Here is a 53571-nt window from a genome sequence, read left to right on the forward strand (position 1 = left end):
CACTCTATTAGCCGCACTCTTACCACTAGCACAAACCCTTGGTTTCTAAACCATCGTGAATGAACTCGGTGCTGAAGTACCGAGCTTCTAGCACTGGCAGTCAGATACTGCCATGATACTAAAAGACACAAAAATCACCTGGCACTCAAACCAGGTGATTTTTTAATTTAGATATTTGGCAAAAAACGCAGCTGTTTTCGTACGGTAAACATGAGGATAATTATAGTAAGACATAGCATGTGCAGTCTTTTTGGTAATCCATAGTTGCTTTGGTCCTTGGCTTGCGCGGTAATTTTGATAAACCATCTTGGTTGGTACATATTTATCCTGGTCACCGTGGATAAAGAAAATTGGCAAATGATTGTGCTTTAATTGTTCGGCTGCTGAAGCGTGTAAAAAGTCAAAACCAACTTTAAACCGCGCCACCCAAGAAGCCGTGGTAATAAGTGGTTGCTTGGGTAAAGCGAACAAATTTTTTAATTGATATGTCAATTCATTTTCCACACTGTCATAACCACAATCTTCAATGATCGCCTTTACTTGCCGAGGAAGTCTTTCCCCACTAGTCATCATGACGGTAGCACCACCCATCGAAACTCCAAAAAGACCGATTTGCGCATCTTGTCCAGTCTTTTTGACTACCAGCTGTATCCACTTCACATAGTCCAAACGGTCTAACCAACCAAAAGTTGTGTACTTTCCTTGACTTTGTCCTGCCCCCCGATCATCAGGAGCTAAGACATTATAGCCTAAATTATGAAACATACGGATATATGAGGCCATGCGCCCATGATTTTCATGATAGCCATGCGCTACAACAATCGTTTTATTGGTCTTTTTGGTCGCTGGCACATAAGTTGCCTTGAGTTTTAAATCACTGTTTGCTGCCATTTGGGTCCAGGTCTGCTTCCTAACTTTTTTTAACCAAGCCTGATCTCTAACCAAGACCCGTTCTTTCTTAGCAATACTCGGCGTTGGATCTTTACGTGTAAAAGCAAAATCCACAAGGTAGTTACTACCGTAAGCCAGACCCCCCAACAAAATTATTACCAAAGCACCCAATAAATAGCGCCACCATTTATTTTTCACGATGTTTTTCCTCTCTTACTTTATTTTAATAAATCCTGATAAGCTACTTCTTTGGAGGAACCAAACCATTTTTGGGCTAATTTTTTTAGGCTACCATCTTGGGCCATCCGCTGCAACTCTCGATTAACCTTTTTTTCTAATGTTTCATCGCCTTTACGCATTCCCACGGCAAATTCCTCTTTAGGGTAACCCACTTTTATTTTCCGATAACTGGAGGCATCTTTTTGGTGAGCAATATAGTAATTAGCGTAAACACTGTCAATCAAGAGCCCTTGAATTCGCTTGGCATTCAAATCTAAAAAGGCATTGTTATAACTGTCATACTGCACAGTTGAACCCACGTATTTTTTCAATAAGTTAGGATAATCCGTGTAAGCTTGATAACCAGATGAACCAGTTTGCACCCCTAAAATTTTCCCCTTCATTCCTCGAGGATTGGTAATATGACTGTTATTTTTAACCACAAGATACTGTTCATCATTAAGGTAAGTATGTGAAAAAGTCGCATTTTTCTCCCGAGCCTTGGTTTTAGTATAACCATTCCAAATCATGTCAATCGTCCCATTACGCAATTCAGTTTCTTTCATAGACCAGTCAATGGTTTGGAAAGAAACCTTGAGATCAAGGCGTTTGAAAACGGCACGTGCTAACTCAACGTCAAAGCCCACTAGGCGACCATCTTTTTGCCGAAAACCCATAGGGACAAAACTATCATCTAAACCAATAACTACCTTGCCCCGCTTTTCAATTTTGGACCAGGTATCAGTGTTATCAGCCCGCTTAGTTACATCACTACAAGCAGCTAGTGTAACTGTCAGAGCTAGGAGCACCAGCGCACAGATGATTTTTTTGATTTTTACTTGCATTTTATCCACCCCACTTAGTCAGCAAATTTGAGTGGTTTCACGGTTAAGGTTTCATCAGAAACTCTTTCAGCAAAATCCCAATCGTGCGTGATAATAATTTGGGTCATCCCCGATTTTTTCAAGTCTAAAATAATTTCTTCCACCGCCTTGGTTAAATTAGGATCCAAGGCACTAGTTGGTTCGTCATAACAAAGAATCTTGGGTTTCATAGCCAAGGCTCGCGCAATCGCAACCCGTTGTTTTTGGCCCCCAGATAATTGATAAGGATAAAGCTGCCCCTTATCCCCCAAAGATAAACGTTCCAATAGTTCTTGAGCTTCTTGGTGAGCTATGGCTTTATTTTTTTTGAGAACCATTATTGGCGCTAAAGCAATATTTTCTAGCACTGTCATGTGAGGGAAAAGGTTATAATCTTGGAAAACGACTCCAATCACGGAATCATCACTAGCTTGGTAAGGGTCAAAATTTTGACCATCAATTAAAATCTGCCCACTGTTAATTTTTTCTAAGCCACTAATGCACCGTAACAAAGTCGTCTTTCCACCACCGGATTCACCCACAATGGTTAAAATTTCACCATCTTTGACTTCTAAATTAAGGTGGTCGATAATGGTACGATCACCATATTTTTTCACAATTTCGCGTAACTCTAACATTCGGTCCACCTCATTTCTTATTTCCAATAGCTATAACGTTGTTCAATCTTCCGCAAGAGGTAAGATAAAATCGCCGTCATTAAAAGATACATAATTGCGACTACAATGTAAGGTACCAAGGTTACATCTCGGGTTGTGGCTACATTTCCGGCCCGTAATAAATCTCCCAAACCAATAACATAAACTAAACTAGAATCCTTAACCAGATTAATAACTTCGTTACCTACGGAAGGTAAGACAATTTTAAAGACTTGGGGGGCTACAATTTTGTGAATTGTTTGCCAGTAGTTTAAGCGTAAAACCTTGGCACTTTCGTATTGCCCCTTATCAATCGATTGTAAACCTCCCCGGAAAATTTCCGCAAAGTAAGCAGCGTAATTGATAATGAAGGTTACTACCGCTGCCTCATAACGAGGTAAGGTTAGGGCGCTAGAAAGAATCGGTAGACCATAAAAGACAAAAATCAATTGTAATAAAAGTGGCGTCCCACGGATTAACCACACATAGAATTTTAATAATTCACGCAAGGGGGTGAATTTGGACATTAAACCTAAGGCCACGATTAATCCCAACGGTACTGATCCCACTAAGGTCCATAAAAATAATTGCAAGGTTAAGCTTGCCCCACTTAACAGTGAAGGCAAAATTTCCCAAATATATGTTAAATTCATCTTAATCTCCTCCTAAACAAAAAGGCCCCCTTGAGTTTCCTCAAGAGGGCGCAAACGCACGGTACCACCTCAATGCCCTATCTTCTCACGAAAATAGGCTCAGTAACTTATCAGCCATTGGCGATAAGTCTGTGTAGTAACGGGCACGACCGGTCAATCCTACTAAAGTTCAAATTAACAACTCCTAGATGTGGTTCATAGCACATATTATTTCTGACTTACAGCCGGTGATCAGAATTCTCTAGTCTAATAGCGGTCCTACTACTCTTCTATTCGATGTCTTTGTCTGAATTTTTTATTAAGTCAATCTTACCGACAATTTTTGCTTTTGTCAACATTTAGTTTCGTTTAAACCAACTTGTCAACTTACCGAAGAAGCTCTGCTGTTTCTCTTCTTCCTTCATTGTCATTAAAGGGACGGTTTCACCTTCTAAACGCCGGGCAATATTCCGGAATCCTTGGGAAGCCATGTTTTGTTCATCCATCACTACAGGTTCCCCGGTATTAGTAGCCTTAATCACACCTTCGTCATCAAAGACCATCCCCAAAAGGCGAATTCCAAGATGTTGAGTAATCTCATCAACATCCATCATTTCACCATTTTTTACCATGTGACGTTTAATCCGACTAATAACCAACATTGGCGCAGCCTTTAAGTTGTACTTTTCTAACAGCCCAACAACACGGTCGGCATCCCGCACGGAAGGAATTTCCGCAGTTGAAACCACAATAGCTTCATCCGCCCCGACAACTGCATTAGCAAATCCTTGCTCAATCCCGGCAGGACAATCAAGTAAGACATAATCAAATTCTTCTTTTAATTCATCAACAATCGCCTTCACCTCATCCGGTTGCAAGGCATCTTTATCAGTATTTTGTGCTGCTGGTAAGAGATATAATTTATCTTCGAAACGCTTATCTTTAACTAAAGCTTGACGTAATTTTGCTCTTTGTTCAATTACGTCCATGATATCGTAGATAATGCGGTTATCTAGGCCTAAAACCACATCTAAATTACGTAAACCAATATCTAAATCGACTAAACAGACCCGTTTGCCCATTAAGGCTAAAGCCGTCCCCACATTAGCCGTAGTGGTCGTCTTACCTACACCACCTTTACCTGATGTAACAACAATTGCTCTTCCCATAAAATGGCCTCCTCATAATTCAGAACGTCAACGCACCAATCGTCACAAAAGACTTTGGTCGGAGCGTCCTTAATTCACTAATCTCCGTTCTTTCAAAACTATGTAAGTCAGATACGTAGATTACTTGCTTCTTCGCATAATTTTCTTGGGGATGGTCGGCAACGATTTCCACCAAATCCGCAATTCGTATTTGTTGCGCAGATCCCAGTTCACCGATAATTACCGCCGCTGAGTTATCGCTAAACCCTGCATGGACAATCCCTTCGATTTTACCTAAAATGTACAAGCTACCCGTTGTTCGTAAAAGCCCCCCTTGGTGTACCTGTCCCACAAATAGGACATCACCCTGTAAATCAAGCACTTGGCCATTGCGGACCGTATCACCATTTAGCTTAATATTACGCTTTTCGATAAATTCTAAGGCATCTTCTTTGCGAATTACATCAGCTGAAATCTTATGAATTTTCAAATTATCATACTTCGCAAAAACTGCTTCAATTTGCTGATTTTCTTCTGGTAAGAATAAACGCTGCCCCGTGGTAATTTGGAAAGTTAAAATTCCATCCTTGGTCCGATTTTCCTGAGCCAGGTGCGCTAATAACTCTTCTAACTCAACAACTACCATTTTAAATTCCGCAGTGGGCGCGATTTTTATTTCATAGCCGTCGGTCCGGCCTTTTAAAACAACTGCCTTCATTTTGCACCTTCTTCACTTACTTAACCCTTGTAAATAATTCTTTTAGTGGCCAGTATAAGAATAAAAAACAGACCATGTTATAGGTCAAGGTTGGCCACAAAACCTTTAAAATATAGTCTGCTTGACTACCCGCTGTAAAACCAATCAAGTTATTGAATAAATAAAAACCTAATGAAACAACGGTAACATCAATAAAATACATCAAACAAACTACCCAAAATGAGGTTTTAAAAAAAGCCATCGTCTCCTTAGTAAGGTAAACTACCAATGGTAAAATCACGGTCATAATCCCTAAAATACTAGTATAATAACTGTCAAATACCAAACCCGCAAATGTTGCCCAAAAATATGGATGAGCCAGATCAGGAACAAAACAAATTGCTAAGACCAACCATAATAAAATAAAGCGACTTTCTATCTCAACTTGGGTATTAAATAGCGTGTCCGAGGCCACATAACTTAAACTCCCATCCAAGAAAAGCGCCAAAAAGAGGCCTAAAGGAAAAACATAAGACATTTTTAATTTCATATTATCCCACCTAATCTGCTCTTTTGGCAACCGTTACTGCAGACAAATTATTTAAATCGGCCGCTGGCTGAATGTAAATTTTAGTATTCGAACTGTCGCCTGCTTGAGAAACTCGAACTACCTTACCAACATATAGTCCTTTAGGTGTAGTACCACCTAAACCTGAGGTAATCACTCGTGTGCCCTTTTTTATTTTTACATTGCGGGTAACTTGCCCCATCACAATTTGCCCTTTGTCCTTATCGTAGTCTGTGACTAAACCATTGACTACTTGACCTTCACTATTGGTCAATTGGACGGCAAAACGGTTGGCGCTATCATTGGTGGTCGAAATCAGCTCCACTTTACTACTCAACTTATTAACTTCTACCACCCGACCAATCAGACCTTGATCCACCATGACAGCAGAGTTTTTTGTAACACCAGCGTTAGAACCCTCGCTAATTACAATTTGATTTTGCCAACTACTTGGACTCCGTGTAATTACATAAGCAGAAATCCGGCCATAGTCGGTCAAAGTCCGGTTAAGGTTAACTTGTTTTTTTAGATTTTTATTTTCTTGCCGTAATGTTTGATTTTCCGCTTTGGTCTGCGCTAGCGTATTCAATTGGCTTTTCAAATGCTTATTTTCTTGATAAGTATCTGTTAAACTCGAAAGCGTAGTCCCCACATTTTTGACCTTTGCAATCGGCCACGTGACAACCCGATCAACCACAGCACTCGCGTCATTTCCAAAAGACTGGATAAAACTAGGAGCAGCGCTATTATTTCTCATCCCAATCGAAAAAGCAATGAGTAAGAAAGAGAAAATAAGCGCTACTAAAATTACGACCAAATTTCTATTAAAAAAAGATTTTTGCATTTTTTAGTCTCCATTCAAAAAATTAAGAGGCTGGACGATTTTCCAACCTCTTAATTGCCATGACTAATCGCCAGTCTTACTTATTTCGCATAACTTCGATACTCTTGAGAGATTCACCAGTCCCAATGGCCACACAATCAAGTGGATCAGTCGCAACGAAAACTGGTACTTCAGTAGCTTCACCAATCACTTCTGGTAAGTTACGTAAAAGTGCTCCCCCACCAGTTAAGACAATTCCGTGGTCAATCACATCAGCGGAAATTTCTGGAGATGTTTCCTCTAAAGTTTCCTTGACAGCTGTAATAATTTCTTGCACAAATTCTTGAATAGCTTCTGCCACATCAACCGGTTGAATTTCAATAGTTTTAGGTAACCCTGTCAACAAGTCACGTCCCCGAATAGATTGCGCTTCTAATTCCTTAGCTGCATCTACTGAAGCTGAAGCTACGTCAATCTTTAATTGTTCAGTCGTTCTTTCACCGATTAAAAGGTTATAGGTTTTACGTACATAGTAAGTGATAGCTTCATCAATTTTGTCACCTGCAATCCGAATAGAACGACTAGACACAATCCCACCTAAAGAAATAGTCGCCACATCAGTAGTCCCCCCACCGATATCTACAACCATACTCCCCGTAGGATCCATTACTGGTAAACCAGCCCCGACAGCAGCCGCAAATGGTTCCTCGATAACAAAAGCATCACGCGCCCCGGCTACCTTAGTAGCATCAATGACGGCTCGCTTCTCAACTTCAGTAACACCGCTTGGCACACACACCATTACATATGGGTGCATTGCCCGGTTTCCTAGGGCTTTTTCCATGTAGTAACGCATCATTGCAATCGTGGTATCGTAATCTGCGATAACCCCATCTTTCATAGGACGAATTGCGACAATATCGCCAGGTGTCCGCCCAATCATATCCCGAGCATCTGAACCAACAGCTAAAATCTCACCTGTTCTAACATTTTTTGCTACCACGGAAGGTTCACGTAAAACAATCCCTTTGCCTTCAACGTAGACAATCGTATTTGCAGTACCCAAATCAATTCCGATATTTTTTGTTCCTAATCCGAACAATGTTTCCCATCCCTTCACAAGGCCTATTATGGCACTATTTCACTTTATACTAGATTAATTATACCACACTTAAGGTGGTGACTGAGACTATTTTTAGCTCAATTCTAAGCATACTAAATAAACAGTCTCTGTGTCTTTTTTGGCGCAAATCTTAATGATTATTTAATCCTCAATCGGTTTGACCATTACGGCTTGCACGTTCTTTAAACCACGTACAACTTGAAAACTAACTTTTTGTCCTTTAGCTAAAGTTCGGGTAGCTGTCATAATCGCACTACGATATACAAAAATGGGATTAGCTTTATTTCCGTCAAGCTCAATAAACCCAAAACCTTTATCTGAGTTAAAGCGACTTACAGTTCCTGTTAACATTTTATTTTCCTCGCAACATTCTTAGACTTCAGGTTATAGTTTAGCAGATTTTGCATAAAAAATCTCAGAATTTGTAAGATTTACTAACTTTTTATAATTCCTTCTTCTCGTAAGCTGAGATAGTCACTATCACCAACGATAATATGATCCAAAAGATCAATTCCCAACAGTTCCCCACAATCCACCAGGCGCTTGGTTAAGTGTAAATCGTTTTTTGAAGGTGTGACCTTACCCGAAGGATGATTATGCACAATAAGCACATGGGCTGCACTATGCGCCAAAGCCTCTCGGAAAATTTCACGGGGATGGACTGTAGCAGAATTCAGAGTTCCAATAAAAATAACTTTTTCGGCAATCACTTGATTCTTAGTGTCTAAATATAGTCCCACCAAATGCTCTTGCTTTTCAAAACCATAACGTTCACTCATATACTTGCCAACTTCGCGACTAGAACAAACTTCACCCAAAGAGACTTTAGGTCGCTTTTGATAAGCTTGAGCAAAAGCTTGTAAAATAGCTAGCACCGGCCAGTAACGATCATCATCAATCAATCCACGCCACATAGCTGGTGTAAAATTTCGTAGTTGAGCAATGTGACTGTAGTTTTCAAAATAATTAGCCACAACTTTAGCAGCAACACGTTTGGGCATCATGGTTTCCAGTAAAAAATGTAAAATTTCTTTTTGGCTAAGAGAATCACTACCCCACTTGGTTAATTTGGTAACAACATCATCTTGTCGATATGCATTAATTAACGTCATTAAAAATACCCCCTTATTATATAAATACGCAAAAAGGGAGTAAAACTTGTTAAATTTGTAAAAATTTTTTTAAAACGTACATATTTTCCAGAACCTGAACGGTATGTCGCTTCACATAGTCATTCGGTTGAATGTAATCCGGAATCATAACTACTGGAATCTGAGCATTATTGGCGGCCTTAACCCCATTTAGAGAATCTTCCAAGATTAAGGTATGCTCTTTATTCGGTTGCCCACCTTTTTGCCAAGCTTTTAAAAAAATGTCAGGTGCCGGCTTGGTCTTTTCCACATCATCTGCAGTCACAATATCATCAAATAATTTTGTGGTTTGGGTATGCTCCATAAAAAAATTGACTTCCGATAAATTATTACTAGAAGCGATAATGGCCGGAATCTCATGTTCCCTTAAAGCTGTCACCAATTCTCGAACCCCAGGCTTTACTGCGAGTTGTCCCATTTCTACCAAAGAGTAAACTTCTTGACGACTAAGTTCCATGAACTCTTCAATCAAATCGCGACTACCATAATCCTGGGTCATCTGCTCAACCATCATACCATCACCACCGCCAATAAATTGTTGGTAATAATCAAGGTTAAAGCCAGACATGTTAAGCTTTTTAGCCACATTTCGATTAGCGTTAAAGTACAAAGTCTCAGAATCAAAGACGACCCCATCCATGTCAAATAACATTAATTTTAAATTATTCATCCATTTCCTCCTTGAAAAAAGCACGTACCTCTGAAACAAAGTATAGCGAACCCGCAAAGATAATCACATCACTTTCATCTGCTAAAAGTTCGGTTACCACTGTTTTAAAAGCAATTTTCCACGGACTGATGGCTTGTGCCTGTGGTAATTTTGTGGCTAATTTTTGCGGGTCAGCAACTTGACGATAAGCATCAAAATCCGTCAAAATCAACTGGACATTCGGTAATTTAGCCATCATCGTCAACATTTTTTCGGGCTCTTTATCAGCTAAGATTCCTAAAATCAAGAAGACGTGATTGGCATTAAAATGACTTTTAATCATTGTTGCTAATTCTTCAAAAGCCGCTAGATTATGAGCTCCATCCAAAAAGACTAGCGGCTGAGTAAAGATTTTTTCCATCCGTGCTGGCCAAGCTGTCTGTGCTAAGGCCAACTTCACAAGTTTAGTTTGAAGCTGAAAATTTTCCGCTTGTGCTACTAAACTCACGGCTTTAAGCGCACAAGTTGCATTATCAACTTGGTAAGCTCCCAACAAACCACTCGCTAAGGCTAATTTATGAAAACTATCATCACTGTAAATAAAGCTTTCTTGCCCATCTTTAAGCCCCGTTGCTTGATTTTTAAATGCTTGGCCTAATTGATAGTATGGTGCTTTTTTCTCACGTGCGACTGCTTTAATCACTTGAGCGACTTCAGGACTAACCTTACCCAAAACAAGAGGACAACTCGCCTTGATAATTCCCGCTTTTTGCTGAGCAATCTCCGGCAAGGTTGACCCTAGAATTTGTGCATGATCATAGCCAACTGTGGTAATTACAGAAACCAGTGGCTGCTGAATAATGTTTGTTGAGTCCAACAAGCCTCCAAGTCCCACTTCAACCACAACATAATCTGGTTTTATCTGACCAAAATAGGTAAACATTAGAGCAGTAATGATTTCAAATTCGGTCGGCCCCTGTTCACCAAGCTCAGCATCTAACTCAGCTACCACAGGACCGACTTGATTCACCAAAGTCACTAGCGTCTCATCATTAATCATCTGACCATTTAAGGCAATTCTTTCGTTAAATTTTACAATAAAAGGCGAAGTAAAGGTCCCAACTTCAAAGCCGTGAGCTAAGAGTAGCTCCCGAATAAAAGCGGTCGTCGATCCCTTCCCGTTGGTTCCTGTCACGTGAATAACCTTCAACTGTTCTTGCGGATTCCCCAATCTTTCCATGAGTAATTTCATAGTCGTCAAGGTTGGTTTCTTCTTAAATTTTGTGCGACCATGAATAAAATCCAAAGCAGCTTGATAATCTCTTACAAACATGCTATCACCATCCATTCTTAATTCTTAATTCTACTGGATAGCTTACCAAAGTGCAAAAAAGAAGCCTAGAATTCCTAGACTTCTCTTTCTTATAACCAGGTCGCTTGATAAATTTCTTCCTTAAAACCACAAGTTAAGGCGTGCTCATTGACCATCAGAGGACGCTTGATAAGTTTACCATTTTGCGCCATCATTTCCGCTGCTTCTTCTATGGTCATCTCCGTTACTCGGTCTTTGAGACCTAATTTGCGATAATCTTGACCACTGGTATTAAAAAAGTAACGGATTCCTCGGTCTTGATACTTGGTCATCCAAGCAATTAAATCAGCTTTTTTTGGGGGAAAATCCACCAAATCTTGACTTTCATAGCTCACTTGGTGGTCATCTAACCACTTTTGGGCTTTTTTACACGTCGAACAACGCTTATAACAGTAAAACATCGTCATAAGAACCCCCCTATCTAAACTCAATCTCATTATTTGAGAACATATAGCTCTTATAGTGATAACGCATCGACATAATGAAACCAATCCCCAACATATTTCCCAAAAGGGCTGACCCCCCTTGGCTGACAAAAGGTAAAGGAATCCCAGTTAGAGGTAACAGACCAATATTCATCCCAATATTTTCAAAAACATGGAATAAAATCATCATGATAACCCCAGTTGAAATATAAGCATAAAATTCATTTTTGGTATCAAAGGTCACTTGAATCATTTGGAAAATCAATAAAAGATAAATGAAAATCAAGAGACAAGAGCCAATAAAGCCAAAATTTTCGCCAATTACAGAGAAAATCATATCTGATTCTCGTACAGGTACGTAGACATTAGAAACATTAAATCCTTTACCCAACAGTTGGCCAGAACCAATGGCCTTCATACTTTGCCATAACTGATAGCTATCCCCACTGGTACTACCAGCAGGATTTAACCAAGAGTCAATTCGCTTAAACTGGTAAGTTGCAAAGCCAATTTTTTCCAAGAGCGTACGGTCATAAACTACTAAGAAAATAGCTAAACCGCCGATAATTGAAGCTCCGGCAAAACCTGGTACGATAATCTTCCAGGTAATCCCCGACATCAAAATGACCCCACCTAAGATAGCAATAAACACCAACATAGTCCCAAAGTCATTTTGAAGCTTTAATAAGATGGCAATCGGTGCAGTCCAAGCTAACATTTTTCCAATTAACAACCAGTCGGACTCCCAACTATGCTCATACTCGGAATTATGTTGCGTGACGACTCGCCCCAACATTAAAATAAAGGCTGGTTTCATAACTTCGGACGGCTGGAAAGTAAAAGGTCCTAAAGCAAACCAAGACTTAGCCCCCGTGTTAGCAGCATAAGAACGACTATAAAAAAACAGTACTAATATTAAGAGGGTAATCCCGATTCCGTAAGCCAAAGGAGCTATCTTCCAAAGCTGTTCAGCATCAAATTGCATTATGATAGCCACCATAATAGCCCCTAATGTATACCAAATCAGTTGTGAAATAACAGTTCGCGAAATCGAAACTGTACTAGTCCCATGTTTTAAAGCCACATAAAGGGAAACCATCCCAATTACAGCTAAGACCAGGATACAAAAGACTATCCCCCAGTCAATACGCATTTCAACATCGTCATCCTTAACGCGATGTAAATTTTTGGTATTCACTAAAAAAACTCCTTTATGCATAGATGCACACGACAAAATTTTAAGTTAATTATACATAAGAGCCGACTGAAAAGAAGGAACAGTCGGCAAACTTAAGAATATTTTTACCCGCGGTGTAAGTGAAAATCGCGAATTAATAAAGTTATGGCTTCACTTTGAGAAGAAACGCGAAATTTTTCTCCCGAAGGTAAGACCGCAACCGTCTTACCCCCATCTTCTGTCACCAAACCTAACGATTCAGTGCCCAACTTCAATTCTGTCGCTGGATTACCATCCACTCCAACAGTTTCTGTTTCAGTAATTTCAACATTTTTTTCTCTTCTTGACACTTAAAAAGTCCTCCTCATTAACCTTACTTCTCTTCTTTATTAGGATTACGTACCAAAGAAAAATGTTCTGGTACATAATCAATTCCACCTCTGACAAAAGGATTACAACGTAGAATCCGACTTAATCCCATAATAAGCCCTAAAAAGCCATGTTTTTCAATTGCCACTACCATGTAATTTGAACAAGTCGGGTAATAACGACATGATGGTGGTGTCAATGGTGAAATACATTTTTGATAAAACCGCACTGGTAAAATCAGAAATTGTCGCAATAACCTCATCTTATTGCTTACCACTTTGAATTTGTTCTAACAAAATCCCCGTACCAACAGCTACATCATCTAGTGGTGTTTCAGCTACATTAACAGGAATACTTAAGGCATCTGATAACAGTTCAGCGGCGCCATCAATCATTGCACCTCCACCAGTTAAAACAATCCCACTATCGATAATATCGGCAGCTAATTCCGGTGGCGTCTCACTTAAAACATCATGTGTTGCAGAAACAACCGCCATCATAGTATCGTGTAAGGCAACTTCGATTTCATCAGATGTGACCTTAATCGCTTGTGGTAAACCATTAACCATGTCCCGACCTCGCACTTCCATTTCTTCATTGCGATGCCCCTTTAAAACTGTTCCAATCGTCTTTTTTACCTTTTCAGCGGTATTTTCACCAATGATTAGTCCCCGTTCTTTACGGATATAGTTAGCAATATCCTGGTTTAAACGATCCCCCGCAATCCGCAAAGAACGAGATACAACGATATCACCCATGGAAAGGACGGCTATGTCACTCGTTCCACCACCAATATCAATCACCATGGAACCGTAAGGACGGAAAATATCTAAACCAGCCCCCACAGCAGCAACCTTTGGTTCTTCTTCTAAGTAAATTTTTCCCCCACCGTTAGCTTTTTCAGCGGCCTGACGGATAGCTTTTCTTTCAATATCCGTGGTATTAGTTGGACAACAGATTAACACATTAGGTTTTGACATGAAGCCTTTGACGTTTAACTTTTTGATAAAGTAAGTTAACATTTGTTCGGTCATATCAAAATCCGCAATTACCCCATCTTTTAAAGGTCGAATTGCACGAATACTTCCTGGAGTCCGTCCGACCATCTTGTAGGCTTCTGAACCTACGGCGAGGACTTTATTCGTTTTAGTATCAATTGCCACCACGGATGGTTCATCAAGGACAATTCCCTTACCTTGAACGTTGATTAGGACGTTGGCAGTTCCTAAATCAATTCCAATATCATTTGCCATATTACTCCTTACTACCAGTCTTTCAGGTAGCCTTCCTTTCTTGCAATTTTCTTTAAGCATACACTATTTTCATTACATCATATTATTATAACATGAACTGAGTAAAAAAGGGCTGATTTTTCATCACCCCTCCTAACTAAACCCTTTGTTTATTAACGATATATTCACCTTCGGCAGTAATATCATTAACTCGCTTAACTTGTGCACCTAAAGCCGCTAATTTCCCATGAAAATTATAGTAACCACGATCCAAGTATTCCAAATGGGTAACTTGCGTGATTCCCTTAGCCACTAAACCAGCAATCACTAAAGCCGCTGCTGCTCGTAAATCAGTGGCAGCAACCTCTGCTCCTCCAAGCTTAGCAGGACCGTAAAGTAAGACACTGTTGCCTTCGACCTTGAAGTTTGCATTCATACGCCGCATTTCTTCCAAGTGCATGAAGCGGTTTTCAAAAACAGTTTCTGTCAATAAACTAGCCCCCTCAGCACACAATTGTAAGATTGACATTTGTGGTTGCATATCCGTTGGAAAGCCGGGGTGTGGCAAAGTCTTGACCGCAACAGGCTTGAGCTTTTCAGGTCCAATTACTCGTAAACCAGCTTCTTCTTCAATAACTTGGATCCCCATTTCTTCCATTTTCGAAATCAAAGGAATGTTGTGCTCTAAGATTGCATCCTTGATTAAAACATTTCCTTGAGTTACGGCCGCAGCAACCATAAAGGTCCCAGCTTCAATCCGATCTTGTACCACCGCGTGTTTAACCCCGTGAAGTTGCTTAACCCCACGAATTTTTAAGGTCTCAGTTCCAGCGCCACGGACATCGGCACCCATCTTATTTAAAATATTTGCTAAGTCTACAATCTCGGGTTCACGTGCAGCATTTTCAATGATAGTTTCACCTTCGGCTAAGGTCGCAGCCATCATAATATTTTGGGTTGCCCCCACACTTGGGAAGTCCAAGTAAATGTTGGCCCCTTTTAAGCCTGTGGTTTTAGCTTCGATAAAACCATCGTGTTGTTCAATTTCCGCTCCTAAGGCCTCTAAACCTTTGAGATGCAAGTCCACTGGCCTTGAGCCAATCGCACATCCCCCGGGCATGGCGACTTTGGCGTGCTTCAAGCGCGCCAAAAGCGGGCCTAAGACCACGATAGAAGCACGCATCTTCGAAACATACTTAAATGGCGCTTCATAAGATAACTTACCACTAGCATCCAGTTCGATAGTTTTGTTAGCTTCATCAAAACCCACCTCAACATTTAAGAACCGAATCACATTATTCATCGTGTATACATCAGATAAAATGGGCACATTGATTAAAGTTGTGCGTCCTTCACTAGGTAAAATCGCCGCTGCTAAAATTGGTAAAACCGCATTTTTGGCCCCTTCAATTTCGACAGTCCCTTCAAGACGATTACCACCTCTTACAATAATTTTTTCCAAAGAAAAATCCTCCGACCTCTACTTGATTAAATAACCCAGATTTTTAATATTTTCAATCACACTTAAAAAGAATGAACTACATAAAAATCCAATTGCTACAGACACCAACACAATCACCACTTTAAAGTGGTCTTGTTTTTCTTGATTGACATAACGATCAAAACGTAATGCCTGAAATCCCCTAAAAGCTAGTAAAATAAATGCAAAATGACTCACGAGAGTCATCAGTGCGGTTATTCCTTGATACTGCATAATATTTTCACTCCAAATCATCCTAATCATAGCATATTTTCCCTAGTTCGTCAGTTTATAATTTTTAAATCTTTTTCAAACTTTAATATTTAAATATCGCCCACAACATAAAGTGCTTTAATTTCTAGTATCTTTAAAAGATTAGACTCATATCAAACATTTGTAACAAATAACCCTCAAACAGCATCCCTACTGTTCAAGGGTTATCAACTTATTTAAAAGAAACAATCGTAGCACCATTGCCCCCTGCGTTTGGCGGTGCATATTCAAAGTGTTTGACAGCACGGTTAGACTGTAGATACTCAGTAATTCCCTTCCGTAAAGCTCCGGTCCCCTTGCCATGAATAATTGTCACAGAAGGGAAGCCTGCCATAATAGCTTCGTCAATGTAGCGGTCGACTTCATTCATAGCTTCTTCATAGCGTTTACCCCGCAAATCTAAGCTCGCTGAAGTCCGCACTGAACGACTACGCTTTACACTAGCACGGTTAACCGTCTTTTGTGGTTTTTCTTCTGCAATTTTTTCTAAGTCAGCTTCATCAAGCTTCATCTTCAAAATCCCAATTTGTACTTCCCAAACGTGATTACCAGCCTTTTTCATCAGCGTTCCCCGTTGACCATAGGACTTGACAAGAACCTCGTCACCTTCTTTAAAGATTTTTTTGGCTTTCGCTCTTTGTAAAACCTTATTTTTCTGGAGATGGATGGGTTGTTCCAATTTGTTCAACCTAGTCTTGGCATCAATTAGTTCATTTTCTTTAACCCCATTACCGGCGCTTTGTTGCATCTTATGCAAGTCGGAAATCACATCTGCCGTTTGTTTACGCGTATTTTCCACGATTTCATTAGCTTTTGCCTTGGCTTGGTTCAAAAGGCTATCCCTTTGAGAGACAAAATTATTGTAAGCTTTGCGTAAATCATTGTGTAATTTCTCGGCTTCAGTTAGATACTTATTCAGACTGATGGCTTCTTCTTCAGCCGTATGACGTTTTTCGACCAAGTCCGCAATCATTTCATTGAGATCTTGACTGGACTGACTGGTCAATTGGCGAGCCGCTTCCACGACCATAGTATCTAAACCCAAGCGTAGAGAGATTTCCAAAGCATTAGAACGACCAGGAATTCCGAGTAAAAGCCGGTAAGTGGGCTGAAGGGTCTCTACATCAAATTCCATAGAGGCATTAATCGTCTCTGGTCTTTCAAAACCATAGGCCTTAAGTTCAGGATAGTGGGTAGTCGCCACCACATAAGAACCTTTAGCCCCAACAGCATCCAGAATCGAAATAGCCAAAGCGGCCCCTTCTTGCGGATCGGTTCCAGCCCCCAATTCGTCAAAGAGAACTAAGGATTTATCATCGACATGTTTAAGTATTTCTACAATATTAACCATGTGGGAAGAGAAAGTGGATAAGCTCTGTTCAATTGATTGTTCATCCCCAATATCCGCAAAAATTTCAGTAAAGACCCCAATCCGACTATGTTCACCAGCCGGAATAAAGAGCCCAGATTGTCCCATTAATTGGATTAAGCCCAAGGTCTTCAAAGTAATCGTCTTTCCCCCAGTGTTAGGTCCGGTAATCACGATTGCTTTATAATCTTTTCCAATGGCTAGATCATTTTTGACCGCCTTTTTGGCATCCAATAAGGGGTGCCAGACTTGACGGAGGTAAATGTCATTTTCTGCAGATAATTCTGGTTGTGTTGCCTTGAGGTCTGCAGCATAGCGGGCTTTAGCATTCACAAAGTCTAATTGACCTAAAATACGCATATTTTGATCAATTTCTTCAGTATATGGTGCAACTGCTTGGGATAATTCCCGCAAAACTCGCAAAATTTCTTCATGTTCCTTGGCTTGTTGTTGGCGTAAACGGTTATTCAACTCCACAATTGCCTTAGGTTCTACGAAAACTGTCGCTCCTGAAGCAGATTGGTCATGGACCATCCCCCCAAAATGCTTCTTATACTCGGTCTTAACCGGAATTACATAGCGATCATCACGCATGGTAACAACAGCATTGGTCAAGTACTTAGCTTGACTGCCCTTGGTAAAGGAAACCAGGCGCTGGCGAATTTCATCTTCAGTACCTGAAATTTGTCGACGCAATGACCGTAATAAAGGTGAAGCCTCATCGCGCACATACCCATCATCTTCCAAGGAAAGATTCAACACTTTGGTTAATTCAGGCAAACTTTCTAGACGTATTAATAATTGGTTTAACGTAGGCAAAGGTACTTCGGGTGTAGTAATTTCCTTGAAGAAACGGCGTATTTCACTGGTCGAACGCAAAATTTTCCCAATGGCTGCTAATTCTTTTCCATTCAAAACTGCCCCAATTTTGAGTCGTTTAAGCTGGGGGGTAACGGTCTTTAAATTTGCCAAAGGGATACCACCCTTGAGACGTAAAATATCAGCCCCTTCCTTGGTTTGGGCAAGATTTTCACAAATTAAATCATAGTCTTGGCTTGGAACCAGGTGATTAGCCAGATTTTGGCCCATTTCGGTGGTGGTTTTAGCACTTAAAAATTCCCGAATTTTGTAATATTCCAACGTAGCTAAAACTTTTTGATTCACTAATCACTAACCTCCTCATTATTCAGCTTTTCGAGACTTGCCAGATAGGTCTTAAGTTCTTCTAATTCCGCTTGTTTCTTTAATTGGTCTGAGACCGCATTAATTGCTAATAGCACCGCCGCTTTCTCCTTCGTTAATGATGGCATCATTTCCTTCAAAGCCCCTAATTGCTCTTCAACCAGTTTTATGACTGCCTGCATATGTTCAGGGCTACTTTTCCCGATAATAGTATATGTTTGTCCATCAATTTCTACTTTAAAACGTCGCTTATTTTCTGTCATGATTACCTATCCTTATCTCGTTTAAATAATGCAAAAGGTCCCCTAAAAAGGAGACCCGTCATATTACAGATTTTCACCGTTTAAAATGGTGGTCATTACATCTTCGACCATTTGCCATTCTTCTTCACTTTCGATTTCGAAGAGATCGGCTTCTTGTTCTTGCCAACTTTCGGTATCCGCAAAAGCAAAGGCTAAGATTTCAGCATCTTCTTCTAAAGCAGTTAATAAAATGTATGACTTCCCATGTTGGTCGGAAGCAAAAGTAAAGACTTCTTGAAAATCTTGTTTTTCTCCTTGATCGCTAACCAAAGTAACTAAACCGTCCTTATTTTTATCCCGTACCAGGGTCAATAATTTTTCTGCCATGTTATTTACTTTCTTCTTCTAAGAATTGGTCTAAGGCGTTTTCTACCATGGCCCATTCTTCATCATCTTCGATATCAAATAAATCAGCTTCCGTTGCTGTTCCGTCTTGTTCTGGATTAAATGAGAAAGCCAGCACGTCGACTTGTTCATCAGGCTCAGAACCGGCAGGAACTAATAAAATGTATGATTTGTTGTATTCTTCTGAAGTGAATGTAAATAAAACTTGAAATAAAGTTTCGTTACCCTCATCATCAACTAAAGTAATCATTTCGTTATCATTATTTGCTTGTGCCATAGAAAATCTCCTTATTTTATCAAATCAACAAGTTTACCCTGACTGTCGAGGTAATTTTGTAAAATCAACCCGGCGGCTAACTTGTCGATAACTTTTTTTCTTTTTTTACGTGAAGTGTCAGCTTTTTCAACTAACATTCTTTCAGCTTGTACGGTGGTCAAGCGCTCATCTTGAAAATCAATGGGCAAGCCAAATCTTTCTGTCAACATTTGGCCGTAAGCTTGACTAGCTTCAGCCCGTGGACCTAGACTATTATTCATATTCTTAGGTAAACCCAAGACAAAACCACTAATGTTGTGTTCTTTGACTAATTCTGCCACCCGGTCTAAACCGAAAATTTGATTTTCTTCATCAATTGGAATAATCTCGACTCCTTGAGCAGTCCAGCCCAATAAATCACTGACGGCGACTCCGACCGTGCGAGAACCGACATCTAAACCCATCAAACGTCCCATCTAACTTGCTCCTTATTTTAAGTAGGAACGGACTAATTCTTCAACGATTTCGTCACGCTCATGCTTTCTGATTAAATTACGGGCGTTGTTGAGCCGAGGAATGTAGGCTGGATCTCCCGATAAGAGGTAACCAACAATTTGATTAATTGGGTTATAACCCTTTTCTTCCAAAGCGGTATATACAGTTTCTAATGTTTCGCGAACATCTTTTTCACGTTTATCATTATAATCAAAATACATTGTCTCATCTAATGAACTCATTGTACGCACCCCCATTTTTAAATTCCACCTTTTATTCTACTAAAATCTTCGCCTTGTAACAATTAAAAAGTCTCCTTGTAACCAACTTGTAATTATTTAGAATTACCTAACTTCCAACCTAGCACGCCTTCAGCACCGCCAGATAGTTGCCTCTTCTCTTTATGTAAGTACTTAGCATCCCCTCAAAGCACACCACGTCAGGGGCTTTCTTTTATTTTTTCAATGCTTAGCACGAAAATTTGAATTGCTTTGGATACGGAAACTTTGCTACATTAGTTGTAAACAATTTGGGAGGTAGCTAAATATGGTAGGTGTCATCATTGATACGATAGCAGTCTTACTCGGAGGGCTCCTAGGAGCTTGGGGTGGCCACCACTTAAGTGAAGATTTTAAACGTAATTTAAATTTAATTTTTGGGATTTGCGCTATGGGCATGGGTATTATGGCGATTGCACCCATGAAGAATATGCCTGCAGTCATTTTTGCCCTAATTTTAGGGACTGCCATCGGACTAATTTCCCACTTGGGACAACTTTTCGATAAAGGAGCTCTCCTCTTGCAAACACCGGTTACCAAGTTTATCCACACCGAAAAACTCGGTCTCAATGAATATGACTTTGTTAACCAGTTAGTAACTGCCATCGTAATTTTCTGTACGAGCGGGACGGGAATTTACGGAGCTTTAACTGCCGGAATGACTGGCGATAATTCGATTTTAATTTCTAAGGCAATTTTAGATTTATTCACCGCCGCAATCTTTGCCTGCAATTTAGGCTATGTAGTTTCTTTGGTTGCCTTACCCCAATTTATCGTTTTATTCGCTCTCTTCATTTTGGCCCAGTTCATCTTTCCTTTGACCAGTGGCGATATGATTACAGATTTCAAGGCCTGTGGTGGCTTTTTAATGTTAGCGACTGGTTTTCGCATGGCCAAAATCAAAATATTCCCGATTGCTGATATGATTCCAGCCATGGTCCTAGTCATGCCTTTCACCTGGTTATGGACCACGTTTATTCTACCGGCCTTAGCTAGCTAAAATTTATAAAAAAAGTAGTGGAAGTCCAACATTTCCACTACTTTTTTGCTAGCTAGTAATTATTATTCTATTTTTGTCTAGAAGTCGACTTGATCTGGAACCTTGCATTGACCACCTAAGTTCCGTAAAGAACCAATAATCGCCATTTCAGCATCGGTCAATTCAAAATCAAAAATCTTGGTATTTTCTTCCATGCGACCTTGGTGTACTGTCTTAGGCAATGGTAAAATTCCTTGTTGAATCCCCCAACGTAAGCATACTTGAGCTGGGGTGTGGCCGTACTTAGCAGCAATTTGAACGATAATTTCATTATTCAAGGAGGCAGCTTCCCCTAATGGAGCCCAAGCTTCAACTAGAATGTCATGGGCTTGACAATATTGGATAGTTTCCATTTGAGGCCAACCTGGGTGAACTTCAATTTGGTTCACCATGGGCTTAATTTTACTATCAGCAATTAGTTCCTCCAAGTGGTTAGGCGTAAACTGTCTTGGCGATCGCACATAATGTAGGTCCAAACTGCACGAATATCCCAGCCTTCAGCCAGTAATTGCTCAACTTGCTGGGCTAAAACCGACCAAGTACAGGGGCGATTAAATATCCTAACTAAAAAATTAGTCCAACTTAGCTTTTTCATTACTACTCCCTAAACTAAATTCAAACTGGAAATTCCCTGTGTAAATAACTGCCCCGACAAAGCAATTAAATCTTCAACCGCTAACTGTTTACCATCTTTGACCCATTGACGATACAAATTTAACGACGTCAAAGCCAAAAAGTTGTTGATAATATTTTGCTCGAGAGTACGATACTTTTGGTAAGGATTGTGACGCTGGCGATTATGAGAAAGCGTCATGGTAAATAGTTGATCTGCAAACTGACGGTAACCCGGGTCGCAAAGCAACTTTTCTGCATACTTATCTTGCTGACAAACAAATTCAAAAAAAACCCGGTTCACTTCGGTAAAATCTGCACCAACTGGTAAGCGATCAATTTCTGCATAATAAGCTTGGGCCAGCTCCTGTACTACTTCTTCATACAATGCATCTAAATTCGCATAATGCAGATAAAAAGTCTTGCGGTGAATCTTGGCCTTAGCCGCGAGCTCTTTTACCGTGATTTTGGTAATCCCTTCCTGACAGACTAAAACTTTGAAACTTTCCTTAATTGCTTTTTGCGTTTTAACAATCCTTAAATCTGTCTTACTCATATTTTTTCCTTTCACGTAAATAATATCCATTTTCTTTAAAACGTGGTATAAACCCCATCTTTTAAAATTTGGCAATTGTTCTTTTCTTCAATTTGCATTATAGTTAAGACGACAAAGAAAAGCAACACGTGGGTATTATTTTTTGGAAAGGATGTTTTGTTATGACGAAAAAAATCGTGCAAACTGCAGGACGGGACCAATTAGGGGACTTTGCCCCACAATTTGCCTCCCTGAATGATGATATCTTATTCGGCCAAGTTTGGAATGAGGCTACGATTGATTCAAAGACTCGTTGCATCATCACCGTAGTCACTTTAATGGCCTCTGGCATTACAGATTCTTCGCTAAAATACCACCTTGAAAATGCCAAGAAAAATGGTGTTACGAAAGCAGAAATTGCAGCAATTATCACCCATGCTACCATGTATTGTGGCTGGCCTAAGGGTTGGGCCACCTTCAATTTAGCTAAAGAAGTCTGGCAAGAAGATGCTGCTACCCCAAGCGCTAAAGATCAATACCAAGCCTCAATCTTTTTCCCTATTGGAGATCCCAACGATGCCTATGCCCAATACTTTGTCGGCCAAAGCTACCTCGCTACAGTTTCTGACCAACAAGTACCAATTTTTAACGTTACCTTTGAACCGGGCTGTCGTAATAACTGGCACATTCACAAAGCCGACCAAGGCGGGGGGCAAATGCTTGTCTGTGTCGGTGGGCGTGGCTACTACCAAGAAGCCGGTAAAAAAGCCATCGAAATGCGACCTGGTGATGTTATTCACATTCCTGCTAACGTTAAACACTGGCACGGTGCCGCTAAAGATTCCTGGTTCAGCCACTTAGCCTTTGAAATTGATGGAAGAAACACCAGCAATGAATGGTTAGAACCTGTCTCTGACGCTGATTACAATCAATTAGCCTAAATAAAAAATCCTCCCAGTCAAAAACTAGGAGGATTTTTTTAATCTAACTGACTTGCGATTTCTTTAATGTAAGCTTTCAATTCGTCTTTAACTTCAGGATGTGTTAAACCGTATTGGATAGACGTCTTTAAGTAACCAAACTTGTAGCCCACATCATAGCGGTCACCCTTGAATTCATGAGCAAAGACACGTTGAATCTTGTTAAGACGATCAATAGCATCCGTTAATTGAATTTCATTTCCTGCCCCTGGTGCTTGGGTTTCTAACATTTCAAAAATTTCTGGAGTTAATAAATAGCGCCCAATGATGGCTAAATCAGATGGAGCCTTATCTACATCTGGTTTTTCGACGAATTGTTTCACATCAAATAAACCAGATTTTGGTTCAGAAATTGGGTCAATAACCCCGTATTTGTTCACTTCTTCGTGAGGTACTTTCATCACTGCTAAAGTTGAAGCGTGCGTATCTTCATAACGGTCAATCAATTGCTTGGTCAAAGGAACCTTGTCATCCATGACATCATCACCTAACATAACCACAAAAGGTTCGTCACCCACAAAGTCCTTCGCCATCAAAACAGCATCCCCTAAACCACGTGGGTGAGATTGACGAATGAAGTAGAGGTTGATGTCAGTTGTTTGTTGGACTAATTCCAAGAGGTCATCTTTACCTTTTTCTTTCAAGTTTTGTTCCAGTTCAGGTACAGAATCAAAGTGGTCTTCAATGGGACGTTTCCCCTTCCCAGTAACCACCAAAATATCTTCAATCCCTGATTTTTTAGCTTCTTCAACAATAAATTGAATGGTTGGCTTATCGATAATTGGGAACATTTCCTTAGCGAGGGCTTTAGTCCCAGGTAAAAATCGTGTTCCTAACCCCGCAGCTGGAATCACAGCTTTTCTAACTTTCATTAATTATGTACTCCTTTAACAAACTAATTGGCTTTAAACCCTATTCATTATAGCCAAATTTTTCGGTAATAACAAGTTTTTTATAAGCGTTTCCTTACCTCGAATAAGCATTTCACTTATTCTTCACTACTTTAAAGGAGCCATATTTTTACTCTTCAGCAACTTCTTTTATTGTTTTATATAAACAACAAAAACCAATCTCAGCTTTTTTACTTCATGCTAAAATTGGTTAACTTAATAATACGTTATTATTTAAAGATTAATCATGGGATGATTATTCTGCTGGTTTCCAAAGGTATTTGGCATCCATTTCTGGATCTTGGGAGGTCAAAATTTTAGGACCATCTTTAGTAATAACAATGGTGTGTTCAAATTGGCAAGATAGGCCACCATCTGCCGTGCGGGCCACCCAACCACTAGGGTCATCCATAGCAATTTCGTAAGTACCAGTGTTAATCATGGGTTCAATCGTGATAGTCATTCCTTCACGCAGACGCAGACCTTTACCAGCAACCCCATAGTGCGGTACATTAGGACTTTCGTGCATGGTAGGCCCAATACCATGACCAATAAAATCACGGACATCACCATAACCATTTTCTTCTTCAGTATACTTTTGAATAGCTGCCCCAATATCACCAATACGGTTACCAACTTGAGCTTGATCGATTCCTAAGTATAAGGCTTTTTTAGTTACTTCCATTAAGCGATCGATTTCTGGCGTGGACTTACCCACTACATATGACCAGCAAGAGTCGCTCATAGCACCGTGATAGTTAACCACCGTGTCTACCTTGATTAAGTCACCATCTTTTAGAATAAGGTTTTTGCGAGGAAAACCATGACAAATTTCATCATTTACACTCACACAAGTAGCATATTCATACCCTTCAAAACCGATTTGCTCACAAATCGCATCATGACTTTCAATATAGTTACGAGCGAATTCTTCAATTTCCCATGAAGACATGCCAGGCTTGATAATTTCACGTAAACCACGATGCATACCAGCTAAAATCGCACCTGACTTTGCCATTTCATCAATTTCACGTGGTGATTTGATTGTAATCATACTTTCTCTTCCCTTCTGATTTTTAAAACTCATCTATTATTATAACCTAATTTTTAGAAAGTGGCACCTTTCATTTTTACAGTAAACAATATAAAATGGAAGTACAAGTTTTTGAAAAGAAAGAAGGATTTACATGGCAAGTGCCAAAGTTTTATACGCGACCATCACTGGTAATAACGAAGACGTCGCTGATATTATTTCCGAAGCCTTAGAAAACGAAGGCCTAGACGTCGACATGCAAGAAATTTCCCAAGAAGATCCCGCTGATTTAGAAGCGTTTGATTTGGTTGTGATTTGCCCCTACACTTATGATGAAGGGGCCTTACCTGATGAAGGGTTAGACTATTATGAAGACCTAGCTGACATTGACTTAACCGGTAAAGTTTACGGTGTTGCTGGTTCTGGTGACGTTTTCTATGAAGAATACTACTGTACTGCTGTTGATTTGTTTGACGAAGCCTTAGCCAAAACTGGAGCCACTAAGGGAGCTGACGCCGTCAAGATTAACTTAGAAGCCGATCAAGAAGACATCGACGCTTTGGAAGCTTTCGCCCACAAATTAGCCCAAGCTGTAGACGCTTAAGAATTAATGCTTTTTTAACCTCCCCTAAGTTTTCTTCTGACCTATTTTAGGTTAAAATGAAAACAAACTCACGAGGAGGTTTTTTTGTGCATTTTTCATTTGAGAAAAAGAAGCGTTCCAAACTTTATCTAAGTTACACCCTCTTCTTTTTAGTTGGGGCTTTTTTTATGTATGGAACTTACTTAATTACCGGTCATGCTTTAATTTGGGATATTGATGCGGCTAACCAGCACCTGCCCTTACTGGAAAGCTACCGACAACTAGTCCTAGACTTTTGGAAGCATCCCAATCTGACCACCTGGTCGTTAAAGATGGGACTGGGATCAGATACCTTCCAAGTCTACTCCTACTACGTAATTGGCGACCTATTTAATTATTTAACCTTGTTAATTCCGGCCAAATTCTTAGTAGTGGCCTATCAGGCTTTAATCGGCTTGCGCCTGTATTTTGCCGGCTTGTCCTTTATTTTTGTGGCCAGCCATTTTAATTTTCAAAAACGTAATCTAATAGCCGGAGCTGGGGTTTATCTCTTTAACGCCTTCGTCCTTTACGCCAGTGTTGCCCACCCCTTCTTTACAACACCCTTTATCATTTTTCCTCTCTTAATTTGGGGGATTGAGCGGGTCCTACAAAAGAAGTCAGCCTGGCCCCTCTTGGCAGTTTTTACCTGGATGTTAATCAGTAACTTTTACTTTGCTTTTATGTTAGGTATTGGGGCACTTTTATACCTGGCTTTGCGCGTGGGCTTCACTTACCGGCACACTTTAAATTACCCGCAGGTTTTCGCCAAACTCGCTTGGGCAACTATCATTGCCCTCTTACTAGCGGCAGGCTTACTCATTCCCGAGTTATACGCGGTGACTTCCTCAACGCGGGCAGCGGCCTCTTTTGCTAATGGTTTGACATTTTATCCACTCTATTACTACCTGGCCTTACCAAGCCAGCTTATTAATGGGGGCAATCGAGACTTTTACTTCTGGTCTGCTCTAGGCTTTGCCAGTATCGCCTTTTATGCCGTAACCTATGTTGTTATCCACGCCAAGCGCTATCCAATTTTATGTGCGAGTTTCGCTTTAAGTTTAGTTATGTTTCTCTTACCATTCTTTGGAGCCCTTTTCAACGGAGGCATGTCGCCTTCCAATCGTTGGTCTTTAATGCTGTGCTTACCTATGGCATTGGCGGTCTGTCTCTTACTAGAAGAAGCACCAAACTTATCAGCTCGAACCTTAAAAATTTTTAGTCTGGCAACCCTAGTTTATCTTATCTGGATTAGTGGAAATTATTTCTTTGACAATGATCAAAAAATCTTTATTCCGATTATTTTCCTCTTAGTGACCCTTGGCTTTCTTTACGCTCAAGCTTACCAGATAAATAGACACCCCCAGACCTTAACCGGTTTGGTTTTGATTAACCTACTGCTTAACATCGTCTACTACGAAGCACCTTATAACGGTGGTTTCACTGACGAGGCCTTAGCCACTGGAACTTACGAAAAACTCGCCAATAACCGTTACGATGGCTTAGACAGCGACCTTACTGCTTCAGATAACTACCGAGTATCAACCATCTCCCACAACTACTATTTGGGAGCTAACTATGATATGTATAACACACTAAATGCCAGTGTACACAGTATCACTTCCTACTACTCCTTACAAAACAAGTATCTAGGTAACTTCATGCGGTCCTTACAAAACATTCAATACGAAGCGACCCGGCCGACTCAACAAGTCGATGACCGTAGCATTTTGAACAACTTCTTAGGAGTCCAATATATCTTTAGTAAAATCAACCGTGATAACTCCCAAAAAGTCCCAGCCAATTACTTTTTAGATCGCACGAGCCGGAAAATTACAGATGTTAATGGTCAAAGTAGTCATGACCAACAAACCCGCCGTTATCGCACAAACCTAGCCTTCCCTTTGGTTTACTTCCAAAACCAAGTTTTCACGCCTCAACACTACCGCCAATTAACAGCCTCGCAAAAGGAACGGGCCTTGGCTGAAGGAGTCCTGGTGAGTCAAAAGGCAAGCCAAAATTTACCTAAGAAAAACTTAAAAGATGTAACATCACAAGTTATCGAAGTTCCTATCAAAATTGTTTCGAGTCGTGGCAACCGTATCAGTAGCCAAGACCTCATTAAAGAAGATACTAATGAACGCTATCAAATCTTAGTGGCACCAACTTCAAAAGACTTCAGCGCTAAAGATCGCCAAGAGCTCTTAAAAAAATTGGCCAACAGTGAAATTCATCTCGAAGTGACCAATATTAAATACCATCCTTTCAGTCTCCAAGAACAATTGGCTTTAGAAAAGCGTAACAACTACTACGCCCAAACCAATGGATTCATGGACCAAAATCTTTTGGCATTAAGATATAAATACTTCCACTACCACATCTTACAGGGCTCACCTGACCCTAGTTACACATTAGCCTTTGAAACTCGTAATGGAACGGAAGAAATCGTGCAAAGAAAACAAAGTTCAACCTCCTTTTACCAAGTTATTAAAAACGGGACCGTCAACCTTGGATCCTTTAGTGAATTACCAAGTAGTATCACTTTTACACCGTCCAAACTCGGCCACTACGACTTCAAACTTAAACTTGTGGCCTTGCCATTAGGAGAAAACTCCAGCTACCAAAAACAAGTCCAGGCCATTCAAAGACATAGTCTCCAAAACTTTAAGGTTACACCAACTGGCTTCTCAGGAAATATCACCATTAATCATGCGGGAATTTTAACTTCCTCTATTCCTTACAGTCCTGCCTGGCAAGTTAAGGTAGACAACCACAAGCAAACAGTGCTTAAAACCAACCAAGCCTTTGTTGGCGTGAAGTTAAAACCAGGAAAACACCGAGTGCAATTTAGTTACACCATTCCTGGATTGAAGGCCGGCTTCTATCTCAGTGGCTTGGGGCTAATACTCTTAGCCATCAGCGCTTTGATTAGTCTGTTTAACCGTAGAAGAAAATCAGTTTAGCCTTGCTATTTGTACACATATTTCTTAGAATAAAGCTAAAAATCTGTGGAGGAATTTAATTTTATGCTTATTCGTCCTATCACGGCTAATGATGATGCTGCCATGGCCGCCATCATCCGCCAACAATTGAAAAAACATCATTTAGATATCCCCGGAACAGCCTATTTCGATTCCGAACTCGACCATCTTAGTCGCTTCTACCAGGTCACAGCTGATCGTGCTTATTTTGTTATCTGCGATGAAATGGGACAGGTTTGTGGCGGAGCGGGGTTTGCCGCTTATGATACGCATCATCATATTGCTGAATTACAGAAGCTCTACCTCGACCCTGCGGTTAGTGGTCAAGGACTTAGCTATATCTTAATGGAATATGTCATGAATGCAGCGCAGAGTGCCGGCTACCAACAACTTTACCTGGAAACTCATTCCAACCTTCAGATAGCTCTGCACCTCTACCGCAAGCTAGGCTTTAGCGAACTTGAAAGGCCCTTACAAAAAACAGTCCACCCAACTATGGACTACTTTTTTCTGAAAAATTTAACTTAATCAGTAACCCAAAAACAGGAAGGTCTGCATAACCTTCCTGTTTTTACTTAAATTTCAAAAGCGTTAGGAGCCGGCTCTCGCCTATTAAAGTAGTGAGCTATCGCTTGTAAAATGCGTGTAGAAGCTTGGCCATCTCCGTAAGGATTCTTGGCTTGGGCCATCTTTTGGTAAGCCACTTCATCATTTAAAAGCCCTTCTAGAGCAGTTTTGACCTTATCGGGTTGGGTTCCCACGACTTTCAAAGTTCCAGCCGCTACCCCTTCTGGTCGTTCAGTAGTGTCCCGCAAGACCAAAACCGGCTTGCCTAAGGAAGGGGCTTCTTCTTGGACCCCACCAGAATCCGTCATAATCAGGTAAGCATGAGCCGCAAGATTATGGAAATCTAAAACATCGAGCGGTTCGATCAAATGAATTCGAGGATGATTACCTAACACACGGTGAGCGACTTCTTGGACAACTGGGCTAAGGTGAACCGGATAAACAACTTCAATTTCAGGATGGGCTTCCACTTCTTGACGTAAAGCCGTTAGGACCCTTTCCATTGGTGTGCCTTGATTTTCCCGCCGGTGCATAGTTACTAAGACCAACTTCTTTTGAGGATCTAAGTTTGTTAAAATTTGATGCTGATAATCAGCACTAACCGTTTGTTTCAGGGCATCAATAGCTGTGTTCCCTGTAACATAAATATTATCTCGATAGTGACCTTCTTTGAGCAAGTTTTCTTGGCTCAAACTAGTTGGTGCAAAGTACAAATCCGTTAACACATCCGTCATTTGCCGATTCATTTCCTCCGGATAAGGTGCATACTTATCCCAAGTTCGTAAGCCCGCTTCCACATGACCCAAGGGAATTTGTTGATAAAAAGCAGCCACACTAGCAGCAAAGGTCGTCGTTGTATCCCCGTGAACTAAGACTATATCAGGCTTAGCTTCTTGCAAGACTGCTTGAAGCTTGATTAAGACGTTAGCCGTAATATCTGTTAATGTTTGTTGATGGTGCATGATATCTAAATCATAATCAGGTTGGATAGCAAAGATTTTTAAGACTTGGTCTAACATTTCGCGGTGTTGGCCGGTCACCGTGGTAATAGCCTCAAAACGTTCATCTTCTTGAAGCGCTTTGACAATAGGGGCCATCTTGATGGCTTCCGGACGAGTCCCAAAGACCGTCATTACTTTAATTTTCTGCATCAGAAATTCCTCCGTATTTACTATTGTCTTTATTATAGCAAGCTTATTGCCAAAATGCGCGCTTTCATGATATATTTAATTAGACAAACAATTAAATTAAAGTGAGTGATTTCATGTCTATTCCTAATTTTGATGAAAAACTAGTTAAATACGCCCAACTGATTACCAAAGTTGGGGTTAACATCCAACCCCAGCAAGTGGTCATCCTTTACATTTCTGTGAGCCAACAAAAATTAGCTCACTTAATTGTTGAAGAAGCCTACAAATTGGGCGCTGGTAAGGTGATTGTGAAATGGTCTGATTCCTTTAACACCCGCCAATTCTTGACTAACGCCCCGGAAGAATTTTTGACCAATATTCCTGACTACCAAAAAGCTGAAGCTCAATACATCGCCGAACACAAAGCTGCTCGGATTTCAGTTATGTCTGATGATCCTAACGCTTTAGGGGGTGTCGAGGCTAGTCGCATTGGTGCCTACCAAAAAGCCCTTGGCAAGGCAAACTTACCTGTCCGCAAGGCTACCCAAAACAATGATTTGAGCTGGACCGTCGTGGCCGCTGCTGGTCAAGAATGGGCTCAAAAAGTCTTCCCCGACCTTAGTCCAAAAGAAAGTGTCGACCGACTCTGGGAAGAAATTTTTAAGACTTGCCACCTCAATGAAGGTGACGACCCCGTCGCTGTTTGGCAAGCCCACGACCAAAAATTACGTTCTAAAGCTGAATGGTTGAACCAAGAACAGTTCTCCGCCCTCCACTACACCGCACCAACGGCTGACTTCACAGTTGGTTTACCTGAAAATCACATTTGGGAAGCTGCTGGTTCCTTGAACAGTGACGGTGTTGAATTTATGGCCAATATGCCAACTGAAGAAGTCTTCACCGCTGCCGATTGCCATCGCATCGATGGTTATATCTGCTCTACTAAACCCCTTTCTTACGCAGGTTCTGTCTTAGAAGGCATGCGTTTTGAATTTAAGGATGGTCAAATTATCAAAGCCACGGCTGAAAAAGGCCAAGCAGTTCTCGATCACCTCTTAACAATTCCGGGGGCCAAAAGCTTAGGGGAAGTTTCCCTAGTTCCTGATCCTTCTCCAATTTCGCAATCAGGGATTACCTTCTTCAACACCCTCTTTGATGAAAATGCTAGTGACCATCTCGCTTTGGGATCCGCCTACCCAACTAATGTCCAAGGTGGGACGAAAATGGATGATAAAACGTTAATGGAGCACGGTCTTAACGTTTCAGAAACTCACGTCGACTTCATGGTGGGGTCTGCCCAAATGAACATTGACGGTATCAAAAAAGATGGTACTATCATCCCGGTCTTTCGTAATGGGGACTGGGTTTAAATAAAATTGCCTACACAAAAAGCTATCCATTCAACGGATAGCTTTTTTGTATTTAACCAGAAATAATCAATGTACCTGATCGGAATTGAACCGATGACCTACCGCTTAGGAGGCGGTTGCTCTATCCTGCTGAGCTACAGATACATACTATTATCTCTTATAGTATAAAAATTTTTCTTTTTAAAGTCAAGGTTTAGTCTGTTTGTTTTTTACGACGCATCCCTTTATTCTTTTGGTCCCGCTTGCGCTTTTTCTTACGCTTAGGCTTGACTTCCGCAATCTTGGTATCAACTTGGGCCTTATTTTTAACCTTGTTTTTTTTGATGGCTGGCTTGGAGGTTTGCGTTTGCAAGTCTAATGGATCACCTGTACGGGCGTCCAAGTATCCAATCTCATCTCGGAGGGCCAGATGTCCTGCCATTAAGAAAGCCGGACTAACGCGATAGTCACCAGTCCGCAAAATTTGCCGAAAGTTCCGCAAAGCATGCTCATTTCCTAGATTAATCACCATCCCGGTCGCGCCCATCCGGCCAGTTCGTCCACTACGGTGAATGTAAGTATTAATGTCACGCGGTAAATCATAATTAATCACAGCGGGTAAATTAGGAATATCCAGCCCGCGGGCAGCAATATCTGTGGTAATCAAAAGCTTAATTTTGCGACTTTTTAAAGCTGCTAAGGCTTGTTGACGTTCAACTTGCCGACCTTCACCTGATAAAGAAGCTACCGGTACTTTATGATGCCGTAACTTATCGGTTACTTCTTTTAAGGTTGACGTTTGCTTAACAAAGACTAACCCCGCAAAGTCATCCAAGTTGGCTAAACGCCGCAAGGCATCTGTCCGCTTACGTACGGGAGTTTCAATCAAATAGTGCATTACTTCACCTTGAGTGTCGTCAATTTTGCGTACATCTTTAACTACTACATCAACACCAAACCAACGATGTAATTCATCTAAAACCGGCGTGGTAGTGGCTGAGAAGAAAGCTAATTGACTATCTGCGGGACCGCGACTTACTAAATCCCGCACATCAGCCAAGGTTTCCTTTTGCGCCAACATTTCATCGGCTTCATCAACTACGACCGCTTGAAGCTTGTGAAGCTTTAACTTTTTGTCATTGGCTAAGTTCAACAAGCGCCCTGGTGTCCCTACAATAATTTCGGGGCGTTTTTTAAGCTTTTCTTGTTGCCGTTTAACATTAGCACCCCCAATAATAGCTAAGACACTTAAGTCTAAGACTTGGGCCCAAGTCCGTACTACTTGGGTAATCTGACTGGCCAATTCTTGGGATGGCGCTAAAATCAATAATTGCACTCCATCACCCGGCAAGATTTGCTCTAATAAAGGCCAGGTATATGCCAAAGTCTTCCCCGATCCCGTCGGCGCTAGACCCAAGACATCTTTACCTTGTCGTAAGTCATCATAGACGGCGGTTTGAATAGGCGCTAGGCGCGTAAAACCTTCCGCAGTAAATTTTGCTTCAAATTTTGGATTCATTATATTTAATATATCCTTTTCTCTCTATTTTTCGTCATCGAAGACAATGCCGGCACTTTGCCGAAGGTCATAAAGAACCTGATTGACTTCTTCTGCTAAAGCCAACCATTGGGCTGCTTTCTGACGATTTTCAGGTTGATCTCGGTTAACTAAAATTTTTCCAAAAACCATTGCTTCAGCTAAGAGCGGATTTTCATCCACTAATCGACCTCCAATTTTAACTTCAGCCCGTGGACCTACTAACTTAACGTCCGTCAATTCAGCCGCATTATCCATAACAATCGTTTCCTTGCGACCATAAATCTCACCAGGAAGGTAGGAGTTCATCGTCTTACCAACATGTAAAATCAAATCAAAGTCAGGATAGTGTAAGATAGCCTCCCCACTACCATCCACGCCCGATTTCAACATGTGGGCCTTGTATTCCACACTAGCCGGTTTACCGAACCAAGCCACAGCATCATAAACTAAGTAAATCCCCAGGTCTTGGAGAGCTCCTCCGGCAAATTTAGTGGTAAAGACGTTAGGTTCTTCTCCAGCTAAATAGGCATCATACTTGGAGGAATATTTCATATACGTTAAGTGCCCCCCTTGCTTCATTTCGAGGCTCGCCACGGCTTCTTGAACCACTTGAAAGGCTGGTTCATGTAGATGTCGAGCAGCTTCAAAAAGGTAGTTTTCAGGATGTTGGGCTAATAGATCCTTTACGGCCGCCATTTGCTTTGGGTTAATTACCATTGGTTTTTCTACAATCACATCTTTACCTGCTTCCAAGGCCAACTTGATTTGTTCAAAGTGCAAGCTGTTGGGTGAAGCAATGTAAACCACTGAAAAATCACCTTTTTGGAAAAATTCCTGTATACTAGTATACGTTTGCGCTGGGTATCCTGTCTTTTCAACGAAGGCTTGACCGCTTTCCTGGCGCCGGGAATATACCGCTGTTAATTTATAATAATCTGCACTTCTAGCAGCTTTCACAAAGCTTAAGGCAATTGCTCCTGTTCCGATAACTCCTAATTTTACCATAGATTTAACCTCACTATTCAAAAAAGTTCTTCAGCTAAATTATAACAGAAATTCCCACTAAAATCTTTTATTATATAAAGCGGTTTCAATGTCAATTTTATGACAAAGTTTCATTATTGCTAAAAAAACGTTCCCCCCCTTTTGCTTCGAAGACAAGTGGTATATGATAGGTATAAATAATTTTAGAATTAGTACATAACCATTTATGGACACAGGGGGATTTATTGATGGAAGAGAAAGGCGGTATTGTCGTGGCTAGAGTACCTTTTTTAGAACATATTAAAAACGTGTTGCACCGTTCTAATAAGCACGTTGCTAAAATTACTGTAGCCACTATACCTCTAATTTATGTTGGTAACTGGGTTTTTACTGATGAAGAAAATGGACGCCAACATCACTTAGAAATAAGCGCCGATTTAACGATTTCTTTAGACCGACGTCAACTCGCCGGAAAAGTCATTAGTATTGATAACAAAGAACTTGTTTTTTTAGATAACTACGGCTACCAACTACGAATTGATGCCGTAGATAATCATCCCATTAGTGTTTACGATGAAGCCGATAATCGCGTCTACCAGCTAGGAGATTCACCTTTAGCTTAAGTCAGCAATTGCTGGCTTTTTTATTTTGCTTGCAAGTATTCGCTATGACGGTAGAAATAAATTGCAGTTGCGAAAAACAAGCTCCCTCCCCGTAGTTATTGGAATTACCAAAAGGCTGAAAGAACGCTAAAAACGTAACTTTCAGCCTTTTATCTTGGCATATTTTTTTGATTGCGATAAACCATCAGGATATCCGGTATTTGGGCGCAAATCACTGCTAGAAAAACCAGAATACCTCCGAAAAATTCACGGCCTGTTAATACTTCCCCTAAAAGAATAAAGCCCGCTAAGGCCGCAAAAACCGACTCTAAGCTTAGAACCAAGGCTGAGGAAGCTGGATCAGCATATTTTTGCCCCACAATCTGCAAGGTATAACCCACACCACTAGAAATAACTCCGGCATAAATAATTGGAACTAAAGCTTCGAGGAAGTTAGCCCAAGTCAAACTATCAAAAACTAAGGCACAAAGTAGAGCTAGACTCCCAGCCACCACAAACTGGAGACAAGAAATCATCAAGCTGTCCAACCTGCGATAGCGGTCAATAACCAGGATATGGAGGGCAAAGAAGAAGGCCGAGGCGACATTTAAAATATCGCCAAAATAAATTTCATTTAAGCCTCGGGTCAAACATAAAAAGTACATCCCACAGATACTTAAAACTACAGCAACCGCAGTTAAAAAATTTCGGTTGCGTCCGACAATCCAAGCCATTACAGCCACAAAAATTACATAGGTTGAGGCTAAAAAGCCAGAACGTCCTGAAACCGCAGCGGTCGCTGGGTAGGAAGCAATCGCTGATTGTTGGAAACTTTCGGCAATGAACAAGACCAGTCCAATCCAAAGTCCTCCTAACCACAATTGCTTGCTAGCCGGAGGTAATTGGCCATGACTCTTACGCTTTAAGAGAAAAATTCCTAGAAAGGCAACCGCTAAGAAATTCCGGGACGCATTAAAGGTAAAGGCCCCAATGACATCTCCGGCCTTATCCTGGGCGACAAAGGCCACACCCCAAATCAAAGCTACTAATAGCAAAATCAAAATTCCTTTGAGTTTTTTCACAAGTTATTTTCATCCTTTCTCACCAATTCAAAAAAGCCGCGTTTATAACCCGGCCTTCTTAGTATAACGCACTTTAAGTTAGCTGACTATTGATTTCATCCACCAATTTTCGAGGATTTTCTACCCCTAAAACCAGAGAGGTATAGTCCTCATCACGCAAAGTAATGACCACCACTTGGTCTTTTAGATTTGCATTATAGAAAACTTTTTCACCAGCTTTCACAAAAGTTCCGGCATAATATCCCCCAATAGCCGTTCCGCCCAGACGTAGCCCCCTCTTTTCTAAGAGCATACCATTATCTAAAGTTGCCCCCCTGACATGACTGAGTGGCAACGTGATTTGGCCTTTTAAAGCCCAGATTTTATGCAATCCTTGCGGTGCCACGATTAATTTATCACCTTGAATGTCAACTTTATTCTTCATCACTATCAACTCCTAAGATTTGACTGCGGGCTAAAATCAGTTGCCCTAACTTCATGGTCACTTGGGTCGCATTTTGTTTTTGGTACCATATTTGAACCATCCGTTTAATTTGGGAGTCACGAGCACTCAACTCCATCATAGCAATTAGAATCAATTGGTCGCTTAATTCGTTCTCCTCCCAAGCTAAAGCCGCCCGAAACATACCCAATTTACTGCCAAAAGCAGCGTATAAGCTTCCCCGCAAGACACCCGTGGCCTGAACTAAATTATCCATAGAGGTCGCCTCATATCCATACCGGACAAAGACCTGCGTGATTTGTTTTAAAACCAAGTTTTGATCAAATTTTTTCTTTCTTCCCATAAATCAATGGTATTATTTATTGACCAGTCAGTCAATTTTTGTTGAACAAATAAATAAAAATTCACATAAAAAAGCCAGCCGTAACTGACTTCATTCTGGCCTAAGCCATAGATTCTTGATACTTGGTCTTGATGTAATCCGCAGAAACTTGAAGTTTTTTCAATTCCTCCGCTGTTAAATCAAGCTGGAGTTGTTCCACCACCCCGTCGGCTCCCACAATAGCAGGATATGAGAGGTAACATCCATACTCTTCCCGATAGTTGGAAACTGGCAATTCAGTCATGGCATTGGACATGATGGTGTTGGCCAAGCGAACAGCTGCCGTTGCCACCCCATAGTTGGTGTACTTTTTACCGTGGAAGACCGTATGGCCCCCGACTTTAGCTTCATGATCCAAAGCATCCAAATCCAAGCCCCGACCTTGGGCAAGTTCAGTAATAGGCTGCCCTAAAACTCGCACTGTAGACCAGGCAGTAAATTGGGAATTTCCGTGTTCTCCTAAGTTGTAACCCACCACGGAACGTGAATCAATCCCTAATTGTTCGGAAACGGCTCGTCGCATCCGGGCTGAATCAAGAAGCGTCCCCGTCCCAATCACGTGATTTTTAGGTAAGCCTGTTACTTCTTGAAAGATAGAAGTAATTACATCGACTGGATTAGTGATGACAATAATCTTACCTTGATAATTAACCGCCTTAAGTTTTTGAGCTACTTCCTGGGCGTTCTTGCTGGTAAAAGGTAATTCGACGAAACGATCATCACCAGCATTGTCCTGCAATTTAATGTTCCCCAGGGCGGAAATTACTACATCCGCATCGGCAAGTTTTTGATAATCATTCGTGTAAATATCCATCCGGTGAGGAAGATTAGCCATGGCATCCCGAAAATCTAGGGCGTCAGCCTCCACCTTAGCGCTGTTCTTATCAATTAAAACGAGTTCGTCCACAAAGCCAGCAGACACAACATAATGAGCCACCGCAGCCCCTACGTTTCCCATTCCGATTACACCAATTTTTCGTGCCATCTAAATCACTCCTCTTTCTTTTAGTTTATCTCATAATACACTCATTTTTATCATAAAACAATAAATTTTTCTCATTTAATAAAAAATCCCGGCGTAAGCCAGGATGCAAAAATTTATTTTTCCAAGTCAAAAGTCTTGGCTTGACGTAATTTAGCGCGTTTTAAATCAAAATCAACCGCCTTAACTAAATCATTATATTTTTGGGCGAAGTCATTGTAAGCTTTTTTATCAACCACGACCCCATTTTTCATGGCCTTACTTAAAACCAAGCTCATCCCATTTAACTTGTTCAAAATTGTTTGTAATTCATCGACTTCTTTTTGGGTTTGGTATTGTAACTTTTGTGATAATTCTTCTGGCTTCATCTTTTGTCCTTTCATACGAAAAGAGCCCCCAAGGACTCTTCCCATAATAATTTTTATTTTTCTGCTAACCATTCACTAGCTTTGGCTAGAGCTTGGTCAATTCCTTCTGGTTTCTTACCACCGGCTTGGGCCATGTTAGGACGACCCCCACCGCCACCACCAACAAGTGGTGCAATGGTCTTGATTAAGTCACCGGCCTTTAAACCAGCCTTAACAGCCTCATCTTGCACCGCAGCAATCAAGTTCACCTTGCCATCTACAGCAGTCGCTAAGACTAAGACATCAGACAAACCTTGGCTCTTCCATTGATCAGCCAATTGACGTAATTGGCTCATCCCAGAAACGTTAACTTGGGAAGCAATCAAACTGTAAGTACCAATCGTTTGCACATTTTCAAAGACGGACTTGGCCTGTTGGCTGGCAAACTTGTCTTCCAAAGCTTGCTTCGTAGCTTCCAATTCCTTGATTTGGGCTTGTAAGGCTTGAACCTTGTTAGGCACTTCCTTAATTTGTGCAACCTTCATTAGCGTAGCGGCTTCTTGGAGTAAATGATTACGGCCTTCTAAGAATTCATAAGCCTCCTTGGAAGTTACGGCTTCAATCCGACGGACACCAGCGCCGACCCCTGATTCAGAAACAATCTTGAATAAACCAAGTTCATTGGTGTTATCCACGTGGTTTCCCCCACAGAATTCCATAGAGTAGTCGCCAGCCTTCACGACGCGCACTTCATCACCATACTTATCGTCAAATAAGGCAATTGCCCCCATCTTCTTGGCGGATTCTAAGTCAGTTACAACCGTTTCCACAGCCATATTCGCCCAGATTTTTTCGTTGACAATAGCTTCAACTTTGGCTAATTGTTCTTCCGTTACGGCTCCTAAATTAGTGAAATCAAAACGCAAGTAAGTTGGTTCCACTAAAGAACCAGCTTGGTGGGTGTGACTCCCTAAGACGTCGCGTAAAACTTGGTCTAGGAGGTGGGTTGCCGTGTGATTCTTTTTCACCTTGTCGTGGCGTTCTACATTTACTTCTAAGCGGTAGCTGGACTTCTTAGTCATATCAGCTAACGCCATAATTGTGTGCATGTTTTGCCCGTTTGGTGCGTGTTGCACGTCTTCAACTTGAGCAACAGTCTTACCTTCAGCATTCTTAATAAAACCAGTGTCAGCCACTTGTCCCCCCATTTCAGCATAAAATGGAGTCTTATCAAAAATGACTTGCGCTTTTTGGCCAGCAGCTAAGCTGTCCACTAATTCATCTTCAAAGATAATGTCTTCTAAGATACCATCGCAAGCTAACTTGCTGTAACCTACGTATTCAGAAGGCGTGGTGATATCAGTCAAGAGGGCATTTTGGACACCCATGGACTTCGCTGAAGAACGTGCAGCGCGGGCCCGGTCTTTTTGTGCTTGCATTTCGGCGTCAAATTCATCTTTAGCCACCGTTAAACCTGCGTCATTAGCATATTCTTCTGTTAATTCAAATGGGAATCCGTAAGTATCGTATAACTTGAAGACTGGCTTACCTGGTAAAACGGATTGACCGGCTTCCTTGGTTTTAGCAATTAAGTCATCTAACATCGCAACCCCATCTTTTAAGGTTTCTTGGAAACGGTCTTCTTCCATGCGAATCACCTTTTGAATGTATTCCGCATCACGTAAGACTTCTGGGTAAGCTGATTCCATAATCTTACCAACGACAGGTACTAATTGGTATAAGAAAGCCCCGTTAATGCCTAACTTTTGCCCGTGCATCACAGCACGACGGATTAAACGCCGGATAACGTAACCGCGACCTTCATTGGAAGGTAAGGCCCCATCGCCGATGGCAAATGTCACCGCCCGCGCGTGGTCGGCAATCACCTTAAAGGACACGTCAGCAGTAGCATCATCCCCATAGTGCTTACCTGCAGATAATTCAGCCGTCTTGTCAATGATTGGTAAGAACAAGTCAGTTTCAAAATTAGTCTTAGCGTGTTGGAAGACAGAAACCACCCGTTCAAGTCCCATCCCCGTATCAATATTTTTGTGAGGAAGATCTTCGTAAGTACCATCTGGCTTGTGGTTAAATTGGGAGAAGACGATGTTCCAAATTTCTAAATAACGCTCGTTTTCACCACCAGGATAGTTTTCAGGGTCATCTTCAGCCACGTCAGAGAATTCTTGCCCACGGTCAAAGAAAATTTCGGAGTCGGGACCAGAAGGACCTTCCCCAATATCCCAGAAATTATCTTCCATTTCCACAATATGGTCTTCAGGCAAGCCAACTTCCTCTAACCAAATACGCTTAGCATCCGTATCTTTAGGATAAACGGTCACGTAAAGTTTTTCTGGTTCAATAGCATACCAGTCTGGACTAGTTAAGAGTTCCCAAGCCCAAGTGATGGCTTCTTTTTTGAAGTAATCGCCAATGGAGAAGTTCCCCAACATTTCAAATAAAGTATGGTGGCGAGCAGTGTGGCCTACATTTTCAATATCGTTAGTCCGAATTGATTTTTGGGAAGAAGTCATCCGATGGTTCTTAGGTACAACAGAACCGTCGAAGTACTTCTTCATCGTGGCAACTCCGGAGTTAATCCAAAGTAAAGTTGGGTCATCCTTAGGCACTAAAGGTGCAGAAGGCATGATGTCGTGACCCTTAGTTTTAAAGAAATCAAGGTACATTTGCCGAATTTGGGCACTGGTTAATTGTTTCATGATATTTCCTTTCTGGACTTAAAAAGAAAAAACACCGTTGAAAAGTAAGGACGCCTAAGCGCGGTACCACCTTACTTGCCAACGATGTTTCGTTTGCCTCTTTAAGCTTTTTATTTACATATTTACTAGGTAAGGAGCATTAACTAAGGCGCCTAGGTTCTCACAGCAACCGAACCCTTTCTTGAAGGCCATACTTTAATTAACATGTCTTACAATACAGTCAAGTATAGAAAAAAATCCGCTCACTGTCAATTCTTTTAGTAACGATTTTCTGCTTTATTTTTCTTACGAATAGCACGCATCTCTTGACGTCGTTCAATCCGACGCCGTTGTTGTTCATTCTTCTTGATGGCGCGCTTAATCTTATTCTTGTAACCTGGCTTTTTCTTCTTCTTAGCCTTGGAAATCATTCCTTTCAGCTCTCCGGCCACACTTTGCTTACGAGTCCGACGTTTTTCCCGACGGTTACGATCATAAGAATCCACCACTTCACCGTTGACTAATTTCTTAGGCTTGAAGTTAACCCCCATCTCTTCGAGTTCTTCAATCAAATCTTCTTCATTAGGCGCATATAAAGTCATGGCAATTCCGGACATACCATTCCGACCGGTCCGCCCTACCCTGTGCACGAAAAACTCCAAGTCTTCAGGCAAGTCATCATTAATCACGTGAGAAACCCCTTCGATATCAATCCCGCGGGCCGCCAAGTCAGTGGCAACCACGTATTGGTATTCCAAGTTTTGCACAGCTTTCATGATTCGTTTTCTTTCTCGTGGTTGAATACCCCCATGAATCTTGGCAACCTTGAGCCCTTGTTTACGCAGATAATCTGTTAGCTCATCTGCTCTAGTCTTGGTATTGGCGAAAATTAAAGCCAAATAAGGTTCTCCCATCGTTAAGAGCTGGTAAATTAATTGATTCTTGTCACGACCCTTGGTAGAAATCAACCAGTTGTCAATTGTCGAAGAAATTACGGTCTTATTTTCAATGACTTCAATCACCGGATTAGACATATACTTCCGTAAAAAAGGTTTTAATTTTTCCGGAATAGTAGCGGAGAAGACCAACATTTGTAAGTCTTGTGGTAAAGTCGCCGCAATGGCATCCGTTTCCTTCAAAAATCCTAGGTCCAAAGTCATATCCGCTTCATCCACAACCAAGTAGTGGGCATTGTGAATATCTAGAGCATTTTCCCGCACCAAATCTAAAATCCGTCCCGGTGTTCCAATCACGATTTGAGGTTGACTGTGCTTGAGTTTTTCAATTTGCCGTTTCTTGTCCGTCCCCCCCACATAGTTGTGAACCGAAATTTTATCATTATGGGCTGCAATCTGCTTAGCAGCCTCGTAGATTTGGTAGGCTAATTCCCGACTTGGTGTTGTGATAACGGCTTGAACTTTATTTAAATCTTCATCAATATTGTTGAAGATGGGTAATAAGAAGGTGTGAGTCTTCCCACTACCGGTTTGGGATTGACCGACTACACTTTTTCCTTTGCGAATCATAGGAATCAAGCGTTCTTGCACCGGTGTAGGCTCGCTAAAGCCAATCGCTTGTAAAGCCTCGTTAATGAACGGCTTTAAATTAAATTCTGTAAATTTCAATGTTTACTCCTTATATATCTACTTTCGTTCTTTTTACTCTAACTAATTAATTTTACCCAAAAAAGCCCCAGATTTCAAGCTAGCCCCAAAGGTCTAAGGTAATGTTTTCAATTTGCTTTTCTTCTAAACCAGTTGCTGTTAAACCCAAAAGGCGGACATCGTAAGGTTCACTAACCTGAATTTCTTCAAAGAGCGTCTCTGCTCGGGCAACCAGGATTTCGACATCGTTTTCCAGAAAATCTTTTTGACTATAACGCTTAGTCATCGTTTCAAAATTGCTGTTACGCACTTTTACCACCAAGCTTTGGGCTCGTAACTTCTTTTCCTCTAACTTGGCAACAATCTTGCTAGCTGCACGCTTAAAAAAGTCATTAACCTCCACCAAGGTCGTTAAACCCTGATCAAAGGTCCGTTCATATCCAAGAGATTTACGCTGTCGCTGGGCCTGGACTGGCCGATCATCAATCCCACGCGCACAATTGTAAAAGAAGAAGCCTTGTTTACCAAAATGTTGCGTTAAGAAGTTTAAGTCTTGGGCCCGTAAATCCGCTCCGTCTTCAATGCCTAGTTTTTCCATTTTCTCTTTAGTTTTAGCCCCCACTCCGCGGAACTTTCCAATCGGCAAAGGCAAGAGAAAAGCATCAATATCTTCTTGAGAAATCATGGTAAAACCCATAGGTTTATTGTATTCACTAGCTAACTTGGCCAAAAACTTATTAGGGGCCACCCCTACCGAACAAGTCAAGCGCAGACTTTGATAAATTTCTTGTTGTAATTGATGGGCTAAAACTACCGGTGAGTCAAGCTGACGCTTATTATGAGTCACATCCAGATAGGCTTCATCCAAAGCTACCGGTTCAATGACATCGGTAAAGCTGTGGAAAATCGCATGAATTTCCTGGGAAATTTGACGGTATTTTTCAAAATCTGGGTTTAAAAAAACGGCATCCGGACAGAGCTTGGCAGCCTGAGCTGTTGACATGGCTGAATGAACCCCGTAGGCCCGGGCTACATAGTTGGCTGTCGCCACTACACCACGACCATTGGAATGTTTGGGATCACGCCCAATTACCAGAGGTTTTTGAAATAAAACCGGGTTATCCCGCATCTCGACAGCTGCATAAAAGGAGTCCATATCCACATGAATAATTTTTCGAGTTTCCAATTTTTCCTCCAAAAAAAACCGACCCTGCGGCCGGCTTTACCTTAAAATTCCCAATGGTTACCATCTTTTTCTAAGAGCGCATCTGCTGCTTTTGGCCCCATACTCCCACATGAATAGTTAGGAAAAATCATATCATCGATATTCTTATCCCAAGCTTGACGCACAGAATCAATGAACTTCCAGGAGTATTCCAATTCCTTGGAAGAAGCAAAATTTGAGGCTTTGCCTTGTAAAACATCCAAGATTAATTTTTCATAAGCTTCTGGAATGTTGGCCCTTTGCTCGGCAGGCACACTGTAATTTAAGTTCAAACTATTCGTATCATATTCATAAGAGTGACCAATGGTCTTTGAGTTGAGTTGTAAGCTCAACTTCGGTTCTGGATCAATCATGATGTGCAAGACATCGTGACGTAAGGTATTATCACCTTCACCAAAGACATTATTTGGTACTTGTTTGAAGACTACATCCACGCGGGTTGCTTTTTCACGCATCCGCTTCCCAGTCCGAACATAAATCGGTACTCCAGCCATATCCATAGTGTTGACTTCCAATTTCCCAGCTACAAAAGTTTCGGTCATAGAGTCTGCATCCACCATATCTTCTTGGCGATAGCCAGGTTTATCAGAACCGGGACCATACTGACCACGGACGAAGTTTTGCGCTACTTCTTCCGGCTTGTAAACTCGTAAAGACTTTAAAGCATTGATTTTAGCATTACGAATATCGGTATCCGTGAAGCTGACAGGCGCTGACATGGTCAGCAAGGACACAATTTGCAAGGTGTGATTTTGAATCATGTCGCGTAAAGCCCCCGCCGTATCATAGTAACCGCCCCGTTCTTCGACCCCTAAGGATTCTGACAAGGTTACTTGGATGTTACTGATATAGCGGTTATTCCACAAGGCATTGAAAATATTATTTCCAAAACGAATAGCAGGAATATTTTGCACCATTTCCTTACCCAAGTAATGGTCAATACGGTAAACTTCCTCTTCGGGGAAAGCTTGGGCGATTTCTTCGTTTAAGACCATGGCACTTTCATAATCGTGGCCAAATGGTTTTTCAACAATCACACGGTTGTAACCGGTCGTTGTCTTTAGGTTTTGGGACTTGAGGTGTGCGGCAATCGTCCCAAAGAAACTTGGTGACATCGCTAAGTAAAAGACGCGATTACCACCGATTTGGTACTTATCATCCAACTTATCAGCCAATTGCTTTAAAGTTGCATAGTGTTCTGTATCATTGACATTATGTGATTGGTAGTAAAAGTGGCTGGCAAAGTCTGTTGCTTGGCCATTGATATCTTCGGCATCCCCCACCGCATTGATAATAATTTCACGGTAGTAGTCATCACTCCAAGGACGGCGTGCCGTTCCAATTACTGCGAAATTATCTTTTAAAAAGCCCCGTTTATACAAATTAAATAAGGAAGGGTATAACTTGCGTTGCGCTAAGTCGCCCGTCCCCCCAAAGATAACGATGAGCGCCTTTTCTTCTTTTCTCATAGTAATCAAGCACCACTTTCTGTTTTTATTGCTACCATTACTGGCTAAATCTAACTTTTATTTTACTAATTATCTCTTAATAAAACAAGTAATTTAGCTCAAAGTCCCCATGAGTTACTTACCAAAATATTAATAAATTTATTGTTCCACATCAGGGGCCTGACCATCGTGAGCTAACCATTGACAATCCATGATTTCAAAATTGGTAAATTCCGCTACAAAAGATGAATCTTCTGGACTGCAAGCATACACTCCAAAACTAATTTCATTTTTAACTTGAGACATGTGACAAATCCGCATTTGCTTGAAAGTCACTCCATCTTCCGAGCATTCCAAGCGAAAATCAGCCCCTCGGCGACTGAAACGATACCACATAGATTTAATATTCGCAGGAATCTCAGTCGTGGCCCAATCCGAATAACCTTGATTAGTTACAACGCTACCAAGATGTTGAAAGTCTGCGCTTTCATATTCGATTGAGGCCTTCAACCAGTTATCGCTATCCAAATACATAACTACACCACATTGATCGAAACGGTGATGACTGGCAAAATTAGTCTTCACCACAAAAGAAAAAATTTTTTCAGTAGTCTTCACCTGTAAAACCGGTGCATTATCATTACGGAAATGATAATAAGTCCGTTGCCACAAATCCGTCCCCGGTTCGGTTACAATTTTAATTTTTTCATCGGTAATTTCATATTCCCGTGGCGCCCGTATCCAGTACCATTCTGTTGCTTTAATTTTCAAACTTTTTCCTCCCAAATTAGTTATTTGATTTTACCAAGCAATAATTTTTATAACACAATTTGCATTAGTTTTATTTAATTTTCCGTTGCCAAAGCTGACGAAAACCTAAAATAAGCGTAAATATCATTAAATCTAATGCCACACGTAGAATTAACTTCCAAGGTCCATTAACCCAAACGCCCCACCAGGTCCAGTACAAATCAAGGGAGTGGATACACATCAATAGGAGTGTATGGCGCCCAAAAACTAATAATTTTGAACCATAAGGTAAGCATAAAATTCCCCGTGACACGTAGATAATTACCAAACTACTTAGCAATGCCACTAATACTGATAGGAAAAAGCCTGGATAATGACGAATAGAAATTTCAATGTGAAATCTTTGCTGTCCCGCTAAAATCCAAATCACAGTAGAAATTACTAACACATAACGTGCTAACTTCGACCCAATAAAATGACTTTCCCTCAGCCAGCGACCAAACCACATGAAGAAAGGAATTACTAACGCTAAATCCAAATCTTGAGGTAGCCACACTTTAAACGCTATCGCCATCCCGAGTGCAGATAAAACTAGGTACACTAGACCGGCATACCGATAGTTTGAAACTAAGACGCCGACACCATCATAAACCAAAATTCCATAGAAAAACGCAAATAGGAACCACATAACTCCTACACTCGCCACTTGGTTATTATTCGAGGCCCAATACCAATTCCGCAAAAAAGATTGACTCAGTTGTGCCCAATCGCCATGACCAACTATGTTAGCTAAAACCATTTGCACTAAGAGCACTATGACCGCCAACAAATAGATTTTCTTAAAAGATTTCCAGAATTTCTTACCCCAAGCCGCCCAAGTTGTTACTGGCCGTGAGGTATAGCCTGATAAAATAAAAAAGATTGGCATGTGGAAACAATAAATCAAAGACGCCAAGAATCCTTCTGAATTTAGCTCGTGACCGGCAATCATCCCCAAAATTGCAAGCGCCTTGGCCATATCGACCCATTCTATTCTTTCTTTTTTATGCATTACTTTTTCCTTCCAATCGCTAATAATCTTTTCCATTTTACCATAGTTCCAAATAAACTACCTTCTAGCCAACTAGAAACTGGAAATAATTAGCTTTTCCAATAATTTTTAGAACTAGCAATGACAAAAACCTTAAGAAATCAATATTTTCGAAAATATAATTTCTTAAGGCTTTAAATTGCAAAACTTTTCTAAGTTTCGTTATTTACTTAATCTTGTGTTTATTCATCTTTTCTTCAAAAATCCCGGTAATAATTTGCCGAAGCTCTTCACGTTCTTTCTCTGGTAATTCGCCAGGTCGTTTAGCAACAGCATATAGTTCCGGATTCTGGTTCTTAATTCTTTCAACTGTTTTAGTCGTCGCATGTTTGCGGACAAAGAAAGGAATTTTTCTAATCCAGCCTGCTGGAACCAACGCTAAAATTTTATCAGCCGCTTCCTTATCATCAATCACCGCCGTCGATAATCCCGTTTTTATTTGTTCTTGCTCTTTTTCGGTAAAATCTTTAAGTTCCATAAATATGTTATCCTTTCAATTATTTTTGCCTTTATTATACACCAACTACTACATACAATGTCATTAAGTTTAGCGAATAGCATTGGGTAAGCACATCAGTAATAAGTCAAGAAAAAGTTTAACTTATTTTTGAAAGTAAAACCTAAATTAGGGTGCACTCAAATAAGATCAGCCGTAAAAAGCGCTTTTATGAACTGATTAAGGAGTTATACGCATAAGAAATTAGTTCTTATCTCCATTCACCTACTTTGGCACATAGAGTTGGTGTTCACTTAGTAGAGTGTACACCAAGCGCGTAAATTTCCTTGCGGTCATTGTGACTGCTAGTTTGTATTTATTGCGGGTGACTTCGTCTGCTTCCTTTTGATAGAATGCCTTATACTCCGGCACATACCTTATAACCGAGTTTGCGGCCTCAACTAAGTAATACCACAGGAAATGGTTACCCGTTCGCATAAGGGGAGTATTTTCTGATTGACGCTTACCTGAATTGTGTTTTTTCCAGGTTAATCCAGTATATTTCGCTAAGTTGGCTTGGTCTGCGAATCGATCAATTTGACCAATTTCAGCTAGAATACCACCTGCGTAAACCGGGCCTACGCCCGGGATACTTTCCAGACACTTGTATTCTGACATTGTTTGTACAAGGTCTTCAATCGCCTTGTCAAACTCTTTGATAGATTTCTTTAATGGCCTGATTTCACGGATTGATTACCGAACTCATATCTTAGCTGCTTAAAATATATATTTTTTTGTTGCACGTCATATTGGCTTTAAGTAACTAGACACAAAAAAAGGACTAACTTTCGCTAGTCCCCACGCTTACAGTTAGGTAACCAGCCCAACCATTTGTGCGTTAGGTCTAACCAACCCGTAGCACTAGGGAGGAGGAAAACTCCTGATGTCAATTTACGTTTTATTCATCATTGTGCCAGTTGGTACAATCAAAAAGGTACTTAAGAAGTTACTCAAGTCTTGGCTTGAAGACTAATTAAGTGCTGGGTGCTATCCTTAGGGTAGCGCCTTTTTTAGTTTTCAGCTTTTTTGTCATCATTGTATAATAGAATTTTTAATTCTAAAGACTATTCTTTCTCGTCTTTATGCCAACCAAAAGTAGTTGCAAACATCGTTGTTAAAGTAAGTAAGTAGACGACAACTAAACTACTTACTTTTGCTTCAACAGTTTGCGGTCATTGCTTAGAAAACGACTTCTTTGTAGCTACTTGGGCTACTTGTTTCAAAATTGGTTTAGCCACTTGAGCTGTTGCTAGCTGGGCTTGTACTATTTTGTTATAGTCCTTCGCATTTGCCAAACTGTCAAGATATGCTTGTTTAACTTCTAAATCTGCTTGTGCTTTTTTGACTGCATCTTGGGTAGCATAACGCCTCATTAGCATGGTTATAATTTGCTTGCGCCCTTGAAGTGCTTTATTTTAATGCGACACTAGTGATAATAGACAAATCACTGTGCCTCAACATCAGCATTAACTGGATATATGTTACAGTGGGCCATTCAACCCCTCACCAATTTTTAATCAAATTGTGTGCGTTCGAGGACGGTTACGGATTTAACGTGTCCCGGTACCCTTGCCGTCTAGCCTAAGACATTACCGAAAGCTGCCAAATCAACGTTCCTAGCATCACTCAACTTTTTACCGCTAATACCCACAATTGGCCCATCACGAACACACTTGTGTCTGATGGACCAATTTGGTTTATATCGGATTGAGGGAAACAGTCAATTAAATAATGTACTGATTGGAACATCTATTCTAGACCGTGCAACACATACTTCATTTTTTACGAGATAACATTCAACGTAGTGGTTCCCATTGAATTGTGAATGTTCTATCTTTTGATTATTTCCTTTTACTATTTGCCCTCTAATACAATTTCTTCTAATTGCTTCGTTTCCAACATTCCTAACCTTCCAAAAAACATCATAATCTCGACAATCGGTACTAGTTACTGAGAACCTTAGCTCTTTTTTGATACCAATATACATATTTGGAGATTTACGTAGCCAGAACGTTCTAAAACCGTTTTGAGAAATACGACAATCAATTTGAAGTGAATAACGTATATCAACCGGAAATACATCTTCAATAAATTCTTCTGTATTATCATATGCTTTTTTGAACGCTAGCGATTCTTCAGTTAGAAATTTTGAACTCTCAGACTTAGGAAAATCATTACCTAATATTTCCCTAAGAACATTATTCATATCATCTTCATTGCTCTCGGCATCTTGAATCTGCTTTAATGTTTTTTTTGCTTTTGATACAAAATTACCCTTGCTATTATTAAAAATTTTCTGATTACTACCTAACGCATACCAGTAACTTTGATTTTTATCTAATTTTCCTACATAATCTAAAATACTCTTGAAAATTTCTAAATAATTATCAAAAGAATAGTCATCCTCAAACGTACAACTATTAAGATAGTTAAATACAAATGTATCAATTAATAGACCACCAAATTTAAATCCCTCATTATTCTTCCACTCACGAATAATGTGACAAAAATTAATAAATGCCCCAGAAGACTTCTTGGAGGATTCCATACATTCTTTTTGTTCACTTAACGGATCAGTATATTTCCAACTTCCACCATTATGTGTATCGGGATATTTAAATCTTCCATTCGATTGCTTGAAAGCTGGAACTAATTCAACAGTGTATTTCGTAAATTCAATAACTACAACTTGTCCATCACCTTTTATAAAAGTTTTAGGATAACGTTCCTTCAGTATTTCTTTCACATTCTGTAGCAATTCAGATTGACCATTTGATTCATAACTATCATATTTTGAAAAAAGTGAATTCGGTAAATCGAATAATAGATCCAGATCACTGCTATTTTTAACAGCCGTCATTCTCCCCATCGAACCTACAATGTACATATGATCTTTTTCTTCACTGCTCAAATCATAGTATTTTGAATTTAATTTTTTAGTTATCTCCTTAATTGTAGTATCCATCTCGTCAGATAACTCAAAATTTTTAGAGTTACAAAAACTTTCAAAATCATTTGCTAAGGACATCTTCAGCTATCAGCTCCTATTTTCTAAGATGTTTAGGAAGCATCTTATTAAGTTCTATCTGTGTAAAGAATTGCTCTTCATCATCTTTTAAAGCTTTTTGTGCTCGATTATACGCTTCATCTGATATTTGTAATTGAGCATCATATATTTCTGCAGTTTTTAATAATAAAGCATCTCTTTTATCTATTATTACTGACTCAGATAACGATGTAAAATCAGTTAATAATGAAATATATTCCTCACGTATCTTCCATATCTTCATTAATCCGGTTAGCATTAGGGAGCTCAATTCGCCAGTCATTGTTTAGCCGTTGTGGCATAATGTGTTCAACCTGAGCATCATCAAAGTCGATGGTTTCCTTAGTTCGCGATTCTTCTAGAACTACTAATGCTAATTTAGCTAGATTATTTCGTAAACTGTACAAGTTAACATTCATCAAACTGTCCGCAAATTTTTTATCATCCGGGAAGGAAGCATTCAGTAATGAAACTAACCTTGCCCGATAATCGCCAGCTGCCTTTGTCTTATCACACAAGGCAATTACTGTGCGATTTAACCCATTAGTAGGGAGTTGACAGACCTTCAGTCGGAAAAGATAGCTTTCCATGATCCGAGCAACTTCAACCACATTATCCTGACTAACTTCACCCGTTGAAGCCATCTCCAGCATCGTGAAAAAGTAAGGATAAACCACTCGACTGTCCATGGCATTAATATGACGCAATACTTCTCTAGCAGAGGTCTTAATTCGGACTGACGCTTCTCGTACCTCTCTTCGGCGGAAAGGTCTTCCCAGGCGCGCTCTAGGCTAAACATTTGATTACAGTAATGGATCCCTTGATTAGCCACCGAAGTCGCGTCGGATTCTCTTTTAGGCAAGGAATCATGGAACTTCCGCCTTGCATGAGCCATACAGCCAACAAGAGTCACATCTTGCTGGCTTAATCGTAAATAGCCAGGATATTAATCACAATGAAGGTATCCGCTGAAGCCTGTGAGGAAATCCCACGCTTCCGCGCCTTTTCGTGATCCATGGTGATGTAGGACAATCGGCTTCTCGGCATGCTTGCCTGACAAGAAGGTCCAAATGTAGTCTTTGGCCCTCTCGCTATCCAAGACTCGATATGGTGTCTCATCTGCGTGAATGACATCCAGCTTTAGCGGCTCTTTTCTCAAGAGCTCGTATAGGCTGGAGAGGTAGTACTCACAAACCTTGATATGCCAATTCGAAACCGTCTTGTGATCAAGCGGAAGGCCCATACGCCGCAAGTCCTTCTCCTGTCGGTAGGCAGGAACCTTGAGAACATACTTCTGATAGATCGTATCAGCGATCAAAGAAGCTGAGCCAGGACTGTTGGTTAACGGAGCCTTGGGTACAGGAGCTTTGATAATCTTGTCGGCTGGTGCTTTATCACTGCAGTGCTGGCACTTGTAAGAGTGCTGGATATGATCGATTCTCTTAACTTGGGCTGGAATGTAGAGTAGCTCTTGTCTAGCACAGAAGCTGCCGATCTCTTTCAGTTCGTGCTGGCAGTCTGGGCAGGTAAGGTCATCCAACTGGTAATGAACCTCCTCGCCCGGCAGAGAGTCTAAGATATCTTGCTTTCTGCCGACTTGCTTGCGTCTCTTATAGGTAATAGTTTCGGTAATGCGAGGGCAAGTCCTCGTCATCTTGGGAGGCGTTGTCTTCTTCAAAGAGGCTCAGCTAATCTGGGTTGACAGCTCTCTTTTCGGAAGACTTGCCGTAAAGCTTATTAGTCAAATAAGCAACTTGTTCAGTAAGAAGGGCAACCTGCTTGAGCAATTCTTCGTTATTTGCTTTAAGCGTTTCGATTAAAGCTAAGGTTTCTTTTTCGGTCATGGTTATTGTCCCTCCTTGATTCATAATCATGAGAATACCAGAAAAGCTCGTGAAATCAATACAATTCACGAGCTCTTGCGATATTAATTTTAGGATCAATGGTAAAGCCCTGCATCAAGCGCATGACTTGTTCATCGGACAACTCTCGAACTTCGTCTTCATTGTTTGGCCAGGCCAGCTTCCCGTTCTCGAAGCGCTTATAGAGCAGACAGAAGCCCTGGCCGTCCCAATAAAGTGCTTTAAAGCGATCTCTTCGGCTGCCGCAGAAGAGAAGACGCATCCGGAGAATGGATCGAGATTGAAGCTCTTCTTAACTATGTAAGCAAGCGAATCAATTCCTCGTCGCATGTCGGTCTTACCGCAAACAATGAACACTCGACCTAATTCAGCCAGATTAATCATGGCTCAAGAACCTGTCTACGACTTCGAGCATAAGCTCTCTAGTGGCATCACTGTAAAATGACAGCTCAACCCCATTGGACTTCAGATTAAGGACAAGCCTGTTCTTTGGAAGCTTATTCCTGGGCCTGATTCTGTCCTTCGGCAACTCGAGCGGTACGATTGGATGTTTAGTCATAATATCGTGTTCCTCCTATTCAATTGTTAAGAACAGTATATGACTATTGGCCGGCGGGTAATAGATACCGTGTTATTGGGCGCTTACGAAAAAAAGGCGGATGCCCTCAATTCTTGAGATTATCTGCCTTTTTCGGGTTTATTTAGTTTTCCTTCTTCTTGCGCTTGAAAGCACCCAGGATGCCGATCCCGCCAAGAATAGAAGCAAGTCCTAAGCCAAAGGCGGCCTTGGAATTGTCTTCACCGGTTTGCGGCAGCTGGTCTTGAGCTTGCGCAGCCTTTTGGGCAGTCATTTCAGCAGGCGCAGCTTCCTTGACGCTGACCATCTTGGCCGGTTCAATCGTAGTATTGCCTTGATCGTCAACGTTAGTAACTTTGCCATTCGAATTACTCTTTTGGACATTGTCCTTAACCTGACCCTTTTCATCATCGGTTAAGTGACTGTTATCACCTACTGGGGTCTTGGTCGTTGGAATTACAGGTTTGTTCTTAGATGCATCAGTTTGACCGTTATTTACATTGTCAATTGCTTTATTGATATCCTTAGCAGCTTCATCAATATCCTTCTGACTTGCATGCGGATCGTTCTTGACTTGGTTACCATGATCGATTGCTTTATTCAAATCATCACGATTCTGATCTGAAGTATTGTCATAGTTGCCACTAGTCTTAGCAGAATTACCATTATTGATAGCCTTATTTAGATCATCTTTTGAAGT

59 protein-coding genes, 1 tRNA gene, 4 pseudogenes and 1 other annotated feature (1 of these 65 running past the window's edge) are annotated in these 53571 nt (G+C 40.8%); of the genes and pseudogenes, 8 read left to right on the plus strand and 56 right to left on the minus strand.

What is annotated here, in order from left to right; all coding sequences use genetic code 11:
• A protein-coding gene (locus tag FC36_RS11465) for a hypothetical protein (RefSeq protein ID WP_420323915.1) crosses the window boundary here: on the plus strand, nucleotides 1-49 show its 3' portion. It extends 29 nt beyond the left edge of the window; 49 of the gene's 78 nt are visible here — the last part of the coding sequence; its start codon lies off the left edge, out of view; its stop codon occupies nucleotides 47-49.
• Nucleotides 50-162: 113 nt separating this feature from the next.
• Here FC36_RS11465 and FC36_RS00580 read toward each other — a convergent pair whose 3' ends face one another.
• The 26 genes from FC36_RS00580 to FC36_RS00700 all read right to left on the minus strand — a co-directional run bounded on the left by FC36_RS00580 (nucleotide 163) and on the right by FC36_RS00700 (nucleotide 19939).
• Nucleotides 163-1092, minus strand: coding sequence for an alpha/beta hydrolase (locus tag FC36_RS00580; RefSeq protein ID WP_025020231.1), 930 nt, complete (start codon nucleotides 1090-1092; stop codon nucleotides 163-165).
• A 17-nt stretch (nucleotides 1093-1109) separates the two neighbouring features.
• Nucleotides 1110-1955 (minus strand): amino acid ABC transporter substrate-binding protein, encoded by an 846-nt coding sequence (locus FC36_RS00585; protein WP_023858960.1) that lies wholly within the window; start codon nucleotides 1953-1955, stop codon nucleotides 1110-1112.
• 14 nt (nucleotides 1956-1969) lie between these two features.
• Nucleotides 1970-2611, minus strand: a complete 642-nt coding sequence (locus FC36_RS00590) for an amino acid ABC transporter ATP-binding protein (RefSeq protein ID WP_023858961.1) — start codon at nucleotides 2609-2611, stop codon at nucleotides 1970-1972.
• A 17-nt stretch (nucleotides 2612-2628) separates the two neighbouring features.
• Nucleotides 2629-3282 carry an amino acid ABC transporter permease gene (locus FC36_RS00595; RefSeq protein ID WP_023858962.1) on the minus strand — a complete coding sequence of 218 codons (654 nt, stop codon included), beginning with the start codon at nucleotides 3280-3282 and terminating at the stop codon, nucleotides 2629-2631.
• A 41-nt stretch (nucleotides 3283-3323) separates the two neighbouring features.
• Nucleotides 3324-3568 (minus strand) — a binding site (T-box leader).
• Nucleotides 3569-3620: 52 nt separating this feature from the next.
• Nucleotides 3621-4430: a septum site-determining protein MinD gene (gene minD, locus FC36_RS00600; RefSeq protein ID WP_023858963.1), complete on the minus strand. Its 810-nt coding sequence runs from the start codon at nucleotides 4428-4430 to the stop codon at nucleotides 3621-3623.
• 19 nt (nucleotides 4431-4449) lie between these two features.
• Nucleotides 4450-5127 carry a septum site-determining protein MinC gene (locus FC36_RS00605; protein WP_023858964.1) on the minus strand — a complete coding sequence of 226 codons (678 nt, stop codon included), beginning with the start codon at nucleotides 5125-5127 and terminating at the stop codon, nucleotides 4450-4452.
• Between the two features lie 16 nt (nucleotides 5128-5143).
• Nucleotides 5144-5656, minus strand: a complete 513-nt coding sequence (gene mreD, locus FC36_RS00610) for a rod shape-determining protein MreD (protein ID WP_023858965.1) — start codon at nucleotides 5654-5656, stop codon at nucleotides 5144-5146.
• Between the two features lie 10 nt (nucleotides 5657-5666).
• Nucleotides 5667-6518: a rod shape-determining protein MreC gene (gene mreC, locus FC36_RS00615; RefSeq protein ID WP_025020230.1), complete on the minus strand. Its 852-nt coding sequence runs from the start codon at nucleotides 6516-6518 to the stop codon at nucleotides 5667-5669.
• A gap of 76 nt (nucleotides 6519-6594) precedes the next feature.
• The gene (locus tag FC36_RS00620) at nucleotides 6595-7599 is read right to left on the minus strand and encodes a rod shape-determining protein (RefSeq protein WP_025020229.1); all 1005 of its coding nucleotides are present in this window, start codon (nucleotides 7597-7599) and stop codon (nucleotides 6595-6597) included.
• 162 nt (nucleotides 7600-7761) lie between these two features.
• Nucleotides 7762-7971, minus strand: a complete 210-nt coding sequence (locus tag FC36_RS00625) for a cold-shock protein (RefSeq protein WP_025020228.1) — start codon at nucleotides 7969-7971, stop codon at nucleotides 7762-7764.
• Between the two features lie 83 nt (nucleotides 7972-8054).
• Complete coding sequence (radC, locus tag FC36_RS00630) at nucleotides 8055-8732, minus strand: RadC family protein (protein ID WP_023858969.1); 678 nt, start codon at nucleotides 8730-8732, stop codon at nucleotides 8055-8057.
• A gap of 49 nt (nucleotides 8733-8781) precedes the next feature.
• A complete protein-coding gene (locus tag FC36_RS00635; RefSeq protein ID WP_023858970.1) occupies nucleotides 8782-9441 on the minus strand; it encodes an HAD family hydrolase in 660 nt (219 codons plus the stop codon).
• Nucleotides 9434-10753: a bifunctional folylpolyglutamate synthase/dihydrofolate synthase gene (locus FC36_RS00640; RefSeq protein WP_025020227.1), complete on the minus strand. Its 1320-nt coding sequence runs from the start codon at nucleotides 10751-10753 to the stop codon at nucleotides 9434-9436. The genes FC36_RS00635 and FC36_RS00640 overlap by 8 nt, the downstream gene beginning before the upstream one ends.
• 89 nt (nucleotides 10754-10842) lie before the next feature.
• Nucleotides 10843-11199 carry an arsenate reductase family protein gene (locus tag FC36_RS00645; protein WP_023858972.1) on the minus strand — a complete coding sequence of 119 codons (357 nt, stop codon included), beginning with the start codon at nucleotides 11197-11199 and terminating at the stop codon, nucleotides 10843-10845.
• A 10-nt stretch (nucleotides 11200-11209) separates the two neighbouring features.
• Entirely contained in the window at nucleotides 11210-12370 is a 1161-nt protein-coding gene (locus tag FC36_RS00650; RefSeq protein ID WP_420323916.1) for an FtsW/RodA/SpoVE family cell cycle protein, read from the minus strand.
• Nucleotides 12371-12519: 149 nt separating this feature from the next.
• Entirely contained in the window at nucleotides 12520-12744 is a 225-nt protein-coding gene (locus tag FC36_RS00655) for a DUF2969 domain-containing protein (protein WP_023858974.1), read from the minus strand.
• A 23-nt stretch (nucleotides 12745-12767) separates the two neighbouring features.
• On the minus strand, nucleotides 12768-13016 hold the full coding sequence (yidD, locus tag FC36_RS11470) for a membrane protein insertion efficiency factor YidD (protein WP_173391348.1): 249 nt from the start codon (nucleotides 13014-13016) through the stop codon (nucleotides 12768-12770).
• A gap of 10 nt (nucleotides 13017-13026) precedes the next feature.
• Complete coding sequence (locus tag FC36_RS00660; RefSeq protein WP_025020226.1) at nucleotides 13027-14016, minus strand: rod shape-determining protein; 990 nt, start codon at nucleotides 14014-14016, stop codon at nucleotides 13027-13029.
• A 136-nt stretch (nucleotides 14017-14152) separates the two neighbouring features.
• On the minus strand, nucleotides 14153-15457 hold the full coding sequence (gene murA / locus FC36_RS00665; RefSeq protein WP_025020225.1) for a UDP-N-acetylglucosamine 1-carboxyvinyltransferase: 1305 nt from the start codon (nucleotides 15455-15457) through the stop codon (nucleotides 14153-14155).
• An 18-nt stretch (nucleotides 15458-15475) separates the two neighbouring features.
• A complete protein-coding gene (locus tag FC36_RS00670; protein WP_025020224.1) occupies nucleotides 15476-15709 on the minus strand; it encodes a DUF1146 family protein in 234 nt (77 codons plus the stop codon).
• Between the two features lie 211 nt (nucleotides 15710-15920).
• Complete coding sequence (locus FC36_RS00675; RefSeq protein ID WP_025020223.1) at nucleotides 15921-18281, minus strand: endonuclease MutS2; 2361 nt, start codon at nucleotides 18279-18281, stop codon at nucleotides 15921-15923.
• Complete coding sequence (zapA, locus tag FC36_RS00680) at nucleotides 18281-18562, minus strand: cell division protein ZapA (protein ID WP_023858980.1); 282 nt, start codon at nucleotides 18560-18562, stop codon at nucleotides 18281-18283. The genes FC36_RS00675 and zapA overlap by 1 nt, the downstream gene beginning before the upstream one ends.
• A 63-nt stretch (nucleotides 18563-18625) precedes the next feature.
• A complete protein-coding gene (locus tag FC36_RS00685) occupies nucleotides 18626-18928 on the minus strand; it encodes a DUF1292 domain-containing protein (RefSeq protein ID WP_056986652.1) in 303 nt (100 codons plus the stop codon).
• Nucleotide 18929: 1 nt separating this feature from the next.
• A complete protein-coding gene (locus tag FC36_RS00690) occupies nucleotides 18930-19223 on the minus strand; it encodes a DUF1292 domain-containing protein (RefSeq protein ID WP_023858982.1) in 294 nt (97 codons plus the stop codon).
• 11 nt (nucleotides 19224-19234) lie between these two features.
• The gene (gene ruvX, locus FC36_RS00695; protein WP_023858983.1) at nucleotides 19235-19678 is read right to left on the minus strand and encodes a Holliday junction resolvase RuvX; all 444 of its coding nucleotides are present in this window, start codon (nucleotides 19676-19678) and stop codon (nucleotides 19235-19237) included.
• Nucleotides 19679-19690: 12 nt separating this feature from the next.
• Nucleotides 19691-19939 (minus strand): IreB family regulatory phosphoprotein, encoded by a 249-nt coding sequence (locus FC36_RS00700; protein ID WP_035189849.1) that lies wholly within the window; start codon nucleotides 19937-19939, stop codon nucleotides 19691-19693.
• A 304-nt stretch (nucleotides 19940-20243) separates the two neighbouring features.
• Between FC36_RS00700 and FC36_RS00705 the strand changes: the two genes are divergently transcribed.
• Entirely contained in the window at nucleotides 20244-20975 is a 732-nt protein-coding gene (locus FC36_RS00705) for a DUF554 domain-containing protein (protein ID WP_056986653.1), read from the plus strand.
• A gap of 77 nt (nucleotides 20976-21052) precedes the next feature.
• Here FC36_RS00705 and FC36_RS00710 read toward each other — a convergent pair.
• A pseudogene (locus FC36_RS00710) lies at nucleotides 21053-21457 on the minus strand (aldo/keto reductase); the annotation flags it as partial.
• Nucleotides 21458-21618: 161 nt separating this feature from the next.
• On the minus strand, nucleotides 21619-22182 hold the full coding sequence (locus tag FC36_RS00715; protein ID WP_025020221.1) for a TetR/AcrR family transcriptional regulator: 564 nt from the start codon (nucleotides 22180-22182) through the stop codon (nucleotides 21619-21621).
• A 161-nt stretch (nucleotides 22183-22343) separates the two neighbouring features.
• Here FC36_RS00715 and FC36_RS00720 point away from each other — a divergent pair, with 161 nt between their 5' ends.
• On the plus strand, nucleotides 22344-23102 hold the full coding sequence (locus FC36_RS00720; RefSeq protein ID WP_025020220.1) for a carboxymuconolactone decarboxylase family protein: 759 nt from the start codon (nucleotides 22344-22346) through the stop codon (nucleotides 23100-23102).
• Between the two features lie 38 nt (nucleotides 23103-23140).
• Here the strand turns inward: FC36_RS00720 and galU are convergent, their stop codons facing one another.
• Together galU and map are read right to left on the minus strand one after the other, a co-directional pair.
• Nucleotides 23141-24013, minus strand: a complete 873-nt coding sequence (gene galU, locus FC36_RS00725) for a UTP--glucose-1-phosphate uridylyltransferase GalU (RefSeq protein ID WP_023860144.1) — start codon at nucleotides 24011-24013, stop codon at nucleotides 23141-23143.
• Between the two features lie 274 nt (nucleotides 24014-24287).
• Nucleotides 24288-25085 (minus strand): type I methionyl aminopeptidase, encoded by a 798-nt coding sequence (gene map, locus FC36_RS00730; RefSeq protein ID WP_025020219.1) that lies wholly within the window; start codon nucleotides 25083-25085, stop codon nucleotides 24288-24290.
• A gap of 133 nt (nucleotides 25086-25218) precedes the next feature.
• Here map and FC36_RS00735 point away from each other — a divergent pair, with 133 nt between their 5' ends.
• The 3 genes from FC36_RS00735 (at nucleotide 25219) to FC36_RS00745 (ending at nucleotide 29195) form a co-directional block, all read left to right on the plus strand.
• The gene (locus FC36_RS00735; RefSeq protein WP_025020218.1) at nucleotides 25219-25668 is read left to right on the plus strand and encodes a flavodoxin; all 450 of its coding nucleotides are present in this window, start codon (nucleotides 25219-25221) and stop codon (nucleotides 25666-25668) included.
• 86 nt (nucleotides 25669-25754) lie between these two features.
• Complete coding sequence (locus FC36_RS00740) at nucleotides 25755-28649, plus strand: YfhO family protein (RefSeq protein WP_056986654.1); 2895 nt, start codon at nucleotides 25755-25757, stop codon at nucleotides 28647-28649.
• A 63-nt stretch (nucleotides 28650-28712) separates the two neighbouring features.
• On the plus strand, nucleotides 28713-29195 hold the full coding sequence (locus FC36_RS00745) for a GNAT family N-acetyltransferase (protein ID WP_025020217.1): 483 nt from the start codon (nucleotides 28713-28715) through the stop codon (nucleotides 29193-29195).
• A gap of 47 nt (nucleotides 29196-29242) precedes the next feature.
• Here the strand turns inward: FC36_RS00745 and wecB are convergent, their stop codons facing one another.
• On the minus strand, nucleotides 29243-30385 hold the full coding sequence (wecB, locus tag FC36_RS00750) for a non-hydrolyzing UDP-N-acetylglucosamine 2-epimerase (RefSeq protein WP_056986655.1): 1143 nt from the start codon (nucleotides 30383-30385) through the stop codon (nucleotides 29243-29245).
• Between the two features lie 113 nt (nucleotides 30386-30498).
• Between wecB and FC36_RS00755 the strand changes: the two genes are divergently transcribed.
• The gene (locus FC36_RS00755; RefSeq protein ID WP_056986656.1) at nucleotides 30499-31734 is read left to right on the plus strand and encodes an aminopeptidase; all 1236 of its coding nucleotides are present in this window, start codon (nucleotides 30499-30501) and stop codon (nucleotides 31732-31734) included.
• Nucleotides 31735-31804: 70 nt separating this feature from the next.
• Here FC36_RS00755 and FC36_RS00760 read toward each other — a convergent pair.
• The 3 genes from FC36_RS00760 to FC36_RS00770 all read right to left on the minus strand — a co-directional run bounded on the left by FC36_RS00760 (nucleotide 31805) and on the right by FC36_RS00770 (nucleotide 34258).
• Nucleotides 31805-31878, minus strand: a tRNA-Arg gene (locus tag FC36_RS00760).
• Nucleotides 31879-31927: 49 nt separating this feature from the next.
• Complete coding sequence (locus FC36_RS00765; protein WP_025020216.1) at nucleotides 31928-33232, minus strand: DEAD/DEAH box helicase; 1305 nt, start codon at nucleotides 33230-33232, stop codon at nucleotides 31928-31930.
• A 24-nt stretch (nucleotides 33233-33256) separates the two neighbouring features.
• Nucleotides 33257-34258 carry a Gfo/Idh/MocA family protein gene (locus FC36_RS00770; protein ID WP_025020215.1) on the minus strand — a complete coding sequence of 334 codons (1002 nt, stop codon included), beginning with the start codon at nucleotides 34256-34258 and terminating at the stop codon, nucleotides 33257-33259.
• Between the two features lie 227 nt (nucleotides 34259-34485).
• Between FC36_RS00770 and FC36_RS00775 the strand changes: the two genes are divergently transcribed.
• Nucleotides 34486-34860, plus strand: a complete 375-nt coding sequence (locus FC36_RS00775; protein ID WP_023860153.1) for a DUF4828 domain-containing protein — start codon at nucleotides 34486-34488, stop codon at nucleotides 34858-34860.
• Nucleotides 34861-35009: 149 nt separating this feature from the next.
• Here FC36_RS00775 and FC36_RS00780 read toward each other — a convergent pair whose 3' ends face one another.
• The 22 genes and pseudogenes from FC36_RS00780 to FC36_RS00880 form a co-directional block, all read right to left on the minus strand.
• Nucleotides 35010-35921, minus strand: a complete 912-nt coding sequence (locus tag FC36_RS00780; protein ID WP_025020214.1) for a DMT family transporter — start codon at nucleotides 35919-35921, stop codon at nucleotides 35010-35012.
• Between the two features lie 73 nt (nucleotides 35922-35994).
• Nucleotides 35995-36345 carry a PH domain-containing protein gene (locus tag FC36_RS00785; RefSeq protein WP_025020213.1) on the minus strand — a complete coding sequence of 117 codons (351 nt, stop codon included), beginning with the start codon at nucleotides 36343-36345 and terminating at the stop codon, nucleotides 35995-35997.
• On the minus strand, nucleotides 36335-36706 hold the full coding sequence (locus tag FC36_RS00790; protein ID WP_025020212.1) for a TetR/AcrR family transcriptional regulator: 372 nt from the start codon (nucleotides 36704-36706) through the stop codon (nucleotides 36335-36337). Before FC36_RS00790 ends, FC36_RS00785 begins: the two co-directional genes overlap by 11 nt.
• Before the next feature lie 100 nt (nucleotides 36707-36806).
• Nucleotides 36807-37730: an L-lactate dehydrogenase gene (locus FC36_RS00795; protein WP_025020211.1), complete on the minus strand. Its 924-nt coding sequence runs from the start codon at nucleotides 37728-37730 to the stop codon at nucleotides 36807-36809.
• Nucleotides 37731-37843: 113 nt separating this feature from the next.
• Nucleotides 37844-38110: a hypothetical protein gene (locus tag FC36_RS00800; protein WP_025020210.1), complete on the minus strand. Its 267-nt coding sequence runs from the start codon at nucleotides 38108-38110 to the stop codon at nucleotides 37844-37846.
• Between the two features lie 38 nt (nucleotides 38111-38148).
• On the minus strand, nucleotides 38149-40794 hold the full coding sequence (gene alaS, locus FC36_RS00805) for an alanine--tRNA ligase (protein ID WP_056986657.1): 2646 nt from the start codon (nucleotides 40792-40794) through the stop codon (nucleotides 38149-38151).
• 257 nt (nucleotides 40795-41051) lie between these two features.
• Entirely contained in the window at nucleotides 41052-42398 is a 1347-nt protein-coding gene (locus FC36_RS00810; RefSeq protein WP_025020209.1) for a DEAD/DEAH box helicase, read from the minus strand.
• 79 nt (nucleotides 42399-42477) lie between these two features.
• Nucleotides 42478-43563, minus strand: a complete 1086-nt coding sequence (gene dinB / locus FC36_RS00815; protein ID WP_025020208.1) for a DNA polymerase IV — start codon at nucleotides 43561-43563, stop codon at nucleotides 42478-42480.
• A gap of 41 nt (nucleotides 43564-43604) precedes the next feature.
• On the minus strand, nucleotides 43605-45071 hold the full coding sequence (gene zwf, locus FC36_RS00820; protein ID WP_023860162.1) for a glucose-6-phosphate dehydrogenase: 1467 nt from the start codon (nucleotides 45069-45071) through the stop codon (nucleotides 43605-43607).
• 138 nt (nucleotides 45072-45209) lie between these two features.
• The gene (locus FC36_RS00825; RefSeq protein WP_025020207.1) at nucleotides 45210-45821 is read right to left on the minus strand and encodes a DUF1349 domain-containing protein; all 612 of its coding nucleotides are present in this window, start codon (nucleotides 45819-45821) and stop codon (nucleotides 45210-45212) included.
• 70 nt (nucleotides 45822-45891) lie between these two features.
• On the minus strand, nucleotides 45892-46851 hold the full coding sequence (locus FC36_RS00830; RefSeq protein WP_162149478.1) for an acyltransferase family protein: 960 nt from the start codon (nucleotides 46849-46851) through the stop codon (nucleotides 45892-45894).
• A 205-nt stretch (nucleotides 46852-47056) separates the two neighbouring features.
• Entirely contained in the window at nucleotides 47057-47368 is a 312-nt protein-coding gene (locus FC36_RS00835; RefSeq protein ID WP_025020205.1) for a hypothetical protein, read from the minus strand.
• Between the two features lie 243 nt (nucleotides 47369-47611).
• Nucleotides 47612-48004, minus strand: coding sequence for an IS110 family transposase (locus FC36_RS00840; RefSeq protein ID WP_023860167.1), 393 nt, complete (start codon nucleotides 48002-48004; stop codon nucleotides 47612-47614).
• A gap of 554 nt (nucleotides 48005-48558) precedes the next feature.
• Nucleotides 48559-48765, minus strand: a complete 207-nt coding sequence (locus FC36_RS00845) for a hypothetical protein (protein ID WP_023860168.1) — start codon at nucleotides 48763-48765, stop codon at nucleotides 48559-48561.
• A 341-nt stretch (nucleotides 48766-49106) separates the two neighbouring features.
• A complete protein-coding gene (locus FC36_RS00850) occupies nucleotides 49107-50414 on the minus strand; it encodes a nucleotide-binding domain-containing protein (protein ID WP_023860169.1) in 1308 nt (435 codons plus the stop codon).
• Between the two features lie 16 nt (nucleotides 50415-50430).
• A complete protein-coding gene (locus tag FC36_RS00855; protein ID WP_051990315.1) occupies nucleotides 50431-50691 on the minus strand; it encodes a hypothetical protein in 261 nt (86 codons plus the stop codon).
• Nucleotides 50654-51139: a GmrSD restriction endonuclease domain-containing protein gene (locus FC36_RS00860; protein WP_035191247.1), complete on the minus strand. Its 486-nt coding sequence runs from the start codon at nucleotides 51137-51139 to the stop codon at nucleotides 50654-50656. Before FC36_RS00860 ends, FC36_RS00855 begins: the two co-directional genes overlap by 38 nt.
• Nucleotides 51139-52086 (minus strand): annotated as a pseudogene (gene tnpC / locus FC36_RS00865) (IS66 family transposase); the annotation flags it as partial. The gene FC36_RS00860 and the pseudogene tnpC, both read right to left, overlap by 1 nt.
• A pseudogene (locus FC36_RS11480) lies at nucleotides 52043-52276 on the minus strand (transposase domain-containing protein). The pseudogenes FC36_RS11480 and tnpC, both read right to left, overlap by 44 nt.
• A gap of 55 nt (nucleotides 52277-52331) precedes the next feature.
• Nucleotides 52332-52678, minus strand: a pseudogene (tnpB, locus tag FC36_RS12670) (IS66 family insertion sequence element accessory protein TnpB).
• On the minus strand, nucleotides 52671-52853 hold the full coding sequence (locus FC36_RS12360) for a hypothetical protein (RefSeq protein ID WP_025020202.1): 183 nt from the start codon (nucleotides 52851-52853) through the stop codon (nucleotides 52671-52673). The pseudogene tnpB and the gene FC36_RS12360 overlap by 8 nt, the downstream one beginning before the upstream one ends.
• Nucleotides 52854-52995: 142 nt before the next feature.
• Nucleotides 52996-53571: LPXTG cell wall anchor domain-containing protein (locus tag FC36_RS00880; RefSeq protein ID WP_156409489.1), on the minus strand; the 576-nt coding region annotated here is incomplete at its 5' end.

Origin of the sequence: Ligilactobacillus equi DSM 15833 = JCM 10991 (assembly GCF_001435735.1) — a bacterium.
Taxonomy (GTDB): domain Bacteria; phylum Bacillota; class Bacilli; order Lactobacillales; family Lactobacillaceae; genus Ligilactobacillus; species Ligilactobacillus equi.

Bases quoted from the DNA above. Each gene is read 5' to 3' on its own strand.
- FC36_RS00585 (WP_023858960.1), bottom strand. From the start codon at position 1,955: ATGCAAGTAAAAATCAAAAAAATCATCTGTGCGCTGGTGCTCCTAGCT.
- FC36_RS00590 (WP_023858961.1), bottom strand. From the start codon at position 2,611: ATGTTAGAGTTACGCGAAATTGTGAAAAAATATGGTGATCGTACCATT.
- FC36_RS00595 (WP_023858962.1), bottom strand. From the start codon at position 3,282: ATGAATTTAACATATATTTGGGAAATTTTGCCTTCACTGTTAAGTGGG.
- minD (WP_023858963.1), bottom strand. From the start codon at position 4,430: ATGGGAAGAGCAATTGTTGTTACATCAGGTAAAGGTGGTGTAGGTAAG.
- FC36_RS00605 (WP_023858964.1), bottom strand. From the start codon at position 5,127: ATGAAGGCAGTTGTTTTAAAAGGCCGGACCGACGGCTATGAAATAAAA.
- mreD (WP_023858965.1), bottom strand. From the start codon at position 5,656: ATGAAATTAAAAATGTCTTATGTTTTTCCTTTAGGCCTCTTTTTGGCG.
- mreC (WP_025020230.1), bottom strand. From the start codon at position 6,518: ATGCAAAAATCTTTTTTTAATAGAAATTTGGTCGTAATTTTAGTAGCG.
- FC36_RS00625 (WP_025020228.1), bottom strand. From the start codon at position 7,971: ATGTTAACAGGAACTGTAAGTCGCTTTAACTCAGATAAAGGTTTTGGG.
- radC (WP_023858969.1), bottom strand. From the start codon at position 8,732: ATGACGTTAATTAATGCATATCGACAAGATGATGTTGTTACCAAATTA.
- FC36_RS00635 (WP_023858970.1), bottom strand. From the start codon at position 9,441: ATGAATAATTTAAAATTAATGTTATTTGACATGGATGGGGTCGTCTTT.
- FC36_RS00640 (WP_025020227.1), bottom strand. From the start codon at position 10,753: ATGTTTGTAAGAGATTATCAAGCTGCTTTGGATTTTATTCATGGTCGC.
- FC36_RS00645 (WP_023858972.1), bottom strand. From the start codon at position 11,199: ATGACGATGTTTTACTGTTATAAGCGTTGTTCGACGTGTAAAAAAGCC.
- FC36_RS00650 (WP_420323916.1), bottom strand. From the start codon at position 12,370: ATGCGTATTGACTGGGGGATAGTCTTTTGTATCCTGGTCTTAGCTGTA.
- FC36_RS00660 (WP_025020226.1), bottom strand. From the start codon at position 14,016: ATGGCAAATGATATTGGAATTGATTTAGGAACTGCCAACGTCCTAATC.
- FC36_RS00670 (WP_025020224.1), bottom strand. From the start codon at position 15,709: ATGCAGTATCAAGGAATAACCGCACTGATGACTCTCGTGAGTCATTTT.
- zapA (WP_023858980.1), bottom strand. From the start codon at position 18,562: ATGACAGAAAATAAGCGACGTTTTAAAGTAGAAATTGATGGACAAACA.
- FC36_RS00685 (WP_056986652.1), bottom strand. From the start codon at position 18,928: ATGGCAGAAAAATTATTGACCCTGGTACGGGATAAAAATAAGGACGGT.
- FC36_RS00690 (WP_023858982.1), bottom strand. From the start codon at position 19,223: ATGGCACAAGCAAATAATGATAACGAAATGATTACTTTAGTTGATGAT.
- ruvX (WP_023858983.1), bottom strand. From the start codon at position 19,678: ATGGGACGTTTGATGGGTTTAGATGTCGGTTCTCGCACGGTCGGAGTC.
- FC36_RS00700 (WP_035189849.1), bottom strand. From the start codon at position 19,939: ATGAGTTCATTAGATGAGACAATGTATTTTGATTATAATGATAAACGT.
- FC36_RS00705 (WP_056986653.1), top strand. From the start codon at position 20,244: ATGGTAGGTGTCATCATTGATACGATAGCAGTCTTACTCGGAGGGCTC.
- FC36_RS00715 (WP_025020221.1), bottom strand. From the start codon at position 22,182: ATGAGTAAGACAGATTTAAGGATTGTTAAAACGCAAAAAGCAATTAAG.
- FC36_RS00720 (WP_025020220.1), top strand. From the start codon at position 22,344: ATGACGAAAAAAATCGTGCAAACTGCAGGACGGGACCAATTAGGGGAC.
- galU (WP_023860144.1), bottom strand. From the start codon at position 24,013: ATGAAAGTTAGAAAAGCTGTGATTCCAGCTGCGGGGTTAGGAACACGA.
- map (WP_025020219.1), bottom strand. From the start codon at position 25,085: ATGATTACAATCAAATCACCACGTGAAATTGATGAAATGGCAAAGTCA.
- FC36_RS00735 (WP_025020218.1), top strand. From the start codon at position 25,219: ATGGCAAGTGCCAAAGTTTTATACGCGACCATCACTGGTAATAACGAA.
- FC36_RS00745 (WP_025020217.1), top strand. From the start codon at position 28,713: ATGCTTATTCGTCCTATCACGGCTAATGATGATGCTGCCATGGCCGCC.
- wecB (WP_056986655.1), bottom strand. From the start codon at position 30,385: ATGCAGAAAATTAAAGTAATGACGGTCTTTGGGACTCGTCCGGAAGCC.
- FC36_RS00755 (WP_056986656.1), top strand. From the start codon at position 30,499: ATGTCTATTCCTAATTTTGATGAAAAACTAGTTAAATACGCCCAACTG.
- FC36_RS00765 (WP_025020216.1), bottom strand. From the start codon at position 33,232: ATGAATCCAAAATTTGAAGCAAAATTTACTGCGGAAGGTTTTACGCGC.
- FC36_RS00770 (WP_025020215.1), bottom strand. From the start codon at position 34,258: ATGGTAAAATTAGGAGTTATCGGAACAGGAGCAATTGCCTTAAGCTTT.
- FC36_RS00775 (WP_023860153.1), top strand. From the start codon at position 34,486: ATGGAAGAGAAAGGCGGTATTGTCGTGGCTAGAGTACCTTTTTTAGAA.
- FC36_RS00785 (WP_025020213.1), bottom strand. From the start codon at position 36,345: ATGAAGAATAAAGTTGACATTCAAGGTGATAAATTAATCGTGGCACCG.
- FC36_RS00790 (WP_025020212.1), bottom strand. From the start codon at position 36,706: ATGGGAAGAAAGAAAAAATTTGATCAAAACTTGGTTTTAAAACAAATC.
- FC36_RS00795 (WP_025020211.1), bottom strand. From the start codon at position 37,730: ATGGCACGAAAAATTGGTGTAATCGGAATGGGAAACGTAGGGGCTGCG.
- FC36_RS00800 (WP_025020210.1), bottom strand. From the start codon at position 38,110: ATGAAAGGACAAAAGATGAAGCCAGAAGAATTATCACAAAAGTTACAA.
- alaS (WP_056986657.1), bottom strand. From the start codon at position 40,794: ATGAAACAATTAACCAGTGCCCAAATTCGGCAAATGTACCTTGATTTC.
- zwf (WP_023860162.1), bottom strand. From the start codon at position 45,071: ATGAGAAAAGAAGAAAAGGCGCTCATCGTTATCTTTGGGGGGACGGGC.
- FC36_RS00830 (WP_162149478.1), bottom strand. From the start codon at position 46,851: ATGCATAAAAAAGAAAGAATAGAATGGGTCGATATGGCCAAGGCGCTT.
- FC36_RS00835 (WP_025020205.1), bottom strand. From the start codon at position 47,368: ATGGAACTTAAAGATTTTACCGAAAAAGAGCAAGAACAAATAAAAACG.
- FC36_RS00840 (WP_023860167.1), bottom strand. From the start codon at position 48,004: ATGTCAGAATACAAGTGTCTGGAAAGTATCCCGGGCGTAGGCCCGGTT.
- FC36_RS00845 (WP_023860168.1), bottom strand. From the start codon at position 48,765: ATGCTAATGAGGCGTTATGCTACCCAAGATGCAGTCAAAAAAGCACAA.
- FC36_RS00850 (WP_023860169.1), bottom strand. From the start codon at position 50,414: ATGTCCTTAGCAAATGATTTTGAAAGTTTTTGTAACTCTAAAAATTTT.
- FC36_RS00855 (WP_051990315.1), bottom strand. From the start codon at position 50,691: ATGCTAACCGGATTAATGAAGATATGGAAGATACGTGAGGAATATATT.
- FC36_RS12360 (WP_025020202.1), bottom strand. From the start codon at position 52,853: ATGACTAAACATCCAATCGTACCGCTCGAGTTGCCGAAGGACAGAATC.